A 55,587-nucleotide genomic window follows, 5' to 3' on the forward strand; every position below is an offset into this window, starting at 1 on the left:
AGTGGATAAGACGGTGGACGAGCCTGGCGCGAATGCCTGAACACGTTGGGACATCTTGATTAGGAAATGATCATTTCCTATAATCGCCATATGACTACACGCAACCATGCTGCCAGACACCCACGTGCTCCAGGTCGTCCACGCGAATTCGAAATGGACGTCGCGCTGGACGGCGCAATCCAGATTTTTCGTGAGCGCGGTTATCAAGGGACGTCTCTTGGCGACCTTGGGTCCGCGATGGGGCTCACGGCCGGCAGTATCTACAAGGCGTTCGCCGATAAGCGAGCGGTATTCCTTGCCGCGCTCGAGCGCTACATCCATCTACGAAATGGCCAGTTGCAGAGCCTGCTCGACGCGGAGCAGACCGGCCGCGACAAGGTACGGGCTATTCTGCGGTTTTATGCTGAGTCTGCAATTGGCGATGAGGGCAAGCGAGGCTGTCTCGTAGTCGGAAGTGCAGTCGACCTGCTGGCCTTCGATGATGAGGTCGCGAGTCATGTGGTCGCGTCTTTGCAGCGAACGGAGCGTCTGTTGTGTCGTTTGATCCGAGTGGGCCAGACAGACGGTTCGATCGCGTCCGCCGTGGATCCGGACGCTACCGGCCGCGCACTGCTGAGTCTGACGCAAGGTTTGAGAGTCGTCGGCAAAGTCGGGCGATCCCGGGCACACATGATGGCGGTGGCGGATCAAGCCATGCGTCTGCTGGACTAAGCACAGCAAGACATAGCATTGCATGACCTCCGCGTGCCGCTCACCCTATTAGGAAATGTCCATTTCCTAACATTATCCGCCAATGAGAAAAGCCGCTCAACGGTGTCATCCCCCAACCCAGAGGAGTTTCGTTAGTGAAAACACATTACTCGCCGGTGCCATCAGGGAGTTCCGGAATCGTAAGCACGTTGCCAGTAGCAAGGCCCGTTGCGGGGCTAGCAGGATTCGAGCACAAGTTCGCGACCGTAGACGGACTGAGGCTGCACTACGTCACCGGTGGAAACCCACAGGGCGACGTGGTCGTGTTGCTCGCGGGCTTTCCCGAGAGCTGGTTCGCCTGGCGCAAAGTGATGGGACTGCTTGCAAAGACCTACCGAGTCGTCGCACCGGACCTTCCCGGACAAGGTGATTCGGATCGTCCGATGGACGGCTACGACACACAAACCCTTGCGAGCCATGTTCACGGTTTGCTCCAGCAACTGGGGATGACCCGGTACTGTCTTGCTGCACACGACATTGGAGCGTGGGTGGCTTTTCCTTACGCTGTAATGTTCGGCGACGAGGTCCGGCGACTCGCGCTGCTGGATGCGGGGATCCCCGGCGTGACGTTGCCTGATGCGTTGCCGAGCGCGCCCGAGCGTGCATGGCGCACCTGGCATTTCGCATTTCACGGGCTACCGGACCTGCCGGAAGTGCTGCTCGCCGGCAAGGAACGTGAATACCTCGACTGGTTCTTGCGGCGAAAGGCGGCCAATCCCGATACTTTCACTGACGCCGATATCGATGAATATCTACGCATTCTCAAGAAAGACGGCGGTTTACGCGCGGGCCTTGCGTATTACCGGGCCGCGCATGTGTCCGCCCAACAGAATGCAGAACTGAAGCAACGAGGCATGCTCGACCTGCCACTGCTGACGCTCGGTTCCGATCAAGGTTCCATCGCCGATATGGCAACGCCTTTGAGAGCCTTTTTCACCGACGTCCAAGGCCGCACCATCAGTCACTGCGGGCACTTCATTCCAGAAGAACAACCGCGCGCGGTCGCTGACGAACTCACCGCGTTCTTTGGAAGCGCAGAGGGGTAACGGGGCTACGTGGGCGCAAGATGCCGCGCATGGCTCAGGCGATGGGGGCGTGCTGTACGACGATCCATGCGGACCATACAAGCAACGCAATGCCGAGCGGCTTGCCGATGGAGCTGCCCCAGCGGAAATTCTTCTCGGCCGACATGATCGCACCCAGCGCCAGCATCCAGCCGACGCTGCCAGTGCCGACCGCGAACATCAGCAGCATCAGGGCCCAACAGCAGCCGATGCAGAAAGCGCCGTGACTGATGCCGAGCGCAAAGCTCTCGCGGCGCGCGCTCCTGCCGCGCCAATGCTCGGTGATGAACATCAGCGGCGAGCGGCATTTGTCGAGACATCGATGCTTGAGGCTGCTGAACTGATAAAGGCCAGCGAGCGCGACGATCGCGGCGCCGATCAGCCAGCCGTTTGCAAGCAAGCTCGCAGACTGGTCCGCGACCAGATGGAGCGCCGCGTCGAAGCCGTGCGCGAGCACGCCGAACAGCGCCCACGTCAGCGCATAACCGACGATCAGAAGCGCCATCAGCGTGCGCCGGTTTGCGCGCGCGACGGTCATCCGCCGGAAGGTGTCGAAGAGCGGGAAGGCGGTCGGGAGCATCATCGCCGCGATCATCAGCAGCCATGCGACGCTGTGCAGCAATGCCGCAATCGTGAGGCTCGCGCCGGGCACCTCACGGCATATCGCGCCGACGAGCGGCAGTTCGGCCCAACTGGCATGACGCAGAAAACGCGCATAGGGCCCCGCGTCCCATATCCATAACGCGATCCACGCGCTGCCCGTCAATGCGACGAAGAGCGGCGCGAACAGCCGCGAGCGTGCGAGCATCTTCACGACGCGAAGCTGAACGATCCCTGAATGGCGTTATGTCCGGTCAAGGCGAGGTCGAGAGCGAGCTTTTCGTGCCGCAGGCGGAATGCGTTCGCCTTGCCGACGAAAGCAGGGGAGCCGGGTATCGTCGAAAAGATGCTTTCGACCAGTTTGGTCGGCTCGCCGGTCGGGCCGCGATAGGGCTCCAACTCGGCCTCGATGGCTTCGCCGACTTTCATCCTGCCCTTGCCGTCGACGACCGCGTATTCGATCGGCGCGCGTTCCACGGACACGACTTCGCCGATCAACTTCACGAGATCCGCGAGGGGGCCACCGCGCTCGCCACGGTGCACGCTAACCAGGGCGTCGAATTGCGCGTCGCTCGCGCGCTCGTCGACGAACATCGCGACGCGCCAGCCGCCTTTGAGCACGTTGCCGGGAATGAACGCCGCGAACGCGATCGTCAGGCCCGATACATCGACGCCGTCGATCATGCCTTGCTCGTAGTGGTACGCAAGCGCGCTGCGGCAAATGCCGTTATCGGGATCTTCTCCGATCCAGCACGGACACAGCACCTTGCATTCACACACTTCGAGGATGCTGCCCATCAGTTGATAGCTCATTCACGCCTCCGCTGCCGGTTGGATCCGGCCGGGAAGAAGATCGCCGGACATCCTCTGTTGTAGCCGTTAAGCGGGCAGGAATCAAAGTGTTCGGGGCACTGCGAATGATTGAAGCGGCTTACACAGTCGGTGCTTTTGCGGTGCAGGAGGGGGGCGCGGGGTCAGATTGGCGGGCCTGAAGTGCATGGCGCATCGACGATTTCCGCGCGCAACTCTTATATAAGACATAAGACATTTGACCTTGCATGGGTATTGCAATTAGAATCGCGATCGAAGCAGTGCCCGGCACAGCTTGGAGTGCCTTAAAAGCCTTTCCCTGAAACGCAAATACCAGCAGGTCCCCCATGCTTGAAAATTTTCGTGCTCACGTGGCCGCACGCGCCGCGCTCGGCATTCCTCCCCTGCCGCTGACGGCTCAGCAGACCGCCGAGCTGGTCGAACTCCTGACGAACCCGCCCGCTGGCGAAGAGCAGACGCTGCTCGACCTGATCACCAACCGCGTGCCCGCCGGTGTGGACGAAGCCGCCCGCGTGAAGGCAGGCTTCCTCGCCGCCGTGGCCAACGGCCAGACCGCCTGCGCGCTGATCTCGCGCGCCCGTGCCACCGAACTGCTCGGCACGATGCTGGGCGGCTACAACATCCAGCCGCTGATCGAATTGCTGTCCGACGCCGAAGTGGGCACCGTGGCCGCCGACGCGCTGAAGAAAACCCTGCTGATGTTCGACCAGTTCCACGACGTCAAGGAACTGGCCGACAAGGGCAACGCCAATGCGAAGGCCGTGATGCAGAGCTGGGCCGACGCCGAATGGTTCACGGGCCGTCCGGAAGTGCCGCAAAGCCTGACCATCACCGTCTTCAAGGTGACGGGCGAAACCAATACCGACGACCTGTCGCCGGCCCCGGATGCGACCACCCGTCCGGACATCCCGCTGCACGCACTGGCAATGCTGAAGAACGCGCGTCCCGGTATCACCCCGGAAGAGGACGGCAAGCGCGGCCCGGTCAAGTTCATCGAGTCGCTGAAAGAAAAGGGCCACCTGGTCGCGTACGTGGGCGACGTGGTCGGCACCGGCTCCTCGCGCAAGTCGGCCACCAACTCGGTGCTGTGGTTCACGGGCGAAGACATCCCGTTCATCCCGAACAAGCGCTTCGGCGGCGTGTGCCTCGGCGGCAAGATCGCCCCGATCTTCTACAACACGATGGAAGACGCCGGCGCTCTGCCGATCGAACTCGACGTGTCGCAGATGGAAATGGGCGACGTGGTCGAACTGCGCCCGTACGAAGGCAAAGCCCTGAAGAACGGCGCAGTGATCGCCGAGTTCCAGGTCAAGTCCGACGTGCTGTTCGATGAAGTGCGCGCCGGCGGCCGCATTCCGCTGATCATCGGCCGCGGCCTGACCGCCAAGGCACGCGAAGCGCTGGGCCTCGCCCCGTCGACGCTGTTCCGCCTGCCGCAGCAGCCCGCCAATAGCGGCAAGGGCTTCTCGCTGGCGCAGAAGATGGTCGGCCGCGCTTGCGGTCTGCCGGAAGGCCAGGGCGTCCGTCCGGGCACGTACTGCGAACCGAAGATGACCTCGGTCGGCTCGCAGGACACCACGGGCCCGATGACCCGCGACGAACTGAAGGACCTGGCGTGCCTCGGCTTCTCGGCCGATCTCGTCATGCAGTCGTTCTGCCACACCGCCGCTTATCCGAAGCCGGTGGACGTCAAGACCCACCAGACGCTGCCGAACTTCATCAGCAACCGTGGCGGCATCGCGCTGCGCCCGGGCGACGGCGTGATCCACTCGTGGCTGAACCGCATGCTGTTGCCCGACACCGTGGGCACCGGCGGCGACTCGCACACGCGCTTCCCGATCGGCATCAGCTTCCCGGCCGGTTCGGGTCTGGTCGCCTTCGCGGCCGCCACCGGCACGATGCCGCTGGACATGCCGGAATCGGTGCTGGTCCGGTTCAAGGGCAAGATGCAGCCGGGCGTGACCCTGCGTGACCTCGTCAACGCAATCCCGCTGTACGCGATCAAGCAAGGCACGCTGACGGTTGCCAAGCAAGGCAAGAAGAACATCTTCTCCGGCCGCATTCTCGAAATCGAAGGCCTGCCCGATCTGAAGGTCGAGCAAGCGTTCGAACTGTCGGACGCTTCCGCCGAGCGCTCGGCCGCCGGTTGCACGGTGCACCTGAACAAGGAGCCGATCATCGAATACCTGAACAGCAACGTCACGCTGCTGAAGTGGATGATCGCCCAGGGCTACCAGGATCCGCGCAGCCTGCAGCGCCGCATCAAGGCGATGGAGCAGTGGCTGGCCGACCCGCAACTGCTGTCGCCGGATGCCGACGCCGAATACGCAGCCGTCATCGAGATCGATCTCGCCGACATCCACGAGCCGATCGTGGCCTGCCCGAACGATCCGGACGACGTGAAGACGCTGTCGGACGTGGCCGGCGCGAAGATCGATGAAGTGTTCATCGGCTCGTGCATGACCAACATCGGTCACTTCCGCGCCGCGTCGAAGCTGCTGGAAGGTAAGCGCGACATCCCGGTCAAGCTGTGGGTGGCCCCGCCGACCAAGATGGACCAGAAGCAGCTGACCGAGGAAGGCCATTACGGCGTCTTCGGCACGGCTGGTGCGCGTACCGAAATGCCGGGCTGCTCGCTGTGCATGGGCAACCAGGCACAGGTGCGCGAAGGCGCGACGGTTATGTCGACGTCGACCCGTAACTTCCCGAACCGCCTCGGCAAGAACACGAACGTGTACCTCGGCTCGGCGGAACTGGCGGCGATCTGCTCACGCCTCGGCAAGATCCCGACCAAGGAAGAGTACATGGCCGACATGAGCGTGCTCAACGCCAACGGCGACAAGATCTATCAATACATGAACTTCGACCAGATCGAGGACTTCAAGGAAGTCGCCGACGCCGTGACGATGTAAGTGTGCTGTCGGGCTACGGCGTGTGGTTCGCGTCGTAGCGCCACGAAATGGCGCCGTGGGCTGAATGCCTGCGGCGCCATTTTTTTCGGCGTTCGAGTCGAGGTCCGCGCGGGCCAGCCTCGCCGGGATCGCAGAGGAATCTCAGGGCCTGGCGATAGCCGATCCGCATCGCAAGACAAACCCCGCGACCTGGTCCAACGCGTATCGGGCGCTTGCAAGCTCGTCGGTCGAGCGCTGGAACACGTGATGGAGTCCCTCGTAGATTTCCAACTGCACCGTGTTTCCCCGCTGCGCAGCGGCAGCCGCGTAGCACCGGGCGTCGTCGAGCAGCAGTTCGTCCGTGCCGACCTGAATGGCGATCGGCGGCAGATGTGCGGGAAGGTGGTACAGCGGCGACGCGCGTCGGTCCGCGGGATCGGCTGACCCAAGGTACGCGGCGGCGGCATCGGCGAGTATGGGCCGCGTCAAGACCGGGTCGCGGGTCTCTTCACTGCGCGACGACGGGCCCGTCAACGCAAGATCGAGCCACGGCGAAAAAGTGGCCACACAAGAAACGTTCATCGACCGGCCTCCATCAGCGCCCAGCGCCGCAAGCGCGAGCCCGCCGCCTGCCGAGTCGCCAACCAGCGCGATGTCGCGAATGCCTGACTGCGCGATCCACCGCAACGCTTCGATCACGGCATCGTATGCCGCGGGAAACGCATGCTCGGGCGCAAGCGGATAGTCGAGAACGAAGGTGTCGATGCCGGCACGCACGGCGATCTGACTCGCCAGGCCGCGATAAGCCGTGGCAGACCCGAGTACGAACGCGCCTCCGTGCAGAAAGAGGATCGCGCGGCCGGCCACGGCGGATTCGGGGCGAATCCACCAACCCTTTACGTCCGCGCTCTCGACTCTTTCAAGATCGACGCCATCCGCTATAGGCGTTTGCGCCGTCATCGCGTCGTAGGCCTCACGCGAGGCTCCGCCGAATTCCGCAAAGAGTCGCTGAGTACGGTCGAGCACCGATATCGCCGCCTCTCGGTCGTCGTCACGCAAGGGGTGCCGCATCTCGATCAGGTTGGTCTGCTGTACGACGCTCATCATTTGCTCCTTCGTTAGTGGTGGTCGATGGGCAGACGATATCGATTCCGCTCAGCGTCCAGAAGAAGGCCGAACGGAATACAATCAATTCCATTCTGGAAGTTTTGGGAGGCAAGGAGTGGACCGTCTGGATGCGCTCAAACTTTTCGTCCGCATCGTCGAGAGCGGGAGTTTCGCTGCGGCGGCGCGCGAAATAGGCGTGGGCCAGCCCGCGGTCAGCAAGCAGATCGCGTCGCTCGAACGCCATCTTGGCGCGCAACTGGTCAGGCGCACGTCGCGCAGCATGACGCTGACCGAGACGGGACAATCGGTCTATGAAGCGGGTTTGCGCATCATTGGAGATTTCACGGAGCTCGAATCGTCCGTAGGGCGCGGTCAGGTTTCGCCGGCCGGGATGGTCCGGGTCACCGTGGCGCCGGTTTTTGGCCGGCTGTATGTGGTGCCGCGCCTGCCGGCATTTTTCGCCAGGTATCCGAACGTGTCCGTGGACCTGTCGGCCACGGAGCGAACCGTCAATCTGGTCGAGGAGGGCTTCGACCTTTCGATCAAAAGCGGGCGGCTTGCCGACTCTTCGATGATTGCAAGGCAGCTGGCATCGAGCCCAGTCGTTGTCGTCGCAACGCCGGATTACCTCGAAAAACACGGGCGCCCCGAACGGCCACAGGATCTCGCCCGACATGCCTGCGTCGTTTTCGCGCAGCTGCGCGAGCCGCGGGCGTGGCGCTTCGAAAAGGTCGACGGTCCCGGCTTGCACGTCCCGTCCGGCAATTTTCACACCGGCGACGCGGAACAGATTCGCGCTGCGGTGCTCGCCCATATGGGACTGGTTCAAGCGCCGGCATGGCTCTTTGCGCCGGAGATCGCGAGCGGTGCGGTCGTCAGCCTGTTGCAGGATTTCGCGCCGGCGCCGATGCCCATCCACGCCGTTCATCCTGCGGGCCGACGATTGCCGACCAAGACCCGCGTATTTATCGATTTCGTTGCGGAAATTTTGACGTCTGATCCCGGTCCGGCCTTTGTCCCGGTCAGGGCCTAGCGAGTATTCCGCCGACACCGGATCATGCCGAACAGGGATCGCGGTCCGGCCTTACCGCGCCGCAGCCAATCCCCGGTCGACAAGGCACTTGGCCCGTCCGACAATGCTTGGCGAAACACGGTCGAACCGGCTGCGATCCAAGCGTCTTTTTCCAATGCGGCATGGGTCCCAGGCGGTCGTCCGCAATTTTTTTGACGCCCCTGTCCGTCAGCATGCGGCCCGCGCGTCATTGTGATGGCGGCCGATGCAATTCATCCGCCTCAACCCCAGGACGGAGGCTCAAATGGAATACCTGTTGATGATCTACTCGGAAGAAAACGGCTGGAACAAGATGACCGAAAGCGAGCGGCAGCAAGGCGTTGCCGCCTATCATGCGTACACCGAATCGTTGAAGAAAGCGGGGGCTCTGGTGGGGGCCAACCGGCTGCAGCACACGAACACGGCCACCACGGTGCGGCTCGTCGACGGCAAGCCGCAGGTGCTCGATGGACCGTATTCCGATTCGAAGGAGCAACTCGCCGGCTACTACCTGATCGACGTGCCGAACCTCGACGCGGCGATGTCGTGGGCGTCGCGTTGTCCCGGTGCGGCGCACGGCGTCATGGAGGTGCGCCCGGTCTGGACCGCCCCTTACGAGGCACCCACTGCATGAGTGCGTCCGGCGGCGCCCTGGGCGATGACGGCGCCGCGCGTTCGATTGCCGAGGCGGTCGCTCGCCGCAGCTACGGCAAGCTCGTCGCGCTGCTGGCGATGCGCACGCGCGACGTCGCCGCAGCCGAGGACGCGCTCGCCGACGCATTCGCGGCCGCGCTCGCGGACTGGCCGGAGCACGGCTGTCCCGCTAGTCCGGAAGCGTGGCTGATGACGGTCGCGCGCCGTCGGGCGATCGACGGCGCGCGTCATCGCCAGGTCGGCGACGACGTGGCGAACCAGTTGATGATCCTCGCCGACGAGATCGACGAGAGTGAGGCAGGCGCGTTGCCCGACCGGCGGCTTGCGCTGCTGTTCGCGTGCACGCACCCTGCGCTAGAGGCCGCGATTCGGACGCCGCTGATGCTGCAAGTGGTGTTGGGGCTGGAAGCGAAGACGATTGCGTCGGCGTTCCTGATGTCGCCCGCCGCGATGAGCAAACGTCTCGTGCGGGCGAAGACCAAGATCCGCGAAGCGGGCATTCCGTTCAGCGAGCCCGAGCGCGAGGAGCTGCCCGGCCGGCTCGACGCGGTGCTCGAAGCGGTCTATGCGGCGTATGCGGAAGGTTGGACGGACCCGGTCGGCGGCGATACCGAGCGGCGCGACCTCGCGGACGAGGCGCTGTATCTCGCGCAACTGCTCGTCGAATTGCTTCCCGACGAACCGGAGACGTTGGGCCTGCTCGCGCTGATGCTGTTTGCACAGGCGCGGCGTGATGCGCGACGCGATGCGGCTGGCGACTACGTGCCGCTGTCGGCCCAGGACCCTGCAACGTGGAACGCGCCGATGATCGACGCGGCGAACGCACTGCTGCGGCGCGCGAACGCGCTCAACGCAATCGGGCGCTTTCAGCTCGAGGCCGCGCTGCAGTCGGCGCATGTGGATCGCTGCCGGACGCGTCGCCCGAACTGGGACGAAATCGTGCAGCTCTACGATGGGCTGCTCGCCATTGCAGCGTCGCCGGTGGTCGCCGTGAACCGCGCGCTTGCCGTGGCCGAACGCGACGGCCCGCAGGCGGCGCTCGACGCACTTGCGCCGTATGCGGACGACCCGCGGCTGGCCGACTACCAGCCCTACTGGGCCGCACGCGCCAATCTGCTCGCGCGTGCCGGCGCGACTGCGCAAGCACTCGACGCGTACGATCTGGCAATCGGCCTTGAGCGTGATCCGGCCGTGCGCCGGTTCCTGCAGCGCAAGCGAATGGAGCTTGCATCGACGAGCGGGACCTTCACGCGCGGTGCGGAGCCCCCATAAGAGACGCCTGAATGGAGCGGCTTGGCGATATCGATCAGATACGCCTGGCATTCCCGAATGCTCTTGAGAACGCGCGCGTTCTGTCGCGCGTCGGATTGCCAAAGATCTGTTCCGGCGGTCCTTCTTCATAAACTGCGCCGTCGCACAGAAAGCAAACCTTTGATGAAACCTCACGCGCGAAGCCCATTTCATGTGTCGCGAGCAGCATCGTCATGCCTTCGCTCGCGAGATCGCGCAGACGCCGAGCACTAACTTTGCGTCACAGACAGGCCCGCGAAATGAAAGCAGGTTCCAACGACTCGCTGGTCAAAATCCGGCTCATGGCAGCGGGGTATTTGCCGCCCTGGCTGATGATGCCGATGTCGACGGAGTATTCATTGACAGCACCATCGTTCGTGCCCACCAGCGTGCCGCTGGCTCGCTCAAAAAAGGCGACCAGGCGCTGGATCGGTGCTGTAGGCGCTAGCTGAGCAGGTCTATCCGACCGTAGGCGCGTAACGACAGACGCCCCGGCATGCCGAACCGAGGGTTGGTATACTATCGCTTCAAAACCAATTGGTAGTTGATAAAAGATCGACAGCCAATCTTTCGCGTTTGGTGGCGGGCAGTTAGGCCGTGGCCCGCTGTCGGAGCCGCACGCAGCACATTGACGCGTATTGGAGCGTTCCCAGCCTTGCCGGGCGGCACTGGCTGTTGAAACCATGGAAGGTTGAGCGAAGTATGGAACCCAAGTTTTACCGCGGCTGGCACCTGGCCAAATCGGACACGGAGTACAAGGCTACGGAGTTCGAGTGGGCGTTGATCCGCTTTTACGAGTCGTTTTCGCGTTTTGTGCTGACCACGGGCATGATCACGATCGCGGCCGACGTTGATATCAAGTATCAGGAGCATGTGATCCTGCACGTGATCCGCATGCAGGATCGTCCGAAGAACAGCGCGACCATCGCGCGGCTGATGAATCGGGATGACATCCCGAACATTCAATACAGCTTGCGCAAGCTGGAATCGGCCGGCCTGATCGAAAAGCTCAAGGACAAGAACAGCAAGACCTACTCGTATACGGCGAGCGAGCTTGGCGTCAAGCTGACCGACGAATACAACAAGGTCCGGCAGGAGATTCTGGTCAAGCGTTTCGAGGAGATCAGCGACGTCGACGAGAAGTTCGAGCGCGGCGCGCGCTTCATGTCTCTCCTGACCGGCATTTATGAGGAAGCGGCTCGCGATTCGGCGACCATCACGCCCCAAACCGACGAGCCGCCGCCGAAGCCGAAGGCTTCGCGCAAGTCCGCTTAACCGGCAACCGCGGCCGCGCAAGTCACAGCGCCGGATGCAACCTGTGCCAGTCGCTAGCCTTCTGGTACGCCATGCCGGCGCGGCACAGCAGGGCTTCGGCGCCATGAGCCGCAACGAACTGGAAGCCAATTGGCAGGCCGCCCTGCGTGAGCCCGCATGGCAGGGCGATCGCGGGATGGCCGCTGGAGTTGAACGGTGCCGTGAACTGGATCAGGCGCGCATTGAGTTCCGGGTCCTGCGCGAGCGCGCCAAGCTGTTCATGCGTGGGCGCGGCGAACGGCTGCATCGGCACGATCAGCAGATCGATCCCGCTCATGAGCCGGTTGATCTTTCCGCGTAGCGCGGCACGGTTCAACAGGACCTGCTGATACGCCATCCCACTGGTTTCGCGACCAATCTCGATCAGGCGCGTAAGCGCTGGCCCATAGTGCGCCGCGAGCCGCGGATAGGTGTCGGCATGGGCCACCGCCACTTCCACACCGCAGTTGACCTGCCACTCGTCGACTACCGTGCGCACATCGGGAACGCGCACTTCTTCCACCTGAGCGCCGAGCGACTTCACCACTTCCACGACCCGCGCGAGCGCGTGCACGATGACGTCGTCGGTGCCATTGCTGTTCCACTCGGCATCGATGCCGATTCGCAGTCCGCCCAGATCGTGCGCGTCGTCCGGCAACACGAGTCTGGCCTCTGGCAACGAGGTTGGGTCGAGTGGATCGTGCCCGGCAATCGCACCAAGCAGCAGCGAGGCATCGGCTGCACTGCGCGCCATGGGGCCCGGATGATCGAGACTGGCGCCGAGTGCGAACACGCCGTGACGGCTCACGCGTCCCCACGTCGGCTTGATGCCGGTGAGACCGTTGGCTGCAGAGGGAAAACGGATCGAGCCGCCCGTATCGGTACCGAGCGACGCGTAGCATAGCCCCGCCGCCGTCGCGACGCCGGAGCCACTCGACGACGCGCCCGCCCAGTGCCCCGGATGCCACGGATTGACCGGCTCTGCGATCTCGGGGTGATGCGTTGCGAATGCGCCCTCCGTGAGCTGAAGTTTGCCGAGCACGATCGCGCCGGCATCGCGCAGCCGCTTGACGGCGGTCGCGTCTTCGGTCGGCACGAAGTTGCGATGAATGGTCGTGCCGGCGGCAGTCGGCGAACCCGCGCACCAGTACAGGTCCTTCACCGCCAGCGGTACGCCGTGCAGCGGCCCGAGCGCCTCACCATTCAGCACTTTTCGTTCGGCTTCGCGCGCGGATGCGAGCGCCTCGTCACGCATTACGAGCGCGTAGCTGTGCAGCGTGGGGTCGAGCCGCTCGATGCGTTCTAGCATCGCGGTCGTGACTTCCACGGGGGAGATCTCGCGCGTGGCGATCAGGCGCGCCAACTCGCGCACCTCCATGTAGTGCAGTCCGGAATGGGACATGGTCAATCTGCCTCCGTACTCAAAGTCCGAGCTCTGCGCGCTGCCGCGTGAGCGTATCGATCACGGCGTACATGATCTTGTGCGCGCAAGGCATCAGGTCGGGAATATAGGTCGCGCCCATGCCGCCCAGCCCCTCGGCCACCGGCACCGGCGAGCCTTCGGCGGGCCATGGCCAGCCGATGCGCGCGGTCGGAATGCCGAAGCGGCGCAGCGCGGCACCGTCGGTCTGGCCGCCGAGCAGGTCGGGCGTCGGATGCGCACGCTGCTCGATATGCTCCCAGCCGCGCCGCGCGGACTGCACGATCCAGTTCGACGGGGACGTCGTGCCGCCGGGCACGGAGCCATACATTTCCCAGTCGAGATCGAAATCGGGATGACGCTCCCGTAGTGCCGCGACGAATGCGGCGAACTGCGCCTTCACTTCGCCCGGTGAGGTACGGGGATTGATGCGCACGTCGAAGAAAATCTCGGTGACGGCCGAAGGAAACGCCGGCCGTTCAGGCCAGCCCGCCCGCACGCCCGAGATCCAGCCGTGCGGCTTGACCGCGCCGGACGTATTGCGCTCGGCGTACTCGATCAGCCATTGCTCGAGTTCGAGTATCACGTGCGCGGCCGGCACGACCGAGCTGCGAAAGCCCGGCGTGTCGCGCGGCACGCCCGCGTAACCGAGTGTGCCCTTGACCTTCAGCTTGAACCAACCCATGCCGGGTTCTTCGTGATAGACCCAGTTCCAGGGCTTCATCACGATCGCGAAGTCGGGCGCTACGCCTCGGCTCAACAGGTGCGTGACGCCTGCGGACATGCCCGCGTGGTCGCGCGCGGCGAGGTCGACGGGCATGCCGCCATCCGCCATCGCGACGATCAGGTCGCCGACCAACGGCACGTCGGCCTCGATCAGAGCGGTCGCGACTTCGGTCAGCGTGGCGATCATCCCTTTGGGGTTCGACGCGCCAAGGCCGTAGACCCAGTCACCTTCCATACGTGCGCGCGGCTTGAGGTCCGCGAAATCGGGCGGACCGATCCACGGGTCGTCGCTTTCGTCGCCCTCGAGATGGGTGTCGATGGGCGCGTAGAGCAGCAGCGCGGCACCGCCGCCGCTGCCGCGTTTCTCGGCGACGACGTTGCCGGTGCGCTCGTTCATGGGTCGATAGCTTGCGCTCAGGCCGACGCTCGCCAGATGCCCGACCATGAACTGGCTCGCGTCGCGCGCGGCGCCGGTCGGGCTGTGAATGTCCGTGAGTTTGAACAGCAGCTGTTGCAGCCGCCGCGCGTCGAGCTTTGCGCAGGCCCGGTCGTACCAGGCCTGTTGCTCGGAAGAAAAGGGCAGTGGTGTGGTGCTGACCACGATGGATACCTCCAGATTGCGTTGCGATGCGTGGTCAGTTCGACGGCGCGAACTGTTCGGCGTAGATGTTTTCCGGGCGCAGGCCGAGATTCACGAGCTTTGTCGTGGCCGCCTCGATCATGCGCGGCGGACCGCACAGATAGGCGACGGCGCTTTCGTGCGTCACGTCGGCCTCGCCGATCGCATCGACGGGATTGCCGGCGAGTAGTTCGCCGCTCGCGTGGTGGTCTACCGAGATGCGCGTTTTGAGATTCGGCAGCCATTGCCGGCGCAGCTCCAGATCGTCGAGGCAGAAAAGCTGCTCGGGCGTTGCACAGCCAAAGCTCAGCAGGATCGGCGGCTTGCGTCCGGGCTGGCGACGCAGGGCGTCGATCATCGACAGGATGGGTGCGAGGCCGGTCCCGCCCGCCACCATGATGTGCGGCGCAGGCACCTTCTCACGCAGGAAGAAACTGCCGAACGGGCCTTCGATTTCGAGAACGTCATCGGGTTTCGCCTCCTGCTCCAGCCACTTCGACATCACGCCATCTTCAAGCACACGAATCAGTAGTTCGAGCTTCGGCAGATCGGCTGCCGTGCTGGCGGGCGAATAGCTGCGCGTGACATTTGTGCCCGGCACGCGTACCTGAATGAACTGCCCCGGCTTGAAGTCGAGCCACGCGCCTTCGGCCAGTTCGAGCCGCAGGCGCACGACGTTCGACGCCACCTTCTCGACGCTGTCGACGAATGCGTGCGCCTTGACCGCCTGCACGTCGGCCGCATCGCTCGCATAGTTCAGCGTGAACGTGCAGTTGGTTTCAGGTTCGGTCAGGCACAGCAGCCGGTCGCCGGCTTCGTATTCGCTGCGCAGAAGCGTCGAGCTGGCACCCGCGCGCATGCCGGCGCGGCCCTCGACAAGCTTCGCCATACAGCTCGAACAGGATCCCGACCGGCACTGGTGGATGACCGGGATACCTGCGGCGAGAGCAGCGTCCAGCACGCTCTCGCCCTGCTGCACGGCAACCGATGTCGCTTTCCCGTCGCGAAAGCTCAATGTGACGTTTTTAACGGAAGACATACGGATACCTTCAGTACTGCTGTGATTAATGATCCTCTTCGATCTTCTCGACGAAGTACGAAGGACGTTTGCCGTCTGCGGTTCGCTTCATGCGGATGCTCGACGCCTTGATGGTGCCGTCGATACCATTGCCTGGCTTGGCGATGCCACGATTCCAGCGCGAAGCAATCTTGCGCCAGCTGATCGGCGATACGTCGGTTGCAACGAGTTGTTCGTTGTCCCAGCCGGTGCCATCGGCATAAAAATCCTGCATCGCTTCGCGTGCGTACAGGTCGCAGTTGTTGAAGCCATGCAGGCACAGCGGCTTGAACAGATAGTCGTAGCGATACTTGAAGTCCTTGCGCTCCTTGTCGGTCGGGCACACGCGCGCGAGGATTTCCCAGTACTCGTAGGTGTCGTCCGTGATCGGCACATACCATTCGAACTGGACGACATGCTCTTCCGGCCAGTTCTCGACCATCAGCACGCCAGGCAGGAACACGGAGGTGCGGTACGGGCGGGCATTGACGTTCTCGACCTTGAGGTCGACTCTCTCGTTCTCGAGGACGGGGTTCCACTTCTCCGTGAAGAGCCATTGCACGAGGCCCTTGGGACCGTTCTCGTCTTCGACCGGCGCGATGCAGTCGTCCGCGGTCGGCACGATGCCAAGCGGCAGCACCCAGTCCTTCGCGTGAATGATTGCGTTGTCCTTGTGCACGAGGATGTGCGCGTTATCGAAGCCGTTTTCGCAGGCAATGCGCCAGTTCGCGAAACCCGTGCGGTGCATGCCGTACGCGACGACGTCCTTGTCCAGCAGGCTCGGCGCGGACGGCCACAGCGGATGCGGGAAGCGTTCGTCGTTCTCCGGGAAGCGGATGGGCAGGTCGTGCGCGAGCGGTGGCACGTCTTCATCCGGATAGTCGTCTTCGCGCACGAAGACGAAGATCATGCCCGCGACTTCCTCGACCGGATAGGTCGTGATACCTGTCGTGCCGATCAGCTTGTCATCCGGATTGCCGGCGATGGTCGCGAGCTTGCCGCTTTCCAGGTCGAACGTGAACCCGTGGTACCAGCAGCTGATCGTGTCCTCGGTAAGACACATCGGCTTGGCGGAGAGCCGCACGCCGCGGTGAATGCACTGGTCCTTCAGCGCGTAGATCTTGCCCTTCACGCGGCGCAACACGATCTGAACCCCGCAGATCTGGATGCCTTCGACGGCATCTTCCGGCAATTCATGGCTGAAGAGCGCCGGATACCAGTGGTTGATAAAGCCCCATGCCGCGTCCTTGTACGGCTGGTACTGGCTCTGGACTTTCGCGTCGTTGACGCGGGCATCGCTGATCTCGTTGAGTCGCTGACCGGTGCTGCGCCGGCGGACGATGGGCGTGTCGCTCATGGAGTGCTCCTGATGTGTGGGCTGGGGCGCGTCTCGTGACTGCTCACGAGCGCTGATTTCTGTACAGCTTGTCGCGGCTCGATGCGCTTCGCCGTGCGCGTCTCATCCGATGCTGTGAGTGAAGACTACGGAAACATAAATTGACAGTCAATTAATTTTCAATCAATCTTCCGTCGTACATTGATCGTAAATCGATTGAACGTAACGCGATAAAAATCGGCGAACGCCCGTGGGAAGGCGCTGAGCTGGCGATGTGCTGGTTGGAGGCGGGTGCCGCTGTGGACGATCTTCCCAGGGTTGTCCCTAGCGATGCTCCCGCCCAGAATGCATCCCGGACGAGAACCCAGTACCCGAGCAGAGCGACGCGCAGGCAAAAGAAACAACACGAAACGTGTGCTGAAAAGCCGCCGCCTGGCAACTCGCCCGGTCAGCGGGCGCAGCAAAGGCTATTGACGAAAGGAAGAGGAGAACGCGGTGAAAATAAAGAAGTCTGCACTACTGATCGGCCTCGCGCTGGCCGCTAACGCCCATGCGCAAAGCAGCGTCGAGATCTACGGGATCATCGATACGGGCGTGATGTATGTGTCGAACGTGGGCGGTCACAGTAACTGGCTGGCCGACCCCGACACGATGGCGCCGGATTTGTTCGGCTTTCGCGGAACCGAAGATCTCGGCAATGGCCTGAAGGCGATATTCAAGCTCGAAGGTATGTTCAGCCTGAACAACGGCGAATCCACCAACGGGCTGTTCGGACACGAAACCTATGTGGGATTGCGTGACGACCGTTGGGGCACGCTGAGCGCCGGCAATCAGATCGACTTCATGTTCTATTCGCTCGTGGTCGATCACTGGGGCCCGGCCTTCCCGTTCGTCAATTCTCTGGGGCTGCGGCAAGGCTCGTTTTCGGGCCTGAATATTCCAGGGCCACCGGGCAACGGTTCGTTCGACTTCGACCGCACGCTCGGCGCTCCGATCGCGAACTCGGTCAAGTACATGAGCCCGACAGTCGGCGGCCTCTCGATGGGCGCGCAGTACAGCTTCGGCGGACAGGCTGGTTCGTTCGGTCAGGATAGCGGGCAGAGCTTCGGCCTGAACTATCACATCGGCGCCGTCGCGCTGAATGGTGCGTACACATACATCAAGTATCCCGAGTTGAACAACGGCAACGACGGTATCCGCAACATGGGTCTGGCCGCTTCGTGGGTCGTGGGGCCGACCGAGCTCGCCGCGATGTACACGAGCACGCAGAACACGCAGAACGGCGCGCGTGTCGGTGTCTACGAGGCCGACGTGACGTGGACGGCCTCCCCGTTCCTGCACGCGAATCTCGCCTACCAGTACATGAAAGGCAACGACGTCCTGAAAGGCCAGAAGGCCAGTCAGGAGACGTTGTCGGTCCTGTATTCGCTCTCCAAACGCACGAGCATCTACTCAGCGCTGGCGCTGCAGCAGGCCTCGGGCGGTCCCGCCTGGATTTCGCTTGTGCCGGGACCCTCGTCGGGCGGCCGGCAGACGGCGGTCGACATCGGTCTGCAGCACGTGTTCTGACGATATGACCTGACCACGCGGAACCCGTCGCTCAACACACCGAGGCTGTGGCACCGCGCTTCTCGACTGGCGCAAGCCAGTCACGACCCACCAAATACATACAGGAGATACCACCATGAGCAACCACTCCACCATGCGCGCGATGCGTGTACACGAACCCGGCGGCCGCTTCGTGCTCGACACGATCCCGCGCCCTGAACTGCTGCGGCCGACCGACGTCCTCGTCGACGTGAAGGCGTCCGGCGTCGTGCCGAATCTGCGCAACGTAATGAGCAATTACGGCGAGCGTGCTTACCTCACCGTGCCGGATCTGCCCGCTATCTACGGGCTGGATGCGGCCGGCGTGGTTGCCGAGGTGGGCAGCGCCGTGACCGGCCTCGTGCCGGGCGATCGCGTCTATATCAATCCGGGCCGCTCGTGCGGATCGTGCGACGCGTGCCGGACTGGCCAGTCGATCAACTGCGTGGCTTTCACGTTTCAGGGCTACTTCGGCTTTGGCCCGCAATCGAAGGAGATGTACCGGCAATACCCGTACGGCGGTTTCGGCGAGTTCGCAACGGCGCCCGCCGACGGCCTCGTCAAGCTGCCTGAAGCAGTGAGCTTCGAGCAGGCCGCGCGTTTCGGCTACCTCGGCACCGCGTATTCTGGTCTGCGCAAGGCAGGCGTCGGCGCGGGCCGGACCGTGCTGATCGTGGGCGCAAGCGGCACGCTGGGTCTCGGGGCCGTGCAGATCGCACGCGCGATGGGCGCGACTCGCATCCTGTGCGTCGCGCGCAACGAAGCGCTGCTCGCCCGTGTGCGTGCACTCGATCCGCAGCGTATCCGCACGTTTTCGTACGGCACCGGCTCGCTGGCCGACTGGGCCCGCGAGCAGACGGACGGTATGGGCGTCGACGCGGTCATCGACGCGATCGCGCCGGGCGCCTCGCATCAGGTCACGCTCGACAGCATGGCGGCACTCAGGCGTGGTGGCCGGCTCGTCGAAATTGGCGCGATGACCGACCCGCTGCCGCTGAACCTGCACGAGATGATGTGCGCGCAGGTCAGCGTGATCGGCTCGCTCTGGTTCTCGGTTGCCGAAGGCCAGGACCTGGCGAAGATGGCTGCGGCCGGCACGCTCGATCTCGGTGTGTTCGAACACCACCGCTACACGCTCGATCAGGCCGACGAAGCACTCTCGGAAGCAGAAAAACGCGCTGGCGGCTTCGTCAACGTCGTCATCGTTCAATGAAACAGCCCGAATCGAACAGGAGAACATCATGGTAAGACGCGTCGTGACAGGCGAGAAAGACGGCAAGTCGGTCATCTTCTCCGATGGCCCCGTCGCCAATACGCACGACTACGCAGCCGTGCCCGGCTTCCAGACCACGCTGGCATGGGCGACGCTGCAGGGCATGGCGCCCCTGCCGCATGACGGCAAGGACCCGGTGGTCGGCATCCAGTCGGTGGTGCCCGATCCGCATGGCACACGCCTGCTCGTCGTGCAGTTCCCGCCGGACAGCTCGCTCGATTCCGCGGACTTCGACCCGGTTGCGGCTGGCGCGGAATACGAAGCGCATCTGCCTGGCCTCGCCCAGGCGTTCGAACCCGATGGTTCAGGCATGCACCGTACCGCGTCGGTCGACTACGACATCATCGTTTCCGGCGAACTGTGGCTCGAACTCGACGACGGTGAGATGCGCCATCTGAAGGCGGGCGACATCGTGATCCAGAACGGCACGCGCCACGCATGGCGCAATCGCAGCACGATGCCGGCGGTGATGGTGGCGGTATTGATCGGCGCCGAGACGCAGGCAGCGCGGTAACGGCAAACGAAGTGAGAGAGTAAACGATGAGTCAGCAAGCAGAACATCCCCACGACGGGCCGCCCAGGGCACCACGCGCCGAAACGCTGGAATGGAGCGACGCGATGTTGCTAGGTCACGCGCCGATCGATGCCGCGCATGAAGAGTTTGTCGAAGTGGTGACGGCGCTCGCCGGTTGTACGCAGCATACGGCGCTGGCCTGCTTGCAGGCGGTGGAGGCGCATCTGCTGTCCCACTTCGCAGTCGAGCAGGAATGGATGGACAAGACCGATTTTCCCGCCGCCGAATGCCATCTCGACGAGCACCAACGGGTGATGGAGGCCGTGCAAAAGGTGAACGCACTCGCAGCCATTGGCCAGGTCGGCCTGCAGGACGTCAAGCGTCTCGCACAGGCATTGGTCGACTGGTTTCCAGGTCACGCCGACTATATGGATTCGGCATTGTCGGCGTGGATCAACAAGAAGATGTATGGCGGCGCACCCGTCGTGTTGCGACGCGATCTGCAAGTGGCTGAGGCGGCCTGAACGAAGTGACGGAGCTAAACATGATCATGAAGGACAAGGTGGGACTCGTAACGGGCGGCGGCTCGGGCATGGGGCGCGCGGCGGCGCTTGCGCTGGCGCGCGAGGGCGCGATCGTCGTGCTCGCTGGACGCGGTGAAGAAAAGCTTGCGAGCGTGCGCGACGAAATCCAGCGAGCCGGAGGACGGGCGGAAATCCGCTCGGCCGACGTATCGCGTCGCGAGGATAACGAGGCGCTCGTCGCGTTCGTCGAGTCGCGCTTCGGCAGGCTCGATTTCGCATTCAATAACGCGGGCGGCCACGCGGACTTTAAGCCGATCGACCAGACACCGGTCGAAGAGTCGGAATGGGTGATCGATCTGAACTTCAAGGGCGTCTATTACGGCGTCAAGTATCAGGTTGAAGCGATGCTGCGCGCGGGCGGCGGCGCGATCGTCAACAACGCGTCCATCTTCGGCTTACGCGGCATGAACGGCATCGCTCACTACGTTGCAAGCAAGCACGCGGTAGTCGGCCTCACGCGTGCGGTCGCGAAGGAATATGCCGGTAGCGGTATCCGCATTAACGCCGTGTGTCCGGGCGCAACCGAGACGCCGAACTACATGCGCTCGACCGACGGCGACGTGCACCTGCTCGATGACATGATTCCGATGCGCCGCATCGGCCAGCCTCATGAAGTCGCCGACGCGGTGCTCTGGCTGCTGTCCGACAAGGCGGCCTATGTGACTGGCACCACCCTTTCCGTCGACGGCGGCATGACAACCTGAACGACCATTTCAGGCTCACGGGACACAAGGAGAAGTAACGATGAGATCGAATCGTGCAGCACGGTATATCGGCGGCGCGCTTATCGCGCTGATTGCCTTCGGTGCGAATGCTCAGGGCGGCGGTGGAACGGCTTCGACGCCGGCTGCGAGCGCGGCTTCGGACCAGAGCAAAAGCGCGACGCGCGCGGCGAACCGGCAACTGCAGAAGAAAGTGCGCCGCGCGCTGGCTCACACCAAGGGCCTCAACGCGTCGGGCATTGCAGTACGCGCGAACGACGGCGCGCTCACTTTGCAGGGGTGGGTGCCGGAGCAGTCCCAACTCCAGCTTGCGTTGCGCACGGCCCAGGGTGTGCCCGGTGTCGTGTCGGTGAACAACCAGTTGACCATACGACCGGTGGGACAGTGAGACATCGTCCCGGCGCGAGCAATTGGACGTTGAACGATCGCGCCCGGGACGACGAATCAATACGGAATCAGCCAAAAGAAGGACGTGCATGTTTGACGGCATCACCATCAAGTCGCGATTGACCATCGCGATGGCTTTCCTGTGTCTGCTCCTGACCGGGACAGGCATGCTCGGCCTGAGCAGTATTGGCCGGGTGAACGCGTCGTTGAAAGCGGGCCCGGGTCGTGTCTGCATTCAGCGTGGAAGCGCCGGCGGCGGTTTGGGTTGACGCTCGACGGCGTTGGAGAAAGCCCTTCGGTGGAGGGGCCAAAGCGAAGTTGAATCAGCCTCATGTACTTCAGTTGGCTTTACTAACTAATTGTCCGCCGAATGGCGGAACGTTTGGAGAGAGTCATGCCTAGCACGATTGAATTGACGCAGGAAGATGAAGTCGATGTCTCGACCATCAGGGTGCCGGAGAGTTCGCGCATGCCTAAGTTCGCGCTCACCATGGCCTGGTGGGGGCTCTGCAGCGCGATGGTGTATCTGATCATCGGCGCGACGCTGGCGCTTTATTACGGCACGACCAATGCGCTGATCGGGATGGTGATGTCCGTGGTCGTTTATTCGGCCGTGAACTACGTGCTGACGAACTATGCGATCCGCACGGGTCTTTCCGTGTCGCTCTTCTCCCGCGTGCTGTTCGGCAGTGCGGGCGCCGCATTGGCAACGCTGATATTCGCGGCAACCGTCATCTACTATGCCGTCTTCGAGAGTTCCGTTATCGCGGTCGCGCTGAACAGTCTTTTTCCATCCGTTTCCTATCCACTGGCTTGCCTGATCGTGGTCGCCTATAGCGTGCCGCTCGTTTTCGGCAGCGTGCAGAACTGGCTTGACAAGCTCAACGGCGTGCTTCTGCCGTTCTACGCGGCCGGCCTGATCGCGGCTGTGGTAGTGGCGACGTCCACGCACGGCTATAGCCCGGCCTGGATGCATTTCGGCGAGACGAAGGGGGCAGTCGTGTCGAACGGCTGGTGGGACTGCTTCGTCTACTACATGGGCGTGTGGCTGTTCATGCTCGCCGCTTTCGACTTCGCGCGCTTCGGCAAGAAGCAGGACGTCCGTTATCACAGCGTGATCAACTTCGGCATGCCGTTCTGGTTTGTTACGTTTATCGTCAACGGCGTGATCGGGATTTATCTCGTCAGCACGATCCCCGGACAAGGCGCGCTGTCCGAGGTATCGGTCGTGCTCGCGCTGCTCAAGTTGATGGGACTCTGGGGACTCGGCTTCCTCGTCGTCACGCAGACTCGCATCAACACCGCCAACTACTATCTCGCGACGATCAATACGCAGGCACTGTTCGAAGCAGGCCTCGGTCTGAAGCTGCCGAAATTTGTCTGGACGATCGTCGTCGGCGTGATCGTGTACGCGCTGATGCTGTCCGGCATCTTCTCGAAGCTGCTCCTCGCACTCGCCTATCAAGGAGTGTTCGTCGTCGCGTGGGTGGCGGTGGCGCTCGCCCATATCCTGTCGCACAAGTCGGAGCGGACTTCCGACGACGCACTCGAATCGACGTTGCGCAACGTGCCGACCTTCAACTCCGGCGGACTGATTTCGTGGTTTGTCGGCGTCGCGGCGGGCATTGGCGTGATGAGTGGACCGGAATCGCTCCACACGTTTTCCGCGCCGGCAACGTTTGTGGTTTCGGTCGCCGCGTACCTTATGGTGTCGATGCATGGCAAGCGCTCCATCTCCGTCACGACGTAATTCACCTATTTGGCTTCGATAACGGCCAGGCATTGCAGGCTGGCCCACGCACTGATTTGGTCAACCGGGCCGTGCGAACGGCAAGTCCGCGGCGCCCGATTTCATCATGGAGCGAAGTAATGTCAGACCCGACGATCGTCCGCCGCCGCACGGTGAGTGGCGGCAATAGTGGTACATCGAGTCAATACCAGCCCTACAAGGACGCTGCGTGGGGCTTCGTCAATCACTGGTATCCGGCGCTTTTCAGCCACGAACTGACGGAGGACCAGGTGGAAGGCGTGCAGATATGCGGGATTCCGATTGTATTGAGGCGCGCGAACGGCAAGGTTCATGCGCTCAGGGATCAATGTCTGCACCGTGGCGTTCGCCTTTCCGAAAAGCCGATGTGCTTCAACAAGAAGACGATATCGTGCTGGTATCACGGCTTCACGTTCGACCTTGAAACGGGCAAGCTTGCGACCATCATCGCGAACCCCGAGGACAAGCTGATCGGCACGGTCGGCATCACGAGCTATCCGGTGCACGAAGTCGCGGGCATGATCTTCGTCTTCGTGCGCGACGACGATTTCCCGCTTGAGGACGTTCCGTCGCTCGAACAGGATCTGCCGGTGCGCTTTCCGAAGCAAAGCGACCGCTACCCGCACCCGCTGTGGCCGGCCGTGCCCAGTCTGCTCGACGAGAACGCGGTGGCGATGGGCATTCATCGCATCGGCTTCACGAACTGGCGCATTGCGTGCGAGAACGGCATCGACAACGCTCATCTGCTGCTGCACAAGGACAACAGCATCATTCACGCGATGGAATGGGTCCTTCCGCTTGGCCTGCTGCCGAGCGGCGAAGACTGCGTCGAGACCCTCGAAGACCCTGACGGTCCCAAGGGCATGCTGCAGTGGCTCGGCACTGACAAGTGGCAACCGGTGCTGGAAAACAAGGAACTGGGACTGAAAGTGCCTGGACTCGTAGGCCGCCCCTATCGGACTTCGATCGTGTTGCCTGGACTCGTGGCGGTCGAGAACTGGCCGGGCGAACATATGACCCAGCTGGAGTGGTTCGTGCCGATTACCGACGACACGCATGAGTATTGGGAGGTGATCGTGCGCATCTGCAAAACGCCGGAGGAACTGGAGGCGCACAAATATCGCTACGAGCGTGTCTATGAGCCGCTGGCACTGCATGGCTTCAACGACTGCGATATCTATGCACGCGAGTCGATGGAAGACTTCTACGGTGACGGCACCGGATGGGAGAGCGAGCAGATGGTCGCAACGGACATCTCGGCCGTCACCTGGCGCAAGGTTGCTTCGCGCTGGAATCGCGGCATCGCGAAACCGGGACGCGGCGTGCCGGGCGCGCGAAAGGACAGCAGCCTGCGCTTCAAGCGCGCTGCGGACGGCAAGCGGATGACCTACAAGACCGAGCAGATCGAAGACTGATCAGCCCCTGCTACCTCTCCCCTCGGACTTTGCGCCGGGGGAGGGGTTATTTTCGTCGAATAAGACCCGATTCAGGGTTCCTTTTGCTGTGTCACGCTTTGCGCCGATCCGGTGGCTGTCGCACTTTTTTCAGTCTGCGGTGTGATGGTGGCGGCGTCGCGAGCAGCCTCATCGTAAATCCCGGTAAGCAGAGACATGAAGCGCGCGTAGCGCTCGAACTTCTCCTCTGTGTCGCTGATTTCCCCGAGGCGCTGAACCAGTATCTCTTTTCGGACCTTGTAGTACTCGTCCGTCAATCGGATCCCCAGATCGCTCGCACAATACAGGTAGGTCTTGCTGCTCGTGTCCTGTAGCTTTTCGATCAACCCGGCGGCTTCCAGCTTTCTCAGGCTGTACTGGATGTTGGGAATATCGTCGCGGTTCATCAATCGTCCGATCATTGCGCTGGTCTTGGGACGGTCCTGCATACGAATGACGTGAAGGATCACGTGCTCCTGATGTTTGAGTTCGACGTTCGCTGTGATCGTAACGACGCCTGTTGCCAGAACGAAGCGGGTGAAGGACTCGTAAAAACGAATCAGTGACCACTCGAACTCCGCGATCTTGAACTCGGCGTCGGATTTTGCGAGATGCCACGATCGGTAGAACCTCGGTTCCATTGCTTGACTCGCTTATCAAAGATTGTCGACAGGGGAGTGCGGCCCCGGCTGGTCCGGTTGCCGTCCAGCACCGGCATCGCAAGACAATTTCAAGTCGGTGTGTACTTGCCGCGGTGGGTGCATGAAATCAATTATCAATCGACAATATGTTGAATGACACTGGATGATCTACCAATTTTTCGAAAATTTTCCGCCGAAGTCCGGGGCTTGGCGTTGGTTGCGTAACCTGAATGTCAGGTTGGGTCGGCGGATTCAACTGGTCGATGCACCACAATGAACGTCGCATGAGCGGCCATTGAAGACCCCGACGTCAGCTCTGGAGTAGGTTCGCGGAACTGGTGCTCTCGACCATGACGCGACGCTCGACGCGTGGAACCGAACGTCCGCTGGATGATGTGCAAGGGTCGTTCGCAACGCACGAGCATCGACGGGCATCCGAACGAAACGCGGTGCTCGTAGCCTTACCGGGCGCGTGGAAAGGGGTACCATGAGCAAGCCGTCGAACGCCAGGCTCATCCGTGCCTGAACGTGTAGCATCTCCCTGGCCTGGGGGCTTGCCATGATCCGTTACCACACCGCACCCGATTCGTCGGTCATCGAAATAGCCGTTGAAGGCAAGATCACCGACCACGAACTGCGCGAAGCCATCGAGCGCATGCGTGGTGATCTTGAACTGAACGGTAAGACCTGCGTACTCGAACGCATCGAGCATTTCAGCGGCATCGAGCCGAAGGCGCTGTGGACCGACCTGACGCTCGGCGTCTCCGTCGCCCGCAAGGTCAAGCGCGCCGCCGTGGTGGCTGACGCGGGCTGGATTCACGCCTCGATGCATTTGGCGCGGTTCTTCACAAAGGCTGAAATCAAGGCGTTCCACGTGAACGAGCTGGAACAGGCGCGAGCCTGGATCAACGCGTGAACGTCGTCTCCAGCCGAGCGCATCGGGCAGAGGCCGGCCATGAAGCGACGCTCGCTCGACGCAGACATGTGGCTGAAACTCGTCGCGTTTCGGTCATATGCCCATTGGATGCCTGGCTACTGACCCCGAGTCCCGAGTCTGGCCGAAAGGTCGTTCTGATTTCCTGATCCCCAAGGAGAGTCTGATGCCGTTCATGGATATCGCCGCCGGCGAGATCTCGTCGATCCAGCCGGTCGAGGCCAACAACAAGAACGTGGTGCTGCTCATTAGCCAGCGCAATGCTTCGCGCCCGCTGGTGGTGAAGTCCGAGGACGGCGCCGGGCGCAACAACGTCGGCGCCATGCTGGAGTTCCATGCCACCGCCTTCTCCAGGCTGCGTGGCCTGCCCTTCGAAACCGCCAAGCTCTCACTGAAGGAAATCGACGAACTCAAGCGCTGCGACCCGGCCAAGGTCAAAGCCAACCCGCCGCTCACGCAGACGCAATGGTTGCAGAAGCTCGACGACCTGCTCCATACCGCTGACCGAAAGGTCAAGACCGCCATCAAGGTTAGCTTCGTGGAGGAGCTGGCCAACCTGCACGGTATCGGCAAGGATCTGGAGCAGAAGAAGCTACTCGGCGACGCGCTGGTGCGCGGCAATACCGACGTGCCCTTCGGTCTTGGCGAGATACTGGCGGTCGACTTCTTCATCGGCAACGGAGACCGCTTTCGCGAAGTGAACTCCGGTGAAAAGTATCCGCGCGGCTCGATCCTCGGCGACCAGAACATCTTCTTCCAGATCAAGTACGGGAAGTTCACGGCCGTAGGCCTGGATACCTACGACGGCGCCGGCCCCTGGTCCGACCTGAACCGCACCATCGAGGACCTGGAGGCCACCAACAAGAACTTGGGCGTCGAGTACGCCCTCTGGCCCGGCCGCATCCTTGCCCCGGGCGCGCGGCGCGAGCGCGACGAGGTCGCGACCGCGCTGATCGACTCGCTGATCGAACTCTGCTTCGGCAATGGGGTCGGGTTCTCGGCTTCGATGCGCAAGAAGCTGATCGAGGCCTGCCACCGCGGCATCTCGTCGGGCAAGGAAATGCTGCGGGGAAAGTACAAACTGGGCGACAACGTGCAGTCGCTCACGGAGGGCATCCGCTCGCGCTGGCTGATCATCCGCGGCAAGTGAGTCCGCGCCGGCGCGAGATTGATCGTGGTCGAGTCGTTGGAGGCGCGCGTCTTCCTGCCCGAGTGGTTCGGAGAAAAAGTCCGGCTGGAGCCGCTGCCGGACTGTGGGCTAGTAGCCCACTGGACCACGTAGTTGCTGCAACCATTGATGAATTAAAGTCGATTCAAGGAGGATGAAGGGCCATTCCAGCCATCGGTAGTGTTCGACAAACGACAGAGACTCGACGCAGATCAACCCTCCAGTCGCGACCGACGTGACGCCCCAACCCGGCAAACCGACTCACGCATACCGCGCGAGAAACATATCCGCCGCCGCTTCCGCGATGCGCTTCTGCTCCTTGGCATCGAGCGGCACTTGCCCCATCGCCACTTGCGGCCAGAAGGCAAAAGCCTTCACGAGCCCCTGCAACTGCAGTGCCGCGAAGACGGGGTCATCGGTCTTGATGCGGCCGTCCGCGGCGGCCGCCCGGACCCACGCCGTCAGATCTTCCTCGCGTTCCCCCATGCGAGCGACCATGTCCCGCGCGCGCTCCGGTGAATGTATGCCAGCCGCGATCGCCACCCGGGCAAGCGACAAAAAGGACTCGTCGTGAAGCAGCCGCAGCTTGCGCTCCAGCAGATCGAGCAACTGCGCGCGCAACGGTTGATCAGCACGATAAGAGGGTGCATCGCCGTCATGGCTCGCGTCCCACAGCTGATGGAGAATCGCCGCGAAAAGTGCTTCCTTGCTCGGGAAATGGTTATAGACCGTGCGCTTCGAGACATTCGCGCGGGCGGCGATACGGTCCATGCTGGTAGCGTCGTAGCCGGCCGCGAGGAATTCCTCGATCGCGGCAGCGACGATCGCGACGCGCTTTCGGTCAGTCAGACGTTGGGGGCGGGCACTGGACTCCATCCAACGATTTTACACTGGCCAGTTTACTTTTCTTGAAAATAAACTACACTGCCGAGTGTAAATTTTCTTCGGAAGGTCAATTTCATGACGTCGCTTCCCGCCTTTGTCCGCCGAATGCTCGGCGTGAACGCCGCACAACGCAGCCGCGCGAGGTTCAGCCTGTCGCCGCAGCATGACGGCGAGCGCTTTCGCAACGTCAAGCCGCGTCCGGCGGAAAGCCTGCGCAAAACGCTCGGCCTCGCGTGGACGGTGCTGTTCAACAAGCCGAGCGGCACCGCGCCGGCCGACGCGTTGCCGGTCGAAACGCTGACGCGCGCGCAACTCGACGCGGCGCCCGACCGCAGCCTGTACCGGCTCGGTCATTCGACGATGCTGCTGAAGTTGCGCGGCAAGTTCTGGCTGACCGATCCCGTGTTCGCCGAGCGGGCGTCTCCGTTCCGCAATCTCGGTCCGAAGCGCTTTCATGCGCCGCCGATCTCACTCGACGATTTGCCGCCGCTGCACGGCGTGATCCTGTCGCACGATCACTACGACCATCTCGACCGCGAAACCGTGCTGATACTGGCGCAGCGTACCGAGGTGTTTTTGACGCCGCTTGGGGTCGGCGACCGGCTCATCGAATGGGGTATCGACGCGGCAAAGGTTCGGCAGTTCGACTGGTGGCAGGGCACGGAGCTCGAGGGCATCGAGTTCACCGCGACGCCCGCGCAGCACTTCTCCGGGCGCAGCCTGTTCGACGGCAACCGGACGTTGTGGGCGTCGTGGGTGATCGTCGATCACGATTTGCGCGTGTTTTTCAGCGGCGACACCGGTTACTTCGAGGGTTTCAGCGCGATCGGCGAGCGCCTCGGACCATTCGACGTCACATTGATCGAGACCGGCGCGTACGACGCGATGTGGCCATACGTCCATATGCAGCCCGAAGAAACCGTGCAGGCGCATATCGACCTGCGCGGCCGCTGGCTCGTGCCGATCCATAACGGCACCTTCGACCTCGCGATGCATCGCTGGCAGGAGCCGTTCGAAAAGGTGACGGGGCTGGCGCTCGCGCGAGGCGTCGCGCTGTCGACACCGCGCATGGGCGAGCGGCTCGATCTGACCGCGGTGCATCGCGGCGAACGCTGGTGGCGCGACGTTGCGCAAACCGTCGCTGCGCCGAAGGCGTCGTGGCGGATGTGCGCGTCGCGTGGAGTTCGGGAAGGGGAGTCGTCCTGAGATCGTTGGCACGGCCACGTTTTTTGGCGGTGGTCGGCATCCGTCACAAGTGCTGATTGCTGGCCTGAATCGTCCGGCCGTGTTTGGACGGCCGGTCCGCATGACGCCCGCAACCGTCGATCTGCGGGTCAATTCTTCAGGTCGGCGAGAATGCGTTCCGCGAGAAAATCGCACACAGGCCGTTTCGAAGCGGCACTTCGCGCCAGCACGACTTCAAGCGTGCCGATTTCCGGCAGGCCATTCGCGGCTCCCAGCAGCGAGAAGTGAGCCGGTACCGCGCACTTCGCCAAAGGGGTCACCGCGAGTCCGGCCTCGGCCATCGTCAGCAGACCCAGCAGACTCGGACTTTCATACGAGGTTCGGTACGTGATGCGCGCGCGCTCCAGGCTCCGTATGGCTTTCTCCCGCGCGACGCTGCCGGGCAAAAACACGGCGATGGGCAAGGGCCTTTCACGCCAGATCTCGGTCGCGCCTGGCGCGGCGGCCCAGACCATCGGCTCGTGACGCAGGAACTCGCCGTGCAATCCTTTCACGCGCGTCGCGCAGACGAGATCGACCGTGCCGTCTTTCAACATGGGCTCGAGAGCGACGCTTGGCAGGCCCACTACCTGAATCTCCACCTTCGGATAGGTCGCCGAAAATTTCTTGAGGATCGGCGGGAACAGTGACGTCGCATAGTCGTCAGGCACGCCGATCACCACGCGTCCGGTCACGTCGGGCCGTACCACCGCTGCCCACGCTTCGTCGCGCAGGGCGATCATCCGCCGCGCGTAGGTCAACAGCATTTCGCCGTCCTGCGTCGGCACCACGCTGCGAGGCTTGCGCACGAAAAGCGCCTTGCCGAGCGCCGTCTCGAGCGTCTTGATCTGCATGCTCACCGCCGATTGCGAACGATGCACGACCTGCGCCGCGCGACTGATCGTGCCGGCGTCCGCGACCGCGATGATCATGGACAGCACGTCCAGATCGAGCGCTTTCATTTCCGTTGCCATGATGGTTGATATCAGAAAAGTAGATCGATTCCATCAATATTATGCGATTTTCTTTTGCGAGCACACCCTCGATAGTGGCGCCAAAGGAGCCCTGTGATGAATGCACGTATCAGCCCATCGATTCTGGCTTCGGCCTTTGGCGCGTCCGCGCCATCGTTTGTGACCACCGCATCGAGTCTTGCGATACCGTATGTCGAGTCCGGGTGCGGCGAGCCGATGGTGTTCGTGCACGGCTCGCTTTGCGACTATCGCTATTGGGACGCCCAGATGGCCTCTCTGTCTGGCCGGTTTCGCTGCTTCGCGCCGAGCTTGAGCCATTACTGGCCCGAGATCGATGCATTTGGACACAGCGACTTCAGTTGGGAGGCGCACGTCGAGGAAATTGCCGGATTCATCACGGCGCTCGACCTTGCTCCCGTTCATCTGGTCGGTCACTCGCGGGGTGGGTGCGTGGCTTTCCGTCTCGCGCGCGAATTTCCGCGCCTCGTGAAAACGCTGACGCTAGCCGATCCCGGCGGCCCGCTGCAAACCGAACCGAGGGGGCAGCCTGCGTTCATGCCGCCAGCGACCAACGTGTTGCGCGCACGGGTCGCGGAACTGATCGAGCGGGGCGAGTTCGACGCCGGCTTGTCGATGTTCGTCGACTCGGTGAGCATGCCGGGGTTCTGGAACAAAAGCCCGGAGAGCTTTCGTCGCATGGCGCTCGACAACGCGCTCACGCTGCCAAAGCAGTTGCTCGATCCGCTTCCCGCCTATACGCCGGAAGCCGCGCGCGATATCAAGTGCCGTACGTTGTTGATCGACGGCCAGAAAAGTCCCCGTATGTTCCGCAATACGGTCGACAAGCTCGAACAGTGGATCGAGTTTGCCGAACGCGAAACGATCGACGGTGCGTCGCATGGGATGAATGTCGCGAGACCGGATGCGTTCAACAGGGCGGTTGCGACTTTCGCGGCGTAGCCCGGTTGACGGCAGAGTGCTCCGGCGTGCACGCTGGTTTTCCCGGCCAGCACGCGACGCGCCTGCGAAGCCCATAGGGGCAGCCCCACGCATCGCGCGCCTCTTAATGTCGAGACACGGCCAGCAAGGTATCGATCTTGTGATTCTGGGCCAGCAACTCGGCCGCCGTACTCGAATGAACGACCGAGCCGCGCTTGAGCACCACGGCGTTGTGCGTGATGCCCAGCGCCTTGCGCGCGTTCTGCTCGACCAGAATCACTGAGAGGCCTTCGCGGACGATCTCCGAGAGGATGCGCATCAAGTCCTGCACGATAATCGGCGCGAGGCCCTCGAGCGGCTCGTCGAGCAGCAGCACCTTGGGATTGAGCATCAGCGCGCGGCCGATGGCCAACATCTGCTGCTCGCCGCCGGAGAGCTGGTTGCCCATATTGGCGCGGCGCTCCTGCAGGCGCGGGAACATCGCGCGCTGCCTCTTCATTGGGCGGCCAGAGGCAGCCGGACACAGTTCTTGCTCGCGTATTCATCGATTCATCAATTCATCAATTCGGCGGGGCCAGGCGCAAAGCCGGCACGCATAGTGCGGACCCGCGAGCGCCGTCGTGCCAGCGGGCGACTCGGGCGCAGCGTCGAGCGAACCCGCGGTCACGACGACGCCCGATGCCACGCAACCGGGCCCTCGACCACAAGGAGGACTTTCAATGAAAGACATCGATCTGAACCAGCGCGTAGAAGAAATCGAACTGGCTCTTTCCACGCTATTCGAGTCGCCGAAGGCGCCCGCGATCAGCAGCTACGACGACGGCCGGACGTTCTTCATCCAGGCCTCCTGGGTCGTCGAGTCACATGGCGACACGACGCTGGATGCGCGATGCGTGCTCACACTCCACTTTTCGGATTCGCAGATTCAGCGTTACGCGCAGATGGACACGGCACAACGTATCCTCGTGCGCGAACGCCTCTGCCAAATGGTCCGCGATCGACTCCGAGCGGAAGGCGGTGAGTTGCCCTTGCGGGGAGAGTGCGCCGAAGACCTGCATGTGGCAGATCGGCTGCTGGATGTCGACGATCAGCTCTGATCCATCGCGGACGGCGTACGTCCGCGGCTTGGCGATTGGCTGTCCGAGCCGGCGGCCGCCTGCCAATCGAGTTGCGCCCGAATCTCCACGATGTAGCGAGGTCGAAAAGTGAACAGGCCCTAGCACGATTCTTCGCTCGGGACCGGGGGCGGGAGCGACTCGAGCAACTTCACGAGCCTTGCCTGCTGCTGCGGAGTCAGTCCTTGAGTAGCGCTCACCTGCTGAACACGCGCGCGCCAGTAGGTCCGGCTGAACAACGAATCCGCGCCATCGGAGGACAGGATCCGTTCGAGATGGGAAATCGCATCTCCAGCGGTCAGGGGTGTATAGGGGCTCTCCCTGTCCGGGAGCCCTTTCTTGATTGTTGTTTTCATCCACTTCTCTCAGGTGGTGACCGGCTGGGTCCGGTCGTATACGTCCGGCTTCAATTGGCCGGTTCGTGCCAAACAACCCATGCGGGGCGCGCGCGCGCCAGCTACCTGGCGGGCCAGGTAGCATGACGCGCGCGGGGTCGCGTGGCGACGCGACCCATTGCTAGCGGCACGGCCCCGGTGTTCAGCAAAGCTCCGCGGCGGCCACCCACGGCATCGTCTCGAACTGCCTGAGAACGGTGTGCAGCGATCCGGAGAGCCTGTCGGCAAACGCGATCGTCATGTCTTCGACGTCACGTTTACGGTTGCTCGTAATCCGTACGTCCTCGATGGCATCTGCGACCGGCATCAATACCTGCCACACTGCGGCGACCCGCATGCAGCCGCGCCTCGCACGAACCGTAATCTGATGGCCTGTGGCCTTTAGTTGTCCGGTGGTTTCCGGTGTCATTCTTCAGCCCTCTCGATGTATCTGATTTGTTATTGGCACGGACGATGCACCTACATTCGCCCGCGCGGTTGATGCCACCACTCATGATGATCCAGATGTCGTAGCAGTCGTGCCCGTCTGCGCTCACGGCGATAGTGATCAATCACCATCAGCATTGCGATGCCGAGGGCCGAGCCCCCAATGATCAGGCCCATCCAGGTCTCACTCATGACACGTTCCTCTCATGGAAGCACAGGGGTGTTGCGTGAATGGTTCACGCCGCTTCGTCCGATGTTCCGGGGCGTACCGGCGCGGTATGTCGCGTTACTGCATGTGCTGGCCGCCGTTGATCGCGATATTGGAGCCGGTCACGAAGCCGGCATCGTCCGAGCAGAGATAGAGCACGAGCGCCGCGACTTCCTCGGGCTTGCCGAGACGGCCCATCGGGATATGCGGCAGGACCTTCGTATCGAGGATCTCCTGCGGAATCGCGGTGACCATCCTGGTGGCCAGGTAGCCCGGCGAAATCGTGTTGACGGTGACCCCTTTGCGCGCCACTTCCAATGCTAGCGACTTGGTGAAACCGTGCATGCCGGCCTTGGCCGCGGCGTAGTTGGTCTGGCCGACCGAGCCTTTTGAACCGTTGACGGACGAAATATTGACGATGCGCCCCCAGCCTCGTGCGACCATCTCTTCGCACAGCGGCTTGGTCATGTTGAAGACCGAATCGAGGTTCGTGCGAATGACCGCATCCCAGTTCACCTTGTCCATCTTCCTGAGAGTCATGTCCTGGGTGATCCCCGCGTTGTTGACCAGGATGTCGACCGGGCCGACCTCCGCCCGAATCTTGTCCGCGCAACGCTGGCATGAGTCGTAGTCGGCCACATCGACCGGGTAAGCGCGGAAGCTCCGGCCCTGAGTTTCCCTGTCAGCCAGCCATTCGTCCGCACCGGTGTTGTTCGGCGAGTGCGTGACTACCACCGCATACCCTGCGTCGTGCAGTTTCGTACTGATCGCTTCTCCCAGGCCGCCCATGCCGCCCGTTACTACTACGATTCGTTTCGTCATCCTTTCCATCCGTGATCGTAACGTCTGCGAGGATCGTGAATACCCAATGGCCGTCTCGCATACCCGCCATCGCTTTGCCACAATGCGCTGCCGCCTCCAGCGTCGAGGGAGGAACGGCTGCGGCACTGATTGAACTGCGCGGGTTTTTATAGGCTTGTGGTATTGCGCGAATGGAGCCGGGTGCGTCAGCTCGCGGCGATATGCCGCGCCGGCACACTGCTCAAAAAGATTCCAGATGCCCCGAATGGTGTTTCTCGCCTGCTGGTTCAGGGCGGCGAGTTTCTGTGCCCTTCAAACGCTTCGCTGGCGAGCGAAAGAAAAATCGACGCATTCGTTCGGCAGAGTTTCAGCAGATCTTCGGACGAAAGGTCTTTCATTGATTCTCCCTGAATTGAATTCGAACCCGCTTGCCCCGGAGACGACATGCGCAATGAATGTGCTGAATGTCGGTCGGAGAGGATTCCGGAGCAAAAGTGTTATTAGTAAGACTAAATAAACACCACAAAACCAGTTTGGCCCGGATCGCACCTCTGATCGTCGGTATTCAACAGTCGAATGACGACACGGTGTCCATCATCGGGTCGCGGCCGATCGGTTGGCCATAACCCTTGTCAGTCCTGCCGTGCCACTGACCGGATGCTTCGCCCTCTATTTCAACTGTCATGAAATGACATAACAATCGATTTTAGAAGGTTAATTCTAACTTCGAAATGTTAAATTTTTGAGAAGAAGGGCTAGGTGAATACCCCTATCCAGAAAGGTCGGCCGTCAGGGCGTAGTCGACCTAAGTCGACGTTTGAACGTCCGAACGAAGGACTCGAATGGCCAGCGATGATGAGTGCGCTCTCCGATTGCTTCGCAGAGCGCCCCAACAATGTCACGAAAATGGCCGAAATGACAGGACACTGCGGTGAGCACCACCGGATGCATCATTGCATGTTATGCAAGAAAATGTCAATTCAGCCGACCCTGTCAGGCACTCCTGCCTGGGCCCGGCCGGCTCGCTGCACGAGGGGGGCGGCTGCCCATTAGCGTCGCTCGTCCGCGGCGCGTGCTGTAGAGAATGACGAACGCTGCGGCGCGGCACGCATAGCGAATGCGTGTCGGCGGCGGTGAACGGGACCGGGTTTCGAAGGGCAACGCAGGCGCACATGGAACACCGTTCGCACGCGAGCGTAAGATGGAAGCGATTGATCGATGAGTTTCAAGGGGGCGCCATGAAGGCGGTGTGCCCGCTGCACGGGCCAACGACCATCGTCGGCACGAACGCGTATGGGTTTCCGATCTATGCGTGTTGCCGCGACGACGTTCCTTATGTCACGCCGCCGGACGCCTGTACGCGTGAACCGGCGCAACGCGGACAAGAATCGAAGCCGCCACCGCGGCAACCTCAGGCAAACAAGGAACCACGCTGACGTTCGCGGGCAACGTCATACCCGCAGCGAAACCTTATCGGCTCCAGTTGCAGTCGATCAACGGCGCGCCATTTGTAAGCGATCGATGCCGGCACCGGCACGCGAAACTCGTCCTGAATGGTGAATGGCGCCGGCACGACGTCGATATCGAACGTCGCATTGTCGGGCCAGACTGTCAGGTCGATGCCGAGCGGCTCTTCACTCGCGAAGCGCCGCAGTAGCACGATGCTCCCGCGTACCGCCTCCAGCCGCGGCCGCCCGGAAGCAAGCCGCCAGCGCACGTCCGCATGTCTTTCCACATACCATTCGAAGGTCGCGGCAAACGCGCGGGCGCAGTCGCGCGCGGGCCATTCGTCCTTGACGGACATGACGATACATTCGCCGCGGTGAAGCGCGAGAAACTGAGCGCATGTCCGCACCACATCGTCGAAAGTCAGACCCAGCGAGATGCCGCCGTGATGAATCGCGAAGCGATCATGCTCATGGCGGCAGCGGATGTCGAGGACCCGCACGCCATGGTGCAACTGATCGTCGAGCGTGGCATGCTGCGTGCGCGCGAGCCGGTCATCGACCGTGTAGGCGCAGGTGTCATGGCTGCCCGGCAAGGTCAGTGCGGACAGCAAGCGGCTGCCATCGATGGCCGACATCCAGTCAGCCGGCGAAACGGTGTGATCAGTCAGGGCAGGGCGCAAGAGAACCTCTGGATAAGCAAAGCGTCTGCTGCAGCGGCGGCGTGAAGTCGGAGCTCCCTACTTCAACCCGCCCGAAAAGCCCTGCAGCAGATAGCGCTGCACATAGCCCGCGAGCAGAAGCGTCGGCACCGACGAAATCAGCCCCGCGCTCATCAGTTCGCCCCAGTCGATGCCGTTCTCGGTCACATAACCCGCCATGGCGAGCGGCAGCGTGAAATGACTCGGCGACGAGACGAACAACAGCGCCAGCAGAAACTCGTTCCACGCGATGATGAACACGAAGATGGCGGAGGCAACGAGACCTGGCGCGCACAGCGGCACGACGATGAAGACGATGCGCTGCGCGAGGTTCGCGCCGTCGAGCGCCGCGGCCTCCTCGAATTCGATCGGCACGTCGCGCACGAACGGCAGCAACATCCAGATCGCCATCGGCAGCGCGTACAGCTGATAGGCGAGTATCAGCCCAAACAGCGAATCGAGCAGATGGAGCCACTTGGCCAGCGAAAACAGCGGTACGGCCACCGTAATCGGCGGCATCAGCTTCAGTGCCAGCACGAGCAGCAGGAACAGCAGATCGAGGCGCGCGGGAAACGCAAGCCGCGCGAGGGCATAAGCGGCCGGAAAAGCCAGCGCGAGCGCGAGCAACGTGGCGCCTGGCGCGACCCACACGGAGTTCAGCACCGACTGGGCCATGCTGCTTTCCCACACCGCCGCGAAATGCTCGAACGTGGGCGCCGAAGGCCACAACGCGAGCGGATGGGCGAGGCGTTCCAGCGTCGGCGTGAAGGCCGCGCCAGCCATCCATATGCACGGCAGCAGCAACACCGCCAACGCAGCGATCCGCAACAGCCCTCGCACCGCGGCAGCGGACGAGCGTCGCGCGAAACCCTGCAAGCGTGCGAGAGGCATCAACGGTCGCGCTTGACGGCCGATTTCCATATGTATCCCGAGACCAGCACCGCGCACGTGAGCAGCATCAGTACCGAAGCCGCGCTGGCGGGTCCTACGTTGAAGAACCGGAAACCCGTGTCGTAGATGTACGTCGACAGCGTTTGCGTGGCATTGCCCGGACCGCCGCCCGTCAATGCGTACACCTTGTCGAATAGCTTGAAGGTGTCGATCGAGCGCAGCAGCATCGCGAGGGCGACGTGGGGTGCAACGAGCGGCAGCGTGATGTATCGCAGGCACTGCCGTTCGTTCGCGCCGTCGGTGCGGGCCGTCTCGGCGATTTCCGGCGGAATCGACTGCAGCCCCGCGAGAATGATCAGGAATGCCATCGGCGTCCATTGCCAGACATCGACCAACATCAGCGACCAGAGCGCGAGGTGCGGATCGGATAACCAGAGCACCGCCGGCAGACCTGCCGCCGTGAGCAGCGCATTCAGGAAGCCGCGGTAATTGAGCCAATTGCGCCAGATGGCGGAGCACACGAGCGTGGAGAGCATCATCGGCAGCACGGCGAGCGGCAAGGCGATGCGCCGGCCCGAAAACCCGCGGACGAACAGCAGCGCGAGCGCGAGGCCGAACAGGACTTCAGCGAGCGAGGCCACGCTCATGAACTGGATCGTATTGACGAAACTCGTGCCGAACTCGCCGTCCGCAATGACCGATCGATAGTTGGCGAGCCCGATGAACGAGCGATGCCCCGACGCGTAATTCACCGAGAAAAACGAATCGATCAGCACGCGCGCCATCGGGTAGAGCGCCAGCACGCCGAGCACGAGCGCGGCTGGACTCATCAGGACGATCAGCGGCAGATAACGTCGCAACCCGCTCATCGACTCTTTCCCACGCTTGTCTGCGCTGTCACCGCCGCTTTCACTGCAATGCGGCGTTGGCCTGGGCGATCTTCTGCGCCGCCTGATGCAAGGCTGCGTCGGGCGCGGCCTGCCCCGTCAGCGCGAGTTGCAACGCGTCGCCGAGAATCGCCTCGATCTGCTGCCAGTCTTTCACGCGAGGCCGCGCACGGCCCGCTTCGAGCGCCTTCAGCTGGTCCGGGTACCAGCGATACTGCTTGACGAGCGTCGGATTGACGAAGACGCTCTTGCGCGTCGGCGGAATGCCGAGCACGCGCAGAGGCAGGCGAACAGGGTCGTCCGCTGGATCATTGAAGCCATGGCTCTTGAATTCCTCCAGGGGAAAGGCGTATGCGTACGATGAGTCCAGAGCAACCCACCCCCACTTTTTTTGATCGCGCTCAGCGTTGCGAAAAATAGATGCCAGATGCGGCAGCGGGAATTGCAGCAACCTATCATGACGTACATGTGTCAGCAAGCAGGGTTGCCGGGTAGTGTTCGGACCCGCGCGCAGGTACGCTTGCCGCGTGGTCCGTTTCCGCGCCGCGACCGCCCTCAGCTGATCATGGCGCGGGTTGGTCCATTGAACCGCCGCACCAACCCCGCAAAGCGATGCGGCCACAATGCTTCGGATGACGAATGAGCGAGAGGATGAAGGCCGCTAATCTCGCGGTCCACAGCCATCGCTCTCACGATGGACAATCCGCGTCCGGCGGCGCGGGCGGAAAATTTTTTCCGCTCTGCACCATGAAATCCGTAGGGACCCGGTCATCGTTTGTACCGATTGAGCGTTGCGAGGCCCGTGAATATTGTTGTGTGCGCATTCTTCAAATGCTGCGATGTGGCGGGCAAATGTTGCTCAACGATCCTTTCGAATCGGAGATGCATGATGTCCAGGAACAATGTGTGGCGAAACCTTCATTGCGTCGTCGCGACGGGCATGGCAGCGGCGGGGCTAGGTCTGGCGGCAGGCGCCCATGCGGCGGCAGAGCCGATCAAGATCGGCGTGATCAGCGAAGAATCCTCGGTGGCGGGCGCTTCGATCAGCAAGGCGGCGCAACTCGCCGCGGACCAGATCAACGCCAGCGGTGGCGTCGATGGCCGGCTCATCCAGATCGTCGCGTACGACGACCATTCATCGGCTTCGGACGGCGTGCGCGCCTTCCAGCGCGCGGCGACTCAGGACAAGGTAGTCGCTGTGATCGGCAGCTACATCAGCGAAGTGGCGCTCGCGATGGAGCCGTGGTCGGGACGCCTGAAGATGCCCTTCATCACTCCCGGCGCGGCTAGCAACGACATCTCGAAGCACGTTCACGACGACTACGACCACTACAAGTACACGTTCCACGGCTGGATGACATCGGCGTTCATCGCACAGTCCATCTGCGACTTCTCACACGACGTTCTGGTCGGCCAGTTCAAGATGAAAACGACGGTCGTCATGAGCGAGGACGCGGCGTGGACCAAGCCGCTCGACGAACGCTACCTCGAATGCCTGCCCAAAGCGGGACTTCAGGTGCTCGATCACATCCGCTTCAATCCTGACACTTCCGATTTCACGCCGATTTTCAACCAGATCGAGGCGAAGCACCCCGATACGATCACCACCGGCATCAGCCACGTTGGCGTGCAGCCGACCGTGCAATGGCACGACCAGCAGGTGCCGATCCCGATGTCGGGCCAAAGCTCGCAGGCCACGACCACGAGCTTCTGGAAGGACACGAACGGCGCGACGGACGGCGTGATCACGGCCTCGGCCGCGGCGCCGGGCGTGGCGATCACGCCGAAAACGATACCTTTTACGGATGAGTATCAGAAGAAGTTCGGCGTTTCTCCGGCGTATTGCGGCTTCACGAGCTACGACCTCGTCTACATCCTCGCGGACGCGATCAAGCGCAACAAGGGCTCGACCGATCCGGACCAGATGGTCGACGCACTCGAGAAAACCGACTACGTGGGGACGATCGGACGCTGGCAGTTCTACGGCAAGAGCGATCAGTTCACGCACGCGCTGAAGTACGGGCCCGGCTATATCACGGGCATCGACCTGCAATGGCAAAACGGCAAGCAGGTTGCGATCTGGCCCAAGTCGATTGCCAACGGCGTGGTCAAATTCCCGACCTTCATGAAGGTGCAGCAGGCAAGCGCGAACTAGCAGCGCGACGATCGCGACTGTCCGGACCCGCGCGTAGCGAAGGCCCGGACAGCGCACGCATCGACACCTTAACCAACATGAAAGGCCGGGCATGTTGCTACTGCAGATTCTCGTCGACGGCTTTGCAATCAGTTCCCTCTACGCGCTGGGTGCGATCGGTTTCACGTTGATCTTCGGCGTCTCCGGCATCTTGAATCTCGCGCATGGCGGGGTGATGCTGGTCGCGGCGCTGATGGGCTGGATGCTCGCGGGCGAGGCGGGACTTGGCACCTATCTCGGCACGCTGCTCGGCGTGTTGGCGGGTCTCGTGACGGCCTTCGTCACCTACCTGATGGTGGTGCGGCCCATTCAACGCTCGGCCGCGATTCCCGGCGAAGAGAAGGAAATCTTCGTGCTCACCGGCACGCTGCTGTGGGGCATCATGATCCAGCAGGGCATGGCGTGGCTCTTCACCGACAACCCGGTGACGATGCGCCCGCTGATCAGCGGTGTGGCGATGGTCGGCAGCGTGCGCGTGCCGTTCAACGAAATCATGATCGCGGTGGTCTGCTGGGCCGTGATCGGCATGTTGTGGCTGTTCGTGAACCGCACGCGCGCAGGCAAGGCGCTGCTCGCGGCTTCGATGAACCCTCGTGGTCTCACGCTGCTCGGTTTCGAGCTCTCCCGAATCTATCTTCTCGCGTGGAGCATCTATGGGGTGCTGGCCGGCATCGCGGGCGTGCTGCTCGCTTCGTTTCTCGGCGTGAGCACCAACAATGCGGGGCAGCTCACGGCCAGCGCATTCTCCATCGTGGTGCTGGGCGGGCTCGGCAGCGTGTCCGGTTCGCTGATGGCCGCGTATGTCGTCGGTTATCTGGAAACCATTACGGCCTATCTGATCGCGCCGACCCTGCGGCCGCTGCCCGCGTTGCTGCTGCTGGTGCTCGTGGTGTATGTAAGACCCCAGGGCTTCCTGGGACGCCGCTAACAGTGCGAATGGAGCGTACCCCCATGTCCGTTCTTCTCCGTTCGCGTGGCGCATGGATCGCCGTTGCGCTCGTCGCGATGGCGGCGACGTTGCCGTGGTGGCTTTCGGGCTACATCCTCGGCGTGCTCACGGTTGCGTATTACTTCGGCGTGTTCGCCATGTCGTGGGACCTGTTGTTCGGCTTTGCCGGCGAGGTCAACTTCGGGCCGACGTTCCTGATCGGACTCGGCGCCTATTCGGCCGCGATCCTCGACGCCAGATGGGGTCTGCCCATACCCGTTTGCGTGCTCGCTGGCGGCGGCGTCGCGCTGGTGGGCGGCCTGCTGCTGGCAGTGCCCGCGCTGCGGTTGCGCGGTCCTTACTTCGGGCTGGTTACGCTCGTGGCCGTGCTGCTGCTGCAGAACGCCATCGTGATCTTTGCGGGCATAACTGGCGGCGAGATCGGCATGATGGTGCCGGACGTGATGTCGGTCGATGCGAGCCATAACTACTGGATCGCGCTCGCGTTCCTGATCGTTTGCGCAGTCCTGCTGTTCGGCCTGTCGCGTTCGGCAGTCGGTCTGATCCTGCAGGCAAGCGGCCAGGACGCGACCGGCGCGCAGGCGCTGGGTTTCAATGTCACGCGACACAAGCTCGTGGCCTTTTGCATCAGCGCCGTTTTCTCCGGCGTGGCCGGCGCGATGCTGGTGTTCTACCAGGGCACGGCCTCCGTGAGCACGGTGGTGGATCTCAGCGTGGGAGTACAGATCATCATCGCGGCCGTGCTCGGCGGACGCCGCACGATACTCGGCGCGGTGCTCGGCTCGATCTTCCTGATCGTCGCCGGCGAGTTTCTGCGCCCGCTCGGCCAGCTCAACACATTCGTCGTCGCGGCGGTCGCACTCGCGGCGCTGCTGTTCTTTCCGGACGGTCTGCTCGGCAATCTGCTGCGTGCGAGGGAGCGCCAATGAACGACACGCCGCTGCTCTCCGTACGCGGACTGACCAAGCGCTTCGGCGGTCTCGTCGCCGTGAAGGATATCGGCTTCGACATCCGGCCCGGCGAGATTCTGGGCCTGATCGGACCAAACGGCTCGGGCAAGTCCACCGTCATGAAGCTGATCATGGGCATCGAGCGGCCCAACGCGGGGTCGGTCAAGGTGAATGGCGTGGAGATGGCCGGCTGGGCGCCGCACCGGATCGCGCGCGCGGGCGTGGGCATCGTGTTTCAGCATTCGCGGCCGCTCCATCGGCAGACGGTGCTGGAACACATCAAGCTCGCGCTGCTTCCTGATTCGCTCGTCAAGCTGGCCGCCGAACCGCACGTGCACCAGCGCGCGCAGGAAATTGCCTCGCGTGTGGGCCTTGCCGCCGTCACGCATCGGCATCCCGCGACACTGCCATTTGCGGATCTGCGCCGCATGGAGATGGCCAAAGCGATTGCGCGCGACCCGCAGGTCGTGCTGGTGGACGAGCCGTTCGCGGGACTGACGGTGGCGGAATCGGAGGCGTTTTCCGAGCTGATTCGCGGCTTTCGCGCCGAAGGCCGCGCGGTGCTGCTGGTCGATCACAACGTCAAAAGTCTGTCCGCGCTCGCCGACCGCGTGCTCGCGATGTACCTTGGCGAGCATGTCGCCGAGGGCACCGCCGAACAAGTGATGCAGAACGAGACAGTGCGCCGGGTCTATCTGGGCAGCAAGCTGGAGTTGCGCCAGCGCACCGGAGCCGCGGGCATTGCCAGGCCCACGATCCTCGAGGTGACCGGTGTGCGTGTGCTTTACGACAAGGCGTGCGCACTCGACGACGTCAGTCTGCAGGTGCGCGAGGGCGAGTTCGTATCGGTTGTCGGTCTGAACGGCGCGGGCAAGACGACGCTTTTCAACGCGCTCTCGGGCCTCGTGCCGTACAAGGGGACGATTCGCTTCGACGGGCGCGATCTGCGCGGCAGCAGCGGAGCCGCGATCTCGCGCGCCGGCCTCGTGCAATGCCCGGAAACGCGCGAGCTATTCGGCGACATGACGGTACGCGAGAATCTCGAACTCGGCGGATATCATCTCGCCGATACGGTGCGCGCCAAACAGCTGTCGTGGCTGTTCGATCTCTTTCCGATCCTCAAATCGCGCCAGGGCCAAACCGCGCGCACGCTTTCCGGCGGCGAGCAGCAAATGCTCGCGATCGCGCGCGCGCTGATGACCCAGCCGAAGCTGCTGATTCTCGACGAACCGACACTGGGGCTCGCGCCCGTGATTCTCGAGCAATTGTCGAAAGCGCTGGATTCGCTGCAAAAGTCCACGCCCATTACCGTACTGCTGGGCGAGCAGAACGTCAGGTTTGCGCTGCCGCATGCGGACCGTGTCTACGTGCTCGAACATGCACGCATCATCTGGGAGGGCAGCGCTTCGCGCTTCGAGGCTGAGATGGGGCGCGGCTTTCTCGAGGCAGCGCCTACCGGTGAGCCCGACGCCACGACCTCCGGCGACGCGCGCAGCTAAGGCCCGCAGCGGCAGGCGAGCCCGTAGCGCGGCATCAGGACAGGGAAGCAAAGCGAAATCGACCCGCCGCCTTCGTCAACAGACCGGTCTGCTCGGTCAGCGACGCGGCCGCGGCGGCTGCCTGCTCGACCAGCGCGGCATTTTGCTGCGACATCTGGTCCATCTGCGTAATCGCCCGATTGACTTCCTCGATGCCATCGCTCTGTTCGGCCGAGGCCGTCGCGATGTCGCTCATGATCGACGTGACGCGGCTGACGGCCGACTGTACTTCGCCCATGGTCTCACCGGCCCGACCGACCAGGCGCGAACCGTCCGCGACGCGGGCCGTCGACGCGTCGATAAGCTCCTTGATTTCCTTCGCCGCGGTCGCTGAGCGCTGGGCGAGATTGCGCACCTCGCCAGCGACGACGGCAAAGCCACGTCCTTCCTCTCCGGCGCGAGCAGCCTCGACAGCCGCATTCAACGCAAGGATGTTGGTTTGAAAGGCGATGCCTTCGATCACGCCAATGATCTCGCCCATCCTCTTCGCACCGTCGTGAATGTCGCTCATCGCGGCGATGACCTGACGCACCACGTCCGCACCCGCACCGGCCGTCGTCTTCGTCGCGTCGGCCAGCTCGCGCGCTTCACGCGCGTGCGCGGCGTTCTCCGTGACGGCATTGGTGAGTTGCTCCATGCTCGCCGCCGTTTCCTCGATGGACGCCGCCTGCGTCTCGGTGCGCGCCGACAGGTCCGCGTTGCCGGCCGAGATCTGCTGGGTCGCGGATGCGATCGACTCGCTGCCGCGCGCGATCTGTTCGATCATCGTGCCGATGTCCTTCTGCATCTGCCCGACGCTTCTGACGAGGCGACCCATTTCGTCATCACTGTCGAAGCGCAATTGCTGCGACATGTCACCCTGAGCGAGTCGCTCGACATGGCGCACCGTCATATCGATCGGGCGCGCGATTGCGCGAAGCAGCGTGAAACCGCAGGTGACGCAGGTCAGAAGACCGACGGCGATCGCGATTCCGGTAATTGTCACGAGGGTGTCATACCGGTCCTGTGCCGTCCTGTAACGCCCATTGCCCTGCTCGTTGCGAAACTTGTCCAGAGCCGCGGCTTTCTGCGTGAGAGCCGCCGCCAGCGGTGGCATCATGACCATCGCATCGTGGTCGGCGGCTTCATGGTCGCCACGGCTCAGCGCGTCCATCATCGGCTCGAGTGCGCCATTCAGCATCGCTTCCCGGGCGTCGGCCACGGCCTTCGACAAGGCCGCCTCGGCCTCGGAAACGGGCAGTGCGCGGTACTCTTTCCAGGCCTTGTCGGAGACCGCAAGATAGTTGCGCGCCTTATCGATGAGCGCGGCTCTGTCCGCTGCTTCCGGGTGCAGCAGCACGCGGTCGAGCGTGGTACGCACTATCGTCAGGTTCAGGTTGGACCTGCCGAGCGCGGTTGCGGCAGCCACGTCGTTGGTATACGCCTGCGCAACGGCATGGTTTGAACCACGCATGCCGGCGATCCCCAGCACGCCGGTCACCGTCAGCAGGAACCCGAGCAAGGCGAGTGTGGCGAGAAGTCGGAACTTGATGGTCAGTTTCATGCTGAATTCGGTGGAGTGAGATGTCTCTGCATTAACGGCACCCACCCGGAAAAGTTCAGTTCTAGCGATGATTCGGCGAGCCGTCGAGAACCGCGGCGGCTTCGGTCGTCGGTGCCGGCGGGATCGCCGGTTGCGCGGCAGGACCAGGTGTGTGAAAGTGAGGCGGATTGTCGCGATCCAGCACCGCGCGCGCCAGCTTCCTGTCGAGTTGCCCCTCCCAGCGAGCGACGACGACGGTGGCAACGCCATTGCCGATCAGGTTCGTGACTGCGCGCGCCTCGTTGAGAAAGCGGTCCACGCCGAGCAGCAGCACGAGGCCTTCCACGGGAATCTTGTGCATCGAGGCGAGCGTCGCGGCCAGTGCGACGAATCCCGCCCCGGCCACACCCGCAGAGCCCTTCGACGTGAGCAGCAGTACGCCGAGCACGAGCAACTGGTCCCAGATGCTCAGGTGGACGTTCATCGCCTGGGCGATGAACAAGGCCGCCATCGTCAGATAAATCGCCGTTCCATCGGCATTGAACGTGTAGCCGGTGGGCAAGACCATGCCGACCACTGGGCGAGCGCAGCCCAGCGCCTCCATCTTGATCAGCATTTGCGGCAACACCGCTTCCGTCGACGCCGTGCCGAGCGTAATCAGAATCTCGTCCCTGATGTAGCGGAGAAACTTCCACAGCGATAGCCCGCACATTTTCATGACGAGGCCGAGCACGACGAACACGAAGAAGAACGAAGTCAGATACAGACAAAGCATCAACTCGCCGAACGATGCCAGGGTGCCGATGCCGTATTTGCCGATGGTGAAGGCCATGCCCCCGAACGCGCCGATCGGAGCAACGTACATGACGATTCGCACGACGCCGAACATTCCTTGAAGGAACATGTCGAGCATGTCGACGAATGGCGCGGCACGAGGTCCGAGCTTTGCCAGCGAGATGGCGAGCAGGACTGAAAAGAAAATGATGGGAAGCATCTCGCCTTTGGCGAATGCCCCGACGATGCTATTCGGAACGATGCTCATGAAGAAGTCGAGCATGCCGTGTTGCTGCGCCGCGTGCGTGTAGGTCGAAATCGCAGCGGCATCGATCTGCGAGGGATCGATGTTCATTCCGCTGCCGGGTTTGATGACATTGACGACCACCATTCCCGCGATGAGCGCAATGGTCGACGCCAGTTCGAAATACAGGAGGGCTTTCACGCCTACCCGGCCCGCTTGATGAAGGTCGTTCATGCGCGCAATCCCGACCACGACCGATGCAAAGATGATCGGTGCAAGCAGCATCCGGATCAGCTTGATGAACAGGTCGCCCAGCGGTTTCATCTGCGAGGCGAGCTCGGGGTAGAAGTGGCCGAGCAGGACACCGGCCACGATCCCGATGAGGACCTGAACGTACAGCTTGGAAAGTGCTCTTCTTACTTTCGATACTGGCATGTCTGTCTCCTGTGCGTGGCGTCTTCAAAGGGAAAATGCGGCCCTCCCACGCAGCAGCGTGGAAAGGCCGCATTGAGCCGGCTTCGTTCCGTCTTTGTATGAACCATTCAACCGGGAATACTGGTCGGTGCCGTTGCGCGCGCGTTATTCAGCCAACTTGCGCATCTCGGCGATGAGGTCGGATTTGCCTTCGAAGCCGATGCCGGGCAGCTCCGGCATCGTGATATATCCGTTCTCGACGCGAACGCCGTCGGGGAAGCCGCCATATGGCTGGAACAGGTCCGGGTACGATTCGTTGCCGCCAAGTCCGAGGCCCGCCGCGATGTTCAGCGACATCTGGTGCCCGCCGTGGGGAATGCAACGGCTGCGCGACCAACCATGCTGATGCAGCATGTCGAGCGTTCGCAGATATTCAACGAGGCCGTAGCTCAACGCGCAATCGAATTGCAGCCAGTCGCGATCGGGGCGCATGCCGCCGTAGCGGATCAGGTTGCGAGCATCCTGCATCGAGAACAGGTTTTCGCCAGTTGCCATCGGCTTGTCATAGTAGTTGCGCAGCGTCGCCTGCAACTCGAGGTCGAGCGGGTCGCCCGCCTCTTCGTACCAGAACAGGTCGTACTGCGACAGGGCCTTCGCATACCTGATCGCCGTATCGAGGTCGAAGCGGCCATTGGCATCGACCGCGAGCTTCTGGCCGTCCTGCAGCACGCTGAGGATCGAGTCGATGCGCCGCAGGTCTTCGTCGAGCGAGGCACCGCCGATTTTCTTCTTCACGACCGTGTAGCCCCGGTCGATGTAGCTGCGCATCTCATCCTTGAGCTTTTCGTGGTCCTGGCCCGGATAGTAGTAGCCGCCCGCCGCGTAGACGAAGATCTTGCGGTTGGCCTGGCCATTGCCGTACCGTTGCGCGAGGAGCTGAAACAGCGGTTTGCCCGCGATCTTCGCCACCGCGTCCCAGACGGCCATGTCGATCGTGCCGATGGCGACGGACCGCTCACCGTGGCCACCGGGCTTCTCGTTGATGAACATCGTCGCCCAGATCTTGTGGGGATCGAGGTTGTCGCCGGAGTCGTCGACCAGCGAGGCAGGGGCGGCCTCGAGCAGGCGCGGGATGAAGCGCTCGCGCATCAGCTTGCCCTGGCCGTAACGGCCGTTCGAGTTGAAGCCGTAGCCGATCACCGGCTTGCCGTCGCGAATGACGTCCGTGACGACCGCGACGAGGCTCGAGGTCATTTTGCTGAAGTCGATGTAGGCGTTCCGGATCGGGGAACTGATCGGAACGGTTTTTTCGCGGATTTCAACGATTCTCACGCCACTGTCTCCAGAGATTTGAACAGTTATTGAGCCACCCCGGCTTCAATGTGTTGCATAGCTTAGCCGCGAAAGAGCTTGCTAGAATTCACTTACGTTCACTACATATTTCACCAAAAGTGAGTACTGCACCCGCATCCGACTTTGAGTTCTTCATTCTCCTGGCGAAACTCAGGAGCATGTCCGGCGCCGCCCGGGCGCTCGATCTGAGTCCGCCAGCGGCGACCAAGCGGCTGGGGATCATCGAGCAGCGGCTCGGCGCGCGTCTGGTCAACCGGACCACGCGCAGCGTCAGCCTGACGCCCGAGGGCGAGACCTATCTGCGCTACGCGTCCCAGATCGTCGGGCAGGTCCGCGAGATGGAGGAGGCCATATCCGGCGCCAGACGCGATCCGCATGGGCCGTTGCGCATCAACGCGACGCTCGGTTTTGGCAGGACGACCATCGCGCCGCTCGTCTCCGACTTCGCAAAGCGCTTTCCGAATGTCGACGTTCAGTTCGAGGTGACAGACCGGCCGGTCGATCTCGTCGAAGGGGCCTTCGACATGGCGATACGGTTCGGCGAGCTACCCGACAGTCGCCTGAGCGCGAGGCGCATCATGAGCAATCGACGTTTTCTTTGCGCGTCCCCGAAATATCTGGAACGTTCTGGAACGCCCGAGCGGGTGGAGGACCTGCACCAGCATCGCTGCATCATTCATCGGCAGAACGATGACGCTTATGGCGTGTGGCGCTACATCGTGAACGACCACATCGAGGCGATCAAGGTGAAAGGCGCGCTATCGAGCAATGACGGCGACATTGCCCTTCGGTGGGCGCTCGACGGTCATGGGATTCTGATTCGCTCTGAATGGGATCTGGCCAAGTATGTACAGAGCGGGCGCCTTAAGCTGGTGCTGCCGAATACCGTGCTGCCGTCCGCGGACCTGTTCGTCTATTACCCCAGGCAGCGCAATCAGACCGCGCGGGCGCGCGCCTTCATCGACTTCCTCGTCGATCATTTTCACGCACCGTTCACACCGGTCGACGCCACCGTCGAAGTTCCGGAAAGGAAGAAGAGGGTCTCGCGAAAGTGACGTTCATGTCGCGAGGACAGCGCTCGTGAAAAACCGCCGCAAGAATGGCGACCATTACCGGGTATGCGCGAACGTCACACCGGTGATTGAAGGCGGCAAGACCGTCGGCTATCTGAGCGTTCGTACCAAGCCCTCGCGAGACGAAGTGAAGCTTGCCGAGGCGACCTACGCACAGATGCGTGAGTCGTCGCTTACGGTCGCTCGATGATCGTTCGCTTTCGGGGCGGACCGCCCGAATCGTAGTGGAGGTCTGGCGCATCACCGCCGGTTTTTTCCAGCGGCTCGATCTTTGCAGTCAACCTAGTTCGAACGAACTCACCCCGAACACGCGTTGCACGGGAATGGCCGGCGGGACGCGAGTGTACATTCGCGCCGTTTCGAACGCGCTAACCATGCCGTAGCGTTCAGCGAGCGCTACGGCGGCCGCGTTGACCTCCGGGACGTCGAACGCGATGACTTCGCCTGCGACGCTCGCGACCAGTCCGTCGAACAGATCGTTGGCGATCCGTGCGTCGTCGGCAAAGAGCGGACCGATCTTGTAGCCGGTCCCGCAACGGCGCAGCACGCCGTACCCCCTTATCTGAGCGTTGCGCACAGCCGCCAGGGCCAGCGCCTGTGGTTGCGCAATCCAGTCCGCCAGGAAGCGGGGACGGGCGGTCGAAAAACATGCGCTGTCGTAGGCAACCAGTTGCGCGAAGGGTACCTCACGCGCGTTCGTCAGGTTTGGCGTCGACGCCGCTTGCACGACGCCCTGGAAGCGGATGTTGCGATAGGCGAGCTGGAAGCCGGATTTTTTATAGTTCTGCTGCTGGGCAACGACACCATCGAGGCCGATCGTACGATCTCCCAGATAGCGCATTGCGTGCTGCCAGGTGCGCAGACCGAAACCCCTGGCGCGAAACGCCGGCTTGACGATGTAGAGGCCAATGAAACCGAAGCGCTCATCGTAGGCGACTGCCGAGATACATGCCACCGGCTCCCCGCGCCAGGTACCGACGAAAAAGCCATTGGGGTCCGCATTCCAGAAGCACCTCGCGTCGTCGAGGCCCGGATTCCACCCCTCTGCCTCAGCCCATTCGACCGCCAGATCGACCTCGCGGAACGCCATGTTGCGCACAAGGAAATCGTCACGATCATCCATGATCAAATGCATCAACGTGATTGGCTACAACGTCTACGCAGGTGTGAAGACGACAGCGCCCTGCCCGGCAACTTGCGCGAAGGTCCGAGCGAAGCGGTAGGCCTGTCCTTCAATGACCAACTGGTTGAATCCTGACCGCGTGGTCTCCAGAAGCGCGTGGACAAGCTTGTTCGGAATGGCCGCGCAGCTTGTCCAGTCCGCGTCTGGCTCGCCAGGATCACCAAGGTAGACTTCGCAATTTTCGCCTTGAGAGAGCACAAAAATCAGGCTCTTTCCTTTGTCTAGCGAAAGCTCCAGGTACTCTGAAAGCGTAGATACCGCCTCGGTCGCTACATCGAGCGGGTCGCGAGAGGAAGAGTTCATAAGTGGCCTTTGTGGGTCGGGCGTGGGTTCCAAATAGGTAACACGACATGGCACACCGGGAAGACGATCAGACCGGCAACTGGCCGGGCGCACCATCCAGAATGCGAAGCTTGTCGTCGATGTCGGGAAGCTGATGGCCAGCCGCGCGAAGCTCGTTGACAAGCCGATGCGCAGTTGCACAACACTGCGCAAGCGTCTCATGCAGTCGCGGTTCGCCCCGCAGACCGGTCACCACCTTTTCCAGCTCGGAGGGGGGCTCGCTTAGCAGGGCGGGAACCACCTCTTCTGGCGGGATCAGCGATCCGTGGCTCAAAAGCTGGGCCGTCCACTCGCATCCATACAGCAGCGTCCGTCGCTCAGCCCGTTTCGCTTCTTCCTGCTCCAGAGTCGCGAGACTGTGCCGGTTCTTGTGAATCGAAGCGCGCCAGGTCGCAAGTATGTCGGCGCGCAACGCTGCAATTGCATTGCCGAGCGACGTGCTCTGTCCGCCAACGACGAGCCGGCGTTCGTCGAGCCTGTCGACGTGGTCCCGGTATCCTTCGAGGAAGGGCTGCCAGTTCAACGGCAATTCGGTCGTCTCGGAGAACGACCGGCTAGTCTCATTGAGCTCGGTCCGGATGTCCTCGATGGCCCGAGCGTCGGCAAGCCGTGCCTCATAGACCTCGTGAGCCGTCACCATCTGGCGATGAAGGGCGAAAAGAGGATTCTTGTGGCGGCGTTGCAGGTGTCGCTCGGCGGCGCCGGGATCAGCGCTCCATCTCCAGTTGGGCAGCGATTTCGCGTCGAATTCGACCGCGTCTATCATGGGCCGGAATACCGCCAGCCCCTCTTCGGTTGCATGCTGAAAACAGTCGGCCAGTTTGAAGTCGTTGCCTTGCAGGTCGGTGCCTTCGTTCCCGGCATAAGGCGAGTCCGGTGCGAGCCGGAGGAAGGCAGTAGCGAGGAAAAACTCCATGGGTAGCTCGACGGACAGACCCTCCAGTCGGAAGGTGCGCTGTTGAGCGGAAAGGTCCTCGACAGAATGCGCGAGGCGGTTTTCGAGGTCGAGGAGCGAGTCGATCTTGTCGCCGGACGACGGTTGCATCGCGTCGGCGAGCAGGCACAAAGACTCACGCACCATTTTTGCCGCGATCGTGCCGTGCTTCTCGGCGAAAAGCCACAACCAGAGGGCAAGCTGATACCCCCGGACTCCGTTTCGCGCGAGCGTTTCGACTTCGGGCGCAAAAGTAATTCCAGGCGCGGCCCAGTTCGCAAACGGTGGCGAGTCGCTGCCCAGGTACATATCCAGAAGCTGCTTCAACGACTCATGCGTGCCGCTCGGCCAGCTTCGCGTCTCGTCGTACCGCTTCTCGGTCTTCCAAAGTTTCCAGGCCATCGTGAACCTCGCAAGAGTGTGCGGGATGCGGCTTGGTGAAGATACTTGCACACTCGGCCGGGGGCGTAAACCGGCGGTTGACCTTGTTGACCCGGAGAGGTTGCCGCGGTGCGATGGGGGTTTAAAGCGGGTCAAAACGCTATGAGGATTAATCGGCTTTTGGTCGATCAGTGCCGCCATAAGTCAGGCTTTCTCTGCCTGCTCGATCCTGGACTGGCGCGACCCGGAAGCGGTGTCCGGGCGTGTTCGAATCCCGCGGCTCGTGGTCGGTCGAGGTTTCGCTCACGCGCGGTTAGTACTAGGCTAGAAGCCGGATCGACGAAGACCGGCTGACGCGCGAACCATCCACGGTCGCGTTGGCCCGTGTTCGACGTGTTTTCATCGGCGTGTTGCCGCAATGGAGCGAGGTCCACCATGCAATTGTCCGCCGTCAAGGTCGTCAAGCCCGAAGCGACCAACTTCATTCTCGGGCAAAGCCACTTCATCAAATCTGTCGAGGATATTCACGAAGCGATGGTCGGCACGGTGCCCGGCATCAAGTTCGGTCTCGCGTTTTGCGAGGCTTCCGGCAAGCGCCTCGTGCGGCGCTCCGGCACCGACGAAAGCCTCGTCGAGATGGCATGCCAGAACGCAACCAACGTCGGCGCGGGCCATAGCTTCTTCGTGTTTCTGGGCGACGGCTTTTTCCCCGTCAACGTGCTGAACACGATCAAGGCCGTGCCGGAGGTCTGCCGCATCTTCTGCGCAACGGCGAATCCCGTCGAAGTGCTGATCGCTGAAACAGATCAGGGGCGAGGCATCGTCGGCGTGGTCGATGGTTTTTCGCCTGTCGGCACGGAAAGCGCGGAGGACATTCAATGGCGCAAGGATCTTTTGCGCACGATAGGCTACAAGCTGTAGCGGCTGCGCGTTCACCCGCTTCACGCGCGCCGCCACGCCTGCCGACATCCTATGGAACGACAACGACGCCTGATTCCGGGCACGCTGTGGCCCGCCATTGTGCGACAGACCGGACATGCGCTGAGCTGCGGCGCGCTGCGACCGATCGACACACAACAGTCCGTGATCGACAGCGGCGGCATCCGCTTTCTCGTGCGTCAGGTGTCGAGCCTGACGCGCAAGGAACAGCAACGCGAGCAAACGCGAAAGCTGCAGACGGCAAAGCACCCTCAGGCGAACCCATTTCTTCCCTATGAGCCGGATCTGTTCGTCGCCGACATCTCCGATACTCACCTCGCGTTGCTGAACAAGTTCAACGTGATCGATCATCATCTGCTGATCGTCACGCGCGAATTCGAACCGCAGGAAGCGCTGCTCGATCTTGCCGATTTCGAAGCGCTGCTCGCGTGCATGGCCGAATTCGACGGCATCGGCTTTTACAACGCCGGCACGCAGGCGGGCGCGAGCCAGCCGCACAAGCACCTGCAGATCGTGCCGCTGCCGCTCGGGGAAGCCGATCCGTCCGTGCCTGTCGAGCCCTTGCTCGGTGCGGAGAACGGCTTGCCGGATCTGCCGTTTCGGCATGCGTTCGCACGCTTTCACGCCGATGATCTGGCTCGCGCGGATGCGCCGAAGCTGGCGCTTTCACGCTATCGCACGCTGCTCGACGCGGCGGATATCGGCGTGCTCGAAATCGACCGTGCCTGCTGTCATGCGACGCCCTACAATCTGCTGGTCACGCGGCGCTGGATGTTGCTCGTGCCGAGATCGCAAGAGCGAGTCGAAGGCGTGTCGGTCAACGCGCTCGGCTTTGCGGGTTCGCTGTTCGTGCGCGATGCGGCTCAGCTGGATGTGATCGAAAGGCTCGGCCCAATGACGGTATTGGAACGCGTCGCGCTGCCTGCGAATACATAGCGGCCGCGTAACCCGACCGCACAGCAGTCTCACGCGACGAACTCAAGCTCGGTCCGACTGCAAATACCTGTGCGCGAAAGCAATCGCCATGCTGCCCTCGCCGACGGCCGAAGCAACGCGCTTCACAGGACTCAGTCTCACGTCTCCGCACGCGAACACGCCAGCCACGCTCGATTCGAGCAGGTAAGGATCGCGCTGATGCGACCAGCGTCCGGCCTTGACGACGTCATCGCCGGTCAGAACGTAGCCGCGCACATCGCGCGCGATTTCGGGCGGCAGCCACTCCGTCTGCGCATCCGCTCCGATGAAGACGAACAGACCGCCGCAGTCGTGTCGGCTCACTGCGTCGCTCGTCGAATCGCGAACGGTGATGGCGGTCAGATGCGTATCGCCATGCGCGCCGACGACTTCCGAGCGCAGCCGCACCGCGACATTCGATTTGCCCGCTAGCTGTTCGACGAGATAGCGCGACATGCCCTTTTCGAGCGAATCGCCGCGCACGACGAGCGTCACGCTGCGCGCATGATTGGCGAAGTACAACGCCGCCTGGCCGGCCGAATTGCCGCCGCCGATCAGATGGACATCGAGGCCGTGCGTCGCGCTCGCTTCGCTGCGCGCCGCGCCGTAGTAAATCCCCTTGCCGATAAAGCGGTCGAAGCCGTCGATCGCAAGCCGCCGCCACGTGACGCCCGTCGCGAGAATGATGGTTCGAGCGTGCACGGCGTCGCCGCCGTCGAGATGAATCCGCCGCGCCTGCACATCGATGCGCTCGACCGAGCGCGTCACGAGGATCTCCGCGCCGAGCCGCCGTGCCTGTTGCAGCGCGCGGCTCGCGAGTTCGTCGCCGGAAACACCATTGGGAAAGCCGAGATAATTTTCGATGCGGGAGGACGTGCCCGCCTGTCCGCCCGGCGCCTCGCGCTCCAGCACCAGCGTGCGCAGACCTTCCGACGCGCCGTATACCGCCGCAGCCAGCCCCGCGGGGCCGCCGCCGATGATCGCCGTGTCGTATCCGGCCAGACGCGGCTGCGTCTGGAGGCCGAGCAGTCCCGCAAGCTCGCGGGTCGCGGGCCGCCTCAGCACCGTACCGTCGACGAGGCGCAACGCGGGGCACTCGCCTTCCGTCGGACACGTGCCAGGCCAGCGCGCGGCCAATTCGGGCGCATCCGGCGCCAGCCAGTCGACGCTGATCTGATTGCGCGCGAGGAACTGACGCAGCAGCGTGCACGCATTGTCCCAGCGGTTGCCGACGATCGTCACACGCGCCTTC

Annotated in this window: 53 protein-coding genes and 4 pseudogenes (1 of these 57 running past the window's edge); 30 read left to right on the forward strand and 27 right to left on the reverse strand. The window is 62.6% G+C overall.

What is annotated here, in order from left to right; all coding sequences use genetic code 11:
* Positions 1–153: 153 nt before the first annotated feature.
* On the forward strand, positions 154–711 hold the full coding sequence (locus HDG33_RS08430; RefSeq protein WP_184023921.1) for a TetR/AcrR family transcriptional regulator: 558 nt from the start codon (positions 154–156) through the stop codon (positions 709–711).
* Positions 712–845: 134 nt separating this feature from the next.
* Positions 846–1,796 (forward strand): alpha/beta fold hydrolase, encoded by a 951-nt coding sequence (locus HDG33_RS08435; RefSeq protein WP_184023923.1) that lies wholly within the window; start codon positions 846–848, stop codon positions 1,794–1,796.
* A gap of 34 nt (positions 1,797–1,830) precedes the next feature.
* Here the strand turns inward: HDG33_RS08435 and HDG33_RS08440 are convergent, their stop codons facing one another.
* Together HDG33_RS08440 and HDG33_RS08445 are read right to left on the reverse strand one after the other, a co-directional pair.
* Positions 1,831–2,622, reverse strand: coding sequence for a DUF2182 domain-containing protein (locus HDG33_RS08440; RefSeq protein WP_184024299.1), 792 nt, complete (start codon positions 2,620–2,622; stop codon positions 1,831–1,833).
* Positions 2,623–2,624: 2 nt separating this feature from the next.
* Positions 2,625–3,227 (reverse strand): DUF1326 domain-containing protein, encoded by a 603-nt coding sequence (locus HDG33_RS08445; protein ID WP_184023925.1) that lies wholly within the window; start codon positions 3,225–3,227, stop codon positions 2,625–2,627.
* A 344-nt stretch (positions 3,228–3,571) separates the two neighbouring features.
* Here HDG33_RS08445 and acnB point away from each other — a divergent pair, with 344 nt between their 5' ends.
* A complete protein-coding gene (acnB, locus tag HDG33_RS08450; protein WP_184023927.1) occupies positions 3,572–6,157 on the forward strand; it encodes a bifunctional aconitate hydratase 2/2-methylisocitrate dehydratase in 2,586 nt (861 codons plus the stop codon).
* 141 nt (positions 6,158–6,298) lie between these two features.
* On the opposite strand, the gene HDG33_RS08455 is transcribed toward acnB, so the two are convergent.
* Positions 6,299–7,240, reverse strand: a complete 942-nt coding sequence (locus HDG33_RS08455) for an alpha/beta hydrolase (RefSeq protein ID WP_260330364.1) — start codon at positions 7,238–7,240, stop codon at positions 6,299–6,301.
* A 118-nt stretch (positions 7,241–7,358) separates the two neighbouring features.
* Here HDG33_RS08455 and HDG33_RS08460 point away from each other — a divergent pair, with 118 nt between their 5' ends.
* From HDG33_RS08460 to HDG33_RS08470, 3 genes are all read left to right on the forward strand, one after another.
* Positions 7,359–8,276, forward strand: coding sequence for a LysR family transcriptional regulator (locus HDG33_RS08460; RefSeq protein WP_184024302.1), 918 nt, complete (start codon positions 7,359–7,361; stop codon positions 8,274–8,276).
* A 283-nt stretch (positions 8,277–8,559) separates the two neighbouring features.
* Positions 8,560–8,928 (forward strand): YciI family protein, encoded by a 369-nt coding sequence (locus HDG33_RS08465; protein WP_184023933.1) that lies wholly within the window; start codon positions 8,560–8,562, stop codon positions 8,926–8,928.
* Complete coding sequence (locus tag HDG33_RS08470; RefSeq protein ID WP_184023935.1) at positions 8,925–10,220, forward strand: RNA polymerase sigma factor; 1,296 nt, start codon at positions 8,925–8,927, stop codon at positions 10,218–10,220. Before HDG33_RS08465 ends, HDG33_RS08470 begins: the two co-directional genes overlap by 4 nt.
* A 34-nt stretch (positions 10,221–10,254) precedes the next feature.
* On the opposite strand, the gene HDG33_RS08475 is transcribed toward HDG33_RS08470, so the two are convergent.
* On the reverse strand, positions 10,255–10,434 hold the full coding sequence (locus HDG33_RS08475; RefSeq protein WP_221311332.1) for a hypothetical protein: 180 nt from the start codon (positions 10,432–10,434) through the stop codon (positions 10,255–10,257).
* A 129-nt stretch (positions 10,435–10,563) separates the two neighbouring features.
* Here HDG33_RS08475 and HDG33_RS37220 point away from each other — a divergent pair.
* Together HDG33_RS37220 and HDG33_RS08485 are read left to right on the forward strand one after the other, a co-directional pair.
* Positions 10,564–10,662 (forward strand): annotated as a pseudogene (locus HDG33_RS37220) (IS5/IS1182 family transposase); the annotation flags it as partial.
* A gap of 278 nt (positions 10,663–10,940) precedes the next feature.
* Complete coding sequence (locus HDG33_RS08485) at positions 10,941–11,513, forward strand: winged helix DNA-binding protein (protein WP_184012166.1); 573 nt, start codon at positions 10,941–10,943, stop codon at positions 11,511–11,513.
* Positions 11,514–11,535: 22 nt separating this feature from the next.
* Here the strand turns inward: HDG33_RS08485 and HDG33_RS08490 are convergent, their stop codons facing one another.
* The 4 genes from HDG33_RS08490 to HDG33_RS08505 are packed head-to-tail and all read right to left on the reverse strand — an operon-like array spanning position 11,536 to position 16,710.
* Positions 11,536–12,933 (reverse strand): amidase, encoded by a 1,398-nt coding sequence (locus HDG33_RS08490; RefSeq protein WP_184023939.1) that lies wholly within the window; start codon positions 12,931–12,933, stop codon positions 11,536–11,538.
* A 19-nt stretch (positions 12,934–12,952) separates the two neighbouring features.
* Positions 12,953–14,278: a M20 family metallopeptidase gene (locus tag HDG33_RS08495; protein ID WP_184023941.1), complete on the reverse strand. Its 1,326-nt coding sequence runs from the start codon at positions 14,276–14,278 to the stop codon at positions 12,953–12,955.
* Positions 14,279–14,312: 34 nt separating this feature from the next.
* Positions 14,313–15,335 carry a ring-hydroxylating dioxygenase ferredoxin reductase family protein gene (locus HDG33_RS08500; RefSeq protein WP_184012160.1) on the reverse strand — a complete coding sequence of 341 codons (1,023 nt, stop codon included), beginning with the start codon at positions 15,333–15,335 and terminating at the stop codon, positions 14,313–14,315.
* Positions 15,336–15,360: 25 nt separating this feature from the next.
* Positions 15,361–16,710 carry a Rieske 2Fe-2S domain-containing protein gene (locus tag HDG33_RS08505; RefSeq protein WP_184023955.1) on the reverse strand — a complete coding sequence of 450 codons (1,350 nt, stop codon included), beginning with the start codon at positions 16,708–16,710 and terminating at the stop codon, positions 15,361–15,363.
* 474 nt (positions 16,711–17,184) lie between these two features.
* Here HDG33_RS08505 and HDG33_RS08510 point away from each other — a divergent pair, with 474 nt between their 5' ends.
* The 9 genes from HDG33_RS08510 (at position 17,185) to HDG33_RS08550 (ending at position 24,939) form a co-directional block, all read left to right on the forward strand.
* Positions 17,185–18,258 (forward strand): porin, encoded by a 1,074-nt coding sequence (locus HDG33_RS08510; RefSeq protein WP_184023958.1) that lies wholly within the window; start codon positions 17,185–17,187, stop codon positions 18,256–18,258.
* A gap of 115 nt (positions 18,259–18,373) precedes the next feature.
* Entirely contained in the window at positions 18,374–19,489 is a 1,116-nt protein-coding gene (locus HDG33_RS08515) for an alcohol dehydrogenase catalytic domain-containing protein (protein WP_221311333.1), read from the forward strand.
* A 28-nt stretch (positions 19,490–19,517) separates the two neighbouring features.
* Positions 19,518–20,063, forward strand: a complete 546-nt coding sequence (locus HDG33_RS08520; RefSeq protein WP_184023960.1) for a cupin domain-containing protein — start codon at positions 19,518–19,520, stop codon at positions 20,061–20,063.
* Between the two features lie 26 nt (positions 20,064–20,089).
* Positions 20,090–20,587 (forward strand): bacteriohemerythrin, encoded by a 498-nt coding sequence (locus HDG33_RS08525; protein ID WP_260330365.1) that lies wholly within the window; start codon positions 20,090–20,092, stop codon positions 20,585–20,587.
* A 20-nt stretch (positions 20,588–20,607) separates the two neighbouring features.
* Positions 20,608–21,351 carry an SDR family NAD(P)-dependent oxidoreductase gene (locus tag HDG33_RS08530; protein ID WP_184023962.1) on the forward strand — a complete coding sequence of 248 codons (744 nt, stop codon included), beginning with the start codon at positions 20,608–20,610 and terminating at the stop codon, positions 21,349–21,351.
* A 40-nt stretch (positions 21,352–21,391) separates the two neighbouring features.
* A complete protein-coding gene (locus HDG33_RS08535; protein WP_184023965.1) occupies positions 21,392–21,757 on the forward strand; it encodes a BON domain-containing protein in 366 nt (121 codons plus the stop codon).
* A gap of 88 nt (positions 21,758–21,845) precedes the next feature.
* Positions 21,846–22,025: a Tar ligand binding domain-containing protein gene (locus tag HDG33_RS08540; RefSeq protein WP_184023968.1), complete on the forward strand. Its 180-nt coding sequence runs from the start codon at positions 21,846–21,848 to the stop codon at positions 22,023–22,025.
* Between the two features lie 125 nt (positions 22,026–22,150).
* Positions 22,151–23,506, forward strand: a complete 1,356-nt coding sequence (locus HDG33_RS08545; protein WP_184023971.1) for a cytosine permease — start codon at positions 22,151–22,153, stop codon at positions 23,504–23,506.
* 119 nt (positions 23,507–23,625) lie between these two features.
* Positions 23,626–24,939 (forward strand): Rieske 2Fe-2S domain-containing protein, encoded by a 1,314-nt coding sequence (locus HDG33_RS08550; protein ID WP_184023983.1) that lies wholly within the window; start codon positions 23,626–23,628, stop codon positions 24,937–24,939.
* Between the two features lie 71 nt (positions 24,940–25,010).
* Here the strand turns inward: HDG33_RS08550 and HDG33_RS08555 are convergent, their stop codons facing one another.
* Positions 25,011–25,598, reverse strand: a complete 588-nt coding sequence (locus HDG33_RS08555; RefSeq protein WP_184023986.1) for a winged helix DNA-binding protein — start codon at positions 25,596–25,598, stop codon at positions 25,011–25,013.
* A 559-nt stretch (positions 25,599–26,157) separates the two neighbouring features.
* On the opposite strand from HDG33_RS08555, the gene HDG33_RS08560 reads away from it, so the two are divergent.
* Both HDG33_RS08560 and HDG33_RS08565 read left to right on the forward strand, forming a co-directional pair.
* A complete protein-coding gene (locus HDG33_RS08560) occupies positions 26,158–26,514 on the forward strand; it encodes an STAS/SEC14 domain-containing protein (RefSeq protein WP_184023990.1) in 357 nt (118 codons plus the stop codon).
* 184 nt (positions 26,515–26,698) lie between these two features.
* Complete coding sequence (locus HDG33_RS08565; protein ID WP_184023993.1) at positions 26,699–27,682, forward strand: hypothetical protein; 984 nt, start codon at positions 26,699–26,701, stop codon at positions 27,680–27,682.
* Between the two features lie 279 nt (positions 27,683–27,961).
* Here the strand turns inward: HDG33_RS08565 and HDG33_RS08570 are convergent, their stop codons facing one another.
* Positions 27,962–28,576: a TetR/AcrR family transcriptional regulator gene (locus HDG33_RS08570; protein WP_184023996.1), complete on the reverse strand. Its 615-nt coding sequence runs from the start codon at positions 28,574–28,576 to the stop codon at positions 27,962–27,964.
* An 84-nt stretch (positions 28,577–28,660) separates the two neighbouring features.
* Between HDG33_RS08570 and HDG33_RS08575 the strand changes: the two genes are divergently transcribed.
* On the forward strand, positions 28,661–29,791 hold the full coding sequence (locus HDG33_RS08575; protein WP_184023999.1) for an MBL fold metallo-hydrolase: 1,131 nt from the start codon (positions 28,661–28,663) through the stop codon (positions 29,789–29,791).
* A 128-nt stretch (positions 29,792–29,919) separates the two neighbouring features.
* Here the strand turns inward: HDG33_RS08575 and HDG33_RS08580 are convergent, their stop codons facing one another.
* The gene (locus HDG33_RS08580; RefSeq protein WP_026228833.1) at positions 29,920–30,771 is read right to left on the reverse strand and encodes a LysR substrate-binding domain-containing protein; all 852 of its coding nucleotides are present in this window, start codon (positions 30,769–30,771) and stop codon (positions 29,920–29,922) included.
* A 108-nt stretch (positions 30,772–30,879) separates the two neighbouring features.
* Between HDG33_RS08580 and HDG33_RS08585 the strand changes: the two genes are divergently transcribed.
* On the forward strand, positions 30,880–31,743 hold the full coding sequence (locus HDG33_RS08585) for an alpha/beta fold hydrolase (protein ID WP_184024001.1): 864 nt from the start codon (positions 30,880–30,882) through the stop codon (positions 31,741–31,743).
* A gap of 103 nt (positions 31,744–31,846) precedes the next feature.
* On the opposite strand, the pseudogene HDG33_RS08590 reads toward HDG33_RS08585, so the two are convergent.
* Positions 31,847–32,203, reverse strand: a pseudogene (locus HDG33_RS08590) (ATP-binding cassette domain-containing protein); the annotation flags it as partial.
* Between the two features lie 238 nt (positions 32,204–32,441).
* Between HDG33_RS08590 and HDG33_RS08595 the strand changes: the two are divergent.
* Positions 32,442–32,819: a DUF3022 domain-containing protein gene (locus HDG33_RS08595; protein WP_184024004.1), complete on the forward strand. Its 378-nt coding sequence runs from the start codon at positions 32,442–32,444 to the stop codon at positions 32,817–32,819.
* A gap of 119 nt (positions 32,820–32,938) precedes the next feature.
* Here HDG33_RS08595 and HDG33_RS37225 read toward each other — a convergent pair whose 3' ends face one another.
* From HDG33_RS37225 to HDG33_RS08630, 8 genes and pseudogenes are all read right to left on the reverse strand, one after another.
* A complete protein-coding gene (locus tag HDG33_RS37225) occupies positions 32,939–33,193 on the reverse strand; it encodes a hypothetical protein (RefSeq protein ID WP_260330366.1) in 255 nt (84 codons plus the stop codon).
* 181 nt (positions 33,194–33,374) lie between these two features.
* Complete coding sequence (locus tag HDG33_RS08600; RefSeq protein ID WP_184024008.1) at positions 33,375–33,641, reverse strand: hypothetical protein; 267 nt, start codon at positions 33,639–33,641, stop codon at positions 33,375–33,377.
* Between the two features lie 50 nt (positions 33,642–33,691).
* Complete coding sequence (locus tag HDG33_RS08605) at positions 33,692–33,850, reverse strand: hypothetical protein (RefSeq protein WP_184024011.1); 159 nt, start codon at positions 33,848–33,850, stop codon at positions 33,692–33,694.
* Between the two features lie 94 nt (positions 33,851–33,944).
* Complete coding sequence (phbB, locus tag HDG33_RS08610; RefSeq protein ID WP_184024014.1) at positions 33,945–34,688, reverse strand: acetoacetyl-CoA reductase; 744 nt, start codon at positions 34,686–34,688, stop codon at positions 33,945–33,947.
* Positions 34,689–36,078: 1,390 nt separating this feature from the next.
* Positions 36,079–36,750 (reverse strand): phosphatidylinositol-specific phospholipase C, encoded by a 672-nt coding sequence (locus tag HDG33_RS08615; RefSeq protein ID WP_311548231.1) that lies wholly within the window; start codon positions 36,748–36,750, stop codon positions 36,079–36,081.
* 102 nt (positions 36,751–36,852) lie between these two features.
* Positions 36,853–37,704, reverse strand: a complete 852-nt coding sequence (locus HDG33_RS08620) for a carbohydrate ABC transporter permease (RefSeq protein ID WP_184024020.1) — start codon at positions 37,702–37,704, stop codon at positions 36,853–36,855.
* Complete coding sequence (locus HDG33_RS08625) at positions 37,704–38,573, reverse strand: carbohydrate ABC transporter permease (RefSeq protein WP_184024023.1); 870 nt, start codon at positions 38,571–38,573, stop codon at positions 37,704–37,706. Before HDG33_RS08625 ends, HDG33_RS08620 begins: the two co-directional genes overlap by 1 nt.
* 40 nt (positions 38,574–38,613) lie before the next feature.
* A pseudogene (locus tag HDG33_RS08630) lies at positions 38,614–38,862 on the reverse strand (ABC transporter substrate-binding protein); the annotation flags it as partial.
* Between the two features lie 618 nt (positions 38,863–39,480).
* Here HDG33_RS08630 and HDG33_RS08635 point away from each other — a divergent pair.
* The 4 genes from HDG33_RS08635 (at position 39,481) to HDG33_RS08650 (ending at position 44,183) form a co-directional block, all read left to right on the forward strand.
* Positions 39,481–40,746 carry an ABC transporter substrate-binding protein gene (locus tag HDG33_RS08635; protein WP_184024026.1) on the forward strand — a complete coding sequence of 422 codons (1,266 nt, stop codon included), beginning with the start codon at positions 39,481–39,483 and terminating at the stop codon, positions 40,744–40,746.
* 91 nt (positions 40,747–40,837) lie between these two features.
* Positions 40,838–41,713 carry a branched-chain amino acid ABC transporter permease gene (locus HDG33_RS08640; protein ID WP_184024029.1) on the forward strand — a complete coding sequence of 292 codons (876 nt, stop codon included), beginning with the start codon at positions 40,838–40,840 and terminating at the stop codon, positions 41,711–41,713.
* Between the two features lie 23 nt (positions 41,714–41,736).
* Positions 41,737–42,663 (forward strand): branched-chain amino acid ABC transporter permease, encoded by a 927-nt coding sequence (locus tag HDG33_RS08645; protein WP_184024032.1) that lies wholly within the window; start codon positions 41,737–41,739, stop codon positions 42,661–42,663.
* Positions 42,660–44,183, forward strand: coding sequence for an ATP-binding cassette domain-containing protein (locus HDG33_RS08650; protein WP_184024050.1), 1,524 nt, complete (start codon positions 42,660–42,662; stop codon positions 44,181–44,183). Before HDG33_RS08645 ends, HDG33_RS08650 begins: the two co-directional genes overlap by 4 nt.
* A 34-nt stretch (positions 44,184–44,217) precedes the next feature.
* Here HDG33_RS08650 and HDG33_RS08655 read toward each other — a convergent pair whose 3' ends face one another.
* The 3 genes from HDG33_RS08655 to HDG33_RS08665 all read right to left on the reverse strand — a co-directional run bounded on the left by HDG33_RS08655 (position 44,218) and on the right by HDG33_RS08665 (position 48,508).
* Complete coding sequence (locus tag HDG33_RS08655) at positions 44,218–45,765, reverse strand: methyl-accepting chemotaxis protein (protein ID WP_184024328.1); 1,548 nt, start codon at positions 45,763–45,765, stop codon at positions 44,218–44,220.
* Positions 45,766–45,826: 61 nt separating this feature from the next.
* Positions 45,827–47,197, reverse strand: a complete 1,371-nt coding sequence (locus HDG33_RS08660) for a dicarboxylate/amino acid:cation symporter (RefSeq protein ID WP_184024052.1) — start codon at positions 47,195–47,197, stop codon at positions 45,827–45,829.
* A gap of 144 nt (positions 47,198–47,341) precedes the next feature.
* Positions 47,342–48,508 carry a mandelate racemase/muconate lactonizing enzyme family protein gene (locus HDG33_RS08665; RefSeq protein ID WP_184024055.1) on the reverse strand — a complete coding sequence of 389 codons (1,167 nt, stop codon included), beginning with the start codon at positions 48,506–48,508 and terminating at the stop codon, positions 47,342–47,344.
* Positions 48,509–48,687: 179 nt separating this feature from the next.
* On the opposite strand from HDG33_RS08665, the gene HDG33_RS08670 reads away from it, so the two are divergent.
* Entirely contained in the window at positions 48,688–49,584 is an 897-nt protein-coding gene (locus HDG33_RS08670; protein ID WP_409258987.1) for a LysR substrate-binding domain-containing protein, read from the forward strand.
* Between the two features lie 16 nt (positions 49,585–49,600).
* Positions 49,601–49,765 (forward strand): annotated as a pseudogene (locus HDG33_RS08675) (chemotaxis protein); the annotation flags it as partial.
* A 114-nt stretch (positions 49,766–49,879) separates the two neighbouring features.
* On the opposite strand, the gene HDG33_RS08680 reads toward HDG33_RS08675, so the two are convergent.
* The 3 genes from HDG33_RS08680 to HDG33_RS08690 form a co-directional block, all read right to left on the reverse strand.
* Positions 49,880–50,725, reverse strand: coding sequence for a GNAT family N-acetyltransferase (locus HDG33_RS08680; RefSeq protein ID WP_184024059.1), 846 nt, complete (start codon positions 50,723–50,725; stop codon positions 49,880–49,882).
* 33 nt (positions 50,726–50,758) lie between these two features.
* Positions 50,759–51,088, reverse strand: coding sequence for a hypothetical protein (locus HDG33_RS08685; protein WP_184024062.1), 330 nt, complete (start codon positions 51,086–51,088; stop codon positions 50,759–50,761).
* A gap of 67 nt (positions 51,089–51,155) precedes the next feature.
* Positions 51,156–52,463 (reverse strand): tryptophan leader peptide, encoded by a 1,308-nt coding sequence (locus HDG33_RS08690; RefSeq protein WP_184024068.1) that lies wholly within the window; start codon positions 52,461–52,463, stop codon positions 51,156–51,158.
* 414 nt (positions 52,464–52,877) lie between these two features.
* Here HDG33_RS08690 and HDG33_RS08695 point away from each other — a divergent pair, with 414 nt between their 5' ends.
* Together HDG33_RS08695 and HDG33_RS08700 are read left to right on the forward strand one after the other, a co-directional pair.
* Positions 52,878–53,363 (forward strand): adenosine-specific kinase, encoded by a 486-nt coding sequence (locus HDG33_RS08695; RefSeq protein WP_018422486.1) that lies wholly within the window; start codon positions 52,878–52,880, stop codon positions 53,361–53,363.
* A 51-nt stretch (positions 53,364–53,414) separates the two neighbouring features.
* Positions 53,415–54,317: a DUF4922 domain-containing protein gene (locus tag HDG33_RS08700; RefSeq protein WP_184024071.1), complete on the forward strand. Its 903-nt coding sequence runs from the start codon at positions 53,415–53,417 to the stop codon at positions 54,315–54,317.
* A gap of 42 nt (positions 54,318–54,359) precedes the next feature.
* Here the strand turns inward: HDG33_RS08700 and HDG33_RS08705 are convergent, their stop codons facing one another.
* Positions 54,360–55,587, reverse strand: the 3' portion of a protein-coding gene (locus HDG33_RS08705) for a cyclic nucleotide-binding domain-containing thioredoxin-disulfide reductase (protein ID WP_184024076.1). It continues 425 nt past the right edge of the window; the window shows 1,228 of its 1,653 coding nt (coding positions 426–1,653); its start codon lies beyond the right edge, outside the window; the stop codon is at positions 54,360–54,362.

The sequence above is a fragment of the Paraburkholderia sp. Cpub6 genome, assembly GCF_014201065.1.
Classification (GTDB): domain Bacteria; phylum Pseudomonadota; class Gammaproteobacteria; order Burkholderiales; family Burkholderiaceae; genus Paraburkholderia; species Paraburkholderia tuberum.

What these genes read in the sequence shown, in the direction of transcription:
- HDG33_RS08615 (WP_311548231.1), bottom strand. Translation starts at nt 36,750, where the DNA reads ATGTCGGCCATCGATGGCAGCCGCTTGCTGTCCGCACTGACCTTGCCG.
- HDG33_RS08430 (WP_184023921.1), top strand. Translation starts at nt 154, where the DNA reads ATGGACGTCGCGCTGGACGGCGCAATCCAGATTTTTCGTGAGCGCGGT.
- HDG33_RS08465 (WP_184023933.1), top strand. Translation starts at nt 8,560, where the DNA reads ATGGAATACCTGTTGATGATCTACTCGGAAGAAAACGGCTGGAACAAG.
- HDG33_RS08485 (WP_184012166.1), top strand. Translation starts at nt 10,941, where the DNA reads ATGGAACCCAAGTTTTACCGCGGCTGGCACCTGGCCAAATCGGACACG.
- HDG33_RS08550 (WP_184023983.1), top strand. Translation starts at nt 23,626, where the DNA reads ATGTCAGACCCGACGATCGTCCGCCGCCGCACGGTGAGTGGCGGCAAT.
- HDG33_RS08605 (WP_184024011.1), bottom strand. Translation starts at nt 33,850, where the DNA reads ATGAGTGAGACCTGGATGGGCCTGATCATTGGGGGCTCGGCCCTCGGC.
- HDG33_RS08620 (WP_184024020.1), bottom strand. Translation starts at nt 37,704, where the DNA reads ATGCCTCTCGCACGCTTGCAGGGTTTCGCGCGACGCTCGTCCGCTGCC.
- HDG33_RS08600 (WP_184024008.1), bottom strand. Translation starts at nt 33,641, where the DNA reads ATGACACCGGAAACCACCGGACAACTAAAGGCCACAGGCCATCAGATT.
- HDG33_RS08440 (WP_184024299.1), bottom strand. Translation starts at nt 2,622, where the DNA reads ATGCTCGCACGCTCGCGGCTGTTCGCGCCGCTCTTCGTCGCATTGACG.
- HDG33_RS08520 (WP_184023960.1), top strand. Translation starts at nt 19,518, where the DNA reads ATGGTAAGACGCGTCGTGACAGGCGAGAAAGACGGCAAGTCGGTCATC.
- HDG33_RS08685 (WP_184024062.1), bottom strand. Translation starts at nt 51,088, where the DNA reads ATGAACTCTTCCTCTCGCGACCCGCTCGATGTAGCGACCGAGGCGGTA.
- acnB (WP_184023927.1), top strand. Translation starts at nt 3,572, where the DNA reads ATGCTTGAAAATTTTCGTGCTCACGTGGCCGCACGCGCCGCGCTCGGC.
- HDG33_RS08670 (WP_409258987.1), top strand. Translation starts at nt 48,688, where the DNA reads ATGTCCGGCGCCGCCCGGGCGCTCGATCTGAGTCCGCCAGCGGCGACC.
- HDG33_RS08545 (WP_184023971.1), top strand. Translation starts at nt 22,151, where the DNA reads ATGCCTAGCACGATTGAATTGACGCAGGAAGATGAAGTCGATGTCTCG.
- HDG33_RS08680 (WP_184024059.1), bottom strand. Translation starts at nt 50,725, where the DNA reads ATGGATGATCGTGACGATTTCCTTGTGCGCAACATGGCGTTCCGCGAG.
- HDG33_RS08445 (WP_184023925.1), bottom strand. Translation starts at nt 3,227, where the DNA reads ATGAGCTATCAACTGATGGGCAGCATCCTCGAAGTGTGTGAATGCAAG.
- HDG33_RS08470 (WP_184023935.1), top strand. Translation starts at nt 8,925, where the DNA reads ATGAGTGCGTCCGGCGGCGCCCTGGGCGATGACGGCGCCGCGCGTTCG.
- HDG33_RS08525 (WP_260330365.1), top strand. Translation starts at nt 20,090, where the DNA reads ATGAGTCAGCAAGCAGAACATCCCCACGACGGGCCGCCCAGGGCACCA.
- HDG33_RS08540 (WP_184023968.1), top strand. Translation starts at nt 21,846, where the DNA reads ATGTTTGACGGCATCACCATCAAGTCGCGATTGACCATCGCGATGGCT.
- HDG33_RS08475 (WP_221311332.1), bottom strand. Translation starts at nt 10,434, where the DNA reads ATGACGATGCTGCTCGCGACACATGAAATGGGCTTCGCGCGTGAGGTT.
- HDG33_RS08695 (WP_018422486.1), top strand. Translation starts at nt 52,878, where the DNA reads ATGCAATTGTCCGCCGTCAAGGTCGTCAAGCCCGAAGCGACCAACTTC.
- HDG33_RS37225 (WP_260330366.1), bottom strand. Translation starts at nt 33,193, where the DNA reads ATGAAAACAACAATCAAGAAAGGGCTCCCGGACAGGGAGAGCCCCTAT.
- HDG33_RS08625 (WP_184024023.1), bottom strand. Translation starts at nt 38,573, where the DNA reads ATGAGCGGGTTGCGACGTTATCTGCCGCTGATCGTCCTGATGAGTCCA.
- HDG33_RS08640 (WP_184024029.1), top strand. Translation starts at nt 40,838, where the DNA reads ATGTTGCTACTGCAGATTCTCGTCGACGGCTTTGCAATCAGTTCCCTC.
- HDG33_RS08560 (WP_184023990.1), top strand. Translation starts at nt 26,158, where the DNA reads ATGATCCGTTACCACACCGCACCCGATTCGTCGGTCATCGAAATAGCC.
- HDG33_RS08645 (WP_184024032.1), top strand. Translation starts at nt 41,737, where the DNA reads ATGTCCGTTCTTCTCCGTTCGCGTGGCGCATGGATCGCCGTTGCGCTC.
- HDG33_RS08535 (WP_184023965.1), top strand. Translation starts at nt 21,392, where the DNA reads ATGAGATCGAATCGTGCAGCACGGTATATCGGCGGCGCGCTTATCGCG.
- HDG33_RS08570 (WP_184023996.1), bottom strand. Translation starts at nt 28,576, where the DNA reads ATGGAGTCCAGTGCCCGCCCCCAACGTCTGACTGACCGAAAGCGCGTC.
- HDG33_RS08655 (WP_184024328.1), bottom strand. Translation starts at nt 45,765, where the DNA reads ATGAAACTGACCATCAAGTTCCGACTTCTCGCCACACTCGCCTTGCTC.
- HDG33_RS08555 (WP_184023986.1), bottom strand. Translation starts at nt 25,598, where the DNA reads ATGGAACCGAGGTTCTACCGATCGTGGCATCTCGCAAAATCCGACGCC.
- HDG33_RS08660 (WP_184024052.1), bottom strand. Translation starts at nt 47,197, where the DNA reads ATGCCAGTATCGAAAGTAAGAAGAGCACTTTCCAAGCTGTACGTTCAG.
- HDG33_RS08515 (WP_221311333.1), top strand. Translation starts at nt 18,374, where the DNA reads ATGAGCAACCACTCCACCATGCGCGCGATGCGTGTACACGAACCCGGC.
- HDG33_RS08585 (WP_184024001.1), top strand. Translation starts at nt 30,880, where the DNA reads ATGAATGCACGTATCAGCCCATCGATTCTGGCTTCGGCCTTTGGCGCG.
- HDG33_RS08490 (WP_184023939.1), bottom strand. Translation starts at nt 12,933, where the DNA reads ATGTCCCATTCCGGACTGCACTACATGGAGGTGCGCGAGTTGGCGCGC.
- HDG33_RS08565 (WP_184023993.1), top strand. Translation starts at nt 26,699, where the DNA reads ATGCCGTTCATGGATATCGCCGCCGGCGAGATCTCGTCGATCCAGCCG.
- HDG33_RS08530 (WP_184023962.1), top strand. Translation starts at nt 20,608, where the DNA reads ATGATCATGAAGGACAAGGTGGGACTCGTAACGGGCGGCGGCTCGGGC.
- phbB (WP_184024014.1), bottom strand. Translation starts at nt 34,688, where the DNA reads ATGACGAAACGAATCGTAGTAGTAACGGGCGGCATGGGCGGCCTGGGA.
- HDG33_RS08595 (WP_184024004.1), top strand. Translation starts at nt 32,442, where the DNA reads ATGAAAGACATCGATCTGAACCAGCGCGTAGAAGAAATCGAACTGGCT.
- HDG33_RS08575 (WP_184023999.1), top strand. Translation starts at nt 28,661, where the DNA reads ATGACGTCGCTTCCCGCCTTTGTCCGCCGAATGCTCGGCGTGAACGCC.
- HDG33_RS08580 (WP_026228833.1), bottom strand. Translation starts at nt 30,771, where the DNA reads ATGAAAGCGCTCGATCTGGACGTGCTGTCCATGATCATCGCGGTCGCG.
- HDG33_RS08635 (WP_184024026.1), top strand. Translation starts at nt 39,481, where the DNA reads ATGTCCAGGAACAATGTGTGGCGAAACCTTCATTGCGTCGTCGCGACG.
- HDG33_RS08690 (WP_184024068.1), bottom strand. Translation starts at nt 52,463, where the DNA reads ATGGCCTGGAAACTTTGGAAGACCGAGAAGCGGTACGACGAGACGCGA.
- HDG33_RS08650 (WP_184024050.1), top strand. Translation starts at nt 42,660, where the DNA reads ATGAACGACACGCCGCTGCTCTCCGTACGCGGACTGACCAAGCGCTTC.
- HDG33_RS08700 (WP_184024071.1), top strand. Translation starts at nt 53,415, where the DNA reads ATGGAACGACAACGACGCCTGATTCCGGGCACGCTGTGGCCCGCCATT.
- HDG33_RS08455 (WP_260330364.1), bottom strand. Translation starts at nt 7,240, where the DNA reads ATGAGCGTCGTACAGCAGACCAACCTGATCGAGATGCGGCACCCCTTG.
- HDG33_RS08500 (WP_184012160.1), bottom strand. Translation starts at nt 15,335, where the DNA reads ATGTCTTCCGTTAAAAACGTCACATTGAGCTTTCGCGACGGGAAAGCG.
- HDG33_RS08505 (WP_184023955.1), bottom strand. Translation starts at nt 16,710, where the DNA reads ATGAGCGACACGCCCATCGTCCGCCGGCGCAGCACCGGTCAGCGACTC.